Genomic DNA, 57,671 nt, shown 5'->3' on the forward strand with positions numbered 1-57,671 from the left:
TAATTCTCCGCAGCTCAAGGAAGTCTCGTCAATACAAAGGCTGGGACCCAGGTTCTGCTTGAACAGGACATAGTCTGAAGCATGATCCAACTGGTCCCACTGTCTGTATGCACTGATAAACTCCTTGTACTGTGAAGTTAACTGTTTACCGTTTACCCCATAAGCATCTGCTATGGAGCTTATACTGGCCGCCGTAGTTTCAATCTTCTTCTTTTAAAAAAGCAACGAACTCAGGAGTGAGTTTCGTCCCTTCGGCAGTAAGATCATCGTAGGTATAGGAAAACGTTTCCCCGCTAGCCTTGTCATACCAGCGGCGACGTCTTACGTGGAGATAAACCGGTTTGCCACGAAGAGGAAAGTCCTGGATAACTTTCTCATCTGTAAAACCATGTGAAATCACAGTTCCACTCTTGTAATCGGAACGTTCCAGGTAGTTCTTTTCATCAAGCCAAACTTCGATCTTGGCAGAGTCGTCATGCCAACCGGAAATCTCAAAATACTCCATTAAAACTTCGGGGAAGATGACTCGTAGTAACTTATGTAGGGTGCGACTAGAATTCATTGGATTGTTGTTGTTAAAATCTAACCGCAAAGATAGATTACTTTCGCGTATTAACATAACATACCCACAGGATTTTCGGACTGACCCCTAAAAAGACATATGGATCCAATCCAGTAGTTGTTATTACATAGTCATCACCCTTTTTTTCAACTTTTATATTGTTTGAATCAGTTGTTCGGATAGTGAGTTTGATAGGCTTATCAGCATTTTGCGCCAATGAAAGCGAAAAGACGCTACTTAGAAATAGCACAAAACAAGGCATTAGTAGTTTCAACTTCATCTATAATAGAATTAATCAGGTTAATATTTATGAAGCAAAAATATAGGGGATACAAAACAAAAGAGACCATCTCTTATTTGTATTGAGACAGCCTCTTTGTGATCGCGACAGGATTCAAACCTGTAACCGGCTGATCCGTAGTCAGCTACTCTATTCAGTTGAGCTACGCGACCATTAATTTATAATATAAAGAGTGACCGCGACAGGATTCAAACCTGTAACCGGCTGATCCGTAGTCAGCTACTCTATTCAGTTGAGCTACGCGGCCATTCTACTAATCCGAAAAGTGATCGCGACAGGATTCAAACCTGTAACCGGCTGATCCGTAGTCAGCTACTCTATTCAGTTGAGCTACGCGACCATTGTTTCGTTTTTACGGGTGCAAAGATACGTACTTTTCCCGAACTAGCAAGTGTTTCACAAACTTTTTCTGATAAAATTATTCGATGAATCGGTAATTAAACAGTTGCCAGCCGATACTTAACCCGACATTCCACTCCCTTTTCGGTGAACTATAATGATTTACATATGCAGAGATGTCCCCAAAGGGTAATTGACAAACTACTGAAATTTCTCCCAAATATTCAAACTTGGAAAAAGCTTTTCCATAATATGCTTTATTTAAAGAGTTTCTTTCAATTGGATAAATAGGCATAAAACCATAAAATTCACCTCTAAGATGAAACATCTGGTTTAATCTATAAATGGGACGAATACCAGCTCCAACAAATTGATTAGCACGGAATGCTTCATTATAGGTTAGTTTACTATGCAATGTAGGTGAAAATTCACCTGCTTGCATCATTGTGGCAGTATAATTCTCAGAGAAGTTCTTAGAAGCATACAATGCTTTTAGATACCAGCCTAATGTCCAGTGTTCACTCATTGTGTGATATTTCTCTTTCATGTATGATAATTGTAACCATGAATGATGCTCTTTGTCACCATTCTTATTTCCATTCGTAGCTCCTTCACCCGGATAGAAACGCTCTTTTCCTATGAAAATTTGCGCTATGAGAGCTTCACTATATCCACTTGTAGCATATTGTCTTGAATTTAAAGTACTTCCATTAAAACTAATAGAACCACCTAATAAGTCATAACGACTTTTATCAAATTTATCTTTCCCGAAATCTATAACATTTTTCTGAAAGTATTTATCTTCTATTTTCCCAATTCCCAATCCAAATTCAGCTCTCTTACTGGAAAGGAATGGAAGCCCTACCTGAAGCTTTAAGAAACGCTCATCCTTTTGGTTGAATGCGGGTTTGTCATCCTTAGAGAATAGTTTGTTCTTTTTAAAATAATCAAATGTACTAATAGACGCAATAAAACGATATGAAGTCGGAATGGCTGTAGAAAAGTTTATTTTTGCCATAAACTGTACATTGTTGTACACTTTTCCCAATTGCCCATCTAAAAGAAACTCTTTAGCATAATAATTCAAATCCTGATAACCAAGCCCAAGATAGATTTGATTAGAGTTAGAAGTTGAAATATTACCACCTAATCTAACAGCAAAACTATTTTCCGCCTTAACCTTTAAATACAAATCATAAGTATCATCACTAGAATTATAGACGGCATGAGGAATGATTTCAGAAATCATATTGTCTGATAAGAGTCGAAAATATCCTTGTTTCAAATCTTCATAGGTAAATTCCTTATCATCTGAACGGTGAAACTCTTTCTTTATATAAACTTGTTGTTGTGCATTAGCTCCATCAATAATGATGTTCTTGAATCGGAGTTCCGGAAAATTGCTACGATATACCATTCTGCGCAAACGTATATTGTCTTTATTAACTCTTCGATGGATACGGCTTTTGATGGAATCCATCATACTGATTGTCCGATTATAGCCTATATCATGTAATTCATCTATACGCTGAAAATCCATCAAGCTAACGTTGTCATAATTAAAATTCATTAGAATTCCCATAGAATCAGGTATAGAATAGTCCGTTTTCTGCATAACCATATTTTCAATCTGGCTCATAAGATCATTTTCCTTAGGTTTGGTAGGATTAGTGGATACAACACTTCCAATAATGATATCAGGATGAAAATCATCTCTCATGACATCGGTTGGGAAATTATTATAAATCCCTCCATCATAGGCCAGCACATTGTCTATCTCTATAGGCTTAAACATAAAAGGAAAACTCATTGAAGCCCGGACAGCATCTCCCAGATCACCTTCCCGCATTACTAATTGTTTCTTATTGTATACATCCGAGGCAACACAACGGAAAGGAACAAATAACCTGTCAAAGTCCCCTTCACAAGCAGCTGTAGCACGTGCAAATAAATCTACGAAAACAAGATTCATCTGTATTGGATTAACCACACTAGTAGGCAAAAACTGAGGTTTCAAGTTTTTCAGTGAATCTTTAAATGAAAAACGAATATTAAAAAATTCAGGGGTAGGAAGATTTTTCTTGAAGTGATAGACATATTTCTCTTCTATCTGTCCAGAATACCAACGTTTAAAATCTTCTGATTTGAGTAACTCGACCATATCATCCGGAGAATATCCCATTGCATAAAGAGAACCAATGATAGCTCCCATAGATGTACCTGTGATATAATCAATTGGAATATTGTTCTCTTCTAGGGCACGAATAATACCGATGTGCGTCAATCCTTTAGCACCACCACCACTTAATACAAGTCCCACTTTTTGGGCATAAATAGTCGGTATGAATCCCCATAAAGTAATGAACACTAAAAGAAATTTTCTCATAACCCGGATTAAACGATTGAAATCTGTTTTCATTAAGTCTTCAAATATATGCAATACTTTCCAATAAATCGATATCTTTTTATTCGTTTTTTAGAATGAAAAAAGAGCATTACAACGTATTTTACGCTGAATGCTCTTCTTTGAAGTTATGTTTATGAATAAAAGGGTAATATTAAATCAGCTCAATACTACGTTTTACGAAGTTATTCAGTGCTTCACCTTTCAACATATTATTCTGTAATAAAGCGAGATCAATAAGCTGACGGATCACTTTATTATTGCTAGCATACGTTGCAAATATTGCTTCTTTTTTACTCTTCAGATCATCCCATTGCTTATCTAAGTCATTCAACTCATCCTTTTCAGCAGTAGGAATATCTTCATCCTTCTTTCCTTTCTGCTTATCTTTCAACTCATTACGATGTTTATTGATATTATCCATTTCTGTCTGCAAAGGAGTTACCTCAGCCTGACAAGCTGCCTCTTCTTCACTAAGTACCTCTTTTACCAACTTATGATCTGAATTAAGAATCAGATTGAACATATCCGGCATTTCTCCATAAAAACTCATTCCAGCTTGGATATTTGCCATTTCTTTCATACGACGCATATATTCACTTTGAGTAATCATAACCGGAGCTGCATTCTCACCCAATGCTTGTGTCATAACATTGAATTCAACTTTATCCATTTTAGGCAATTGACTCTTGAAAGCAGTAGTAAGTGCATCTTGTTTAGATACTTCCAATACATCACCTTTTTTATCTTCTTTGACTATAAGGTTATCAATTACATCACCATCTACACGCGTAAAACGTGATTTCTCAAACTTCTGTTCAAGCATACTTATCATAGCTACATCCAGTTGCCCGTCCATAAGCAGAACATTATAGCCTTTATTGATAGCTGCTTCTATATAGCTATATTGCTCGTCCTTATTATTAGCATACAGATAAATTAGATTTCCGTCTTTATCTGTCTGATTATCTTTAATAAGAGTTTGATATTCTTCAAATGTATAATGTTTATTATCTGTATCGGTGAAAAGGGCGAATTTTTGTGCTTTCTCATAAAAATCTTCCTGAGTCAGCATACCATAGTTGATAAATATTTTCAAATCATTCCACTTTTCTTCAAACTGCTTACGATCATTTTTAAAGATAGACTGCAACCGGTCGGAAACCTTCTTCGTAATATAAGTCGAAATCTTCTTCACATTCGAATCGCTTTGCAAATAAGAACGGGAAACATTCAATGGAATATCCGGAGAATCTATAACTCCATGCAATAAAGTCAAGAAGTCTGGTACAATACCCTCTACTGAATCTGTTACATATACCTGATTGCAATATAACTGAATCTTATTTTTATTTAATTCAATATTGCTCTTTACTTTTGGGAAATAGAGAATACCTGTCAGATGGAACGGGTAATCTACATTTAAGTGTATCCAGAAGAGAGGTTCATCAGACATCGGATATAGCTTACGGTAGAATGATTTATAGTCCTCATCAGATAATTCACTAGGTTTAAGAGTCCACAAAGGAGTTGTATCATTAATGATATTATCTTCTGAAGTTTCTACCTGCTTTCCATCTTTCCACTCTTTCTTTTTGCCAAAAGCAATGGGGACAGGAAGGAAGCTGCAATATTTCTTTAAAAGACCATCAATTCGTGCCTCTTCAAGGAATTCCTTACAATCATCGTCAATATACAAAATGATGTCTGAACCACGACTTTCCTTGTCTACTTCTTCGATTGTAAACTCAGGACTTCCATCACAAGTCCATTTTATAGCCTGTGCACCATCCCGATATGATTTAGTAATGATTTCTACTTTCTTAGCAACCATAAACGCTGAATAAAAACCTAGTCCAAAGTGGCCAATAATAGCGTTTGCATCATTCTTATATTTCTCTAGGAAGTCATTAGCACCGGAGAAAGCAATCTGGTTGATATATTTTTCAATTTCTTCGGCTGTCAAACCAATACCATGGTCAGATATAGTAATGGTATCTTTTCCCAATTCAACATGAATGGTTAAATCACCTAATTCGCCTTGGTATTCACCAATAGAAGCAAGTGTATTCAACTTTTGAGTAGCATCTACTGCATTAGACACTAATTCACGAAGAAAGATTTCATGATCGCTGTACAAAAACTTTTTGATGATAGGGAAGATGTTCTCTGTTGTAACCCCAATATTACCTTTTTGCATAATGATGTATATTTTTAGTTTATCTATTAATTAAAACTTATGAATGTTTGTTCAGAGAAAAACAAAAAAAATGCCAGACCCTAAAGTCTGACATTCTGACATATTGAAAACTTATATTTCCTTAGAAATATTACATTAGCAAGTAATAGAACTCATTTCTAATTCACCCTTTTCACTATTAAGAGAAACTTGAATCGTATCTCCTTCTTTTAGTGCAGAAGAGATAATTAGTTCAGATAATCCATCCTCCAGATAAGTTTGAATTGCACGTTTCAACGGACGAGCTCCATATTGTACATCATATCCTTTACTAGCTATAAACTCTTTTGCTTTATCTTCGATAATTAATTTATAGCCAATCGATTCAATCCGATTATAGAGCCCTTTCAGTTCAATTTCAATAATCTTTGTAATCGCTTCCAAAGAAAGCTGGTCAAAAGTAATAATTTCATCGACGCGATTCAAAAATTCGGGTGAGAATGATTTATTTAAAGCTTTTTGAATTACACTTCGCGAGAACTCTCGATCGTCCAAACGGCTTTGTGTTGCAAAGCCGACTCCTCTTCCGAACTCTTTCAATTGACGTGTTCCAATATTGGAAGTCATAATAATGACTGTATTCTTAAAGTCTACCATTCTGCCATAACTGTCAGTCAAACGTCCTTCATCCATTACTTGCAGCAGGATATTAAACACATCTGAATGTGCTTTCTCTATCTCATCGAGCAATATGATAGAATAAGGTTTACGACGTACTTTTTCCGTCAATTGTCCACCTTCCTCATATCCGACATATCCCGGAGGAGCTCCAACCAAGCGTGATACAGTAAATTTTTCCATATATTCACTCATATCAATGCGAATCAGCGCATCAGATGAGCCGAACATATATTTAGCCAATTCTTTAGCAAGATGTGTTTTACCAACACCTGTCGGTCCCAAAAACATGAAGGTTCCAATAGGTTTATTGGGATCCTTAAGCCCTACGCGACTTCGTAAAATAGCTTTAACCAATTTTTCAATAGCCGTATCTTGTGCAATGACCTTCGACTGCAAATCTTCTTTCATTCCTGCTAGCTTAATCCCTTCAGCTTGAGCCATACGCTGCACAGGAATACCGGACATCATCGAAATGACGTTTGCAATATCCTCTGCATCAACCGTTTGCCTATTCTCTTTCAGATTAGCTTCCCATTCCTTTTTCATCTCATCCAGTTGAAGAGAAAGCTCTTTCTCCTTATCTCGGAAACTGGCAGCAAGTTCAAAGTTCTGTGATTTTACAGCATCATTTTTCTTGTTTTTAGCTTCTTCAATTAGTTTTTCTTGATCTTCAATCTCTTTGGGAACATTTACATTAGTTAGATGCACACGTGAACCCGCTTCATCCAGAGCGTCAATGGCCTTATCTGGGAAATTACGGTCTGTATTATAACGATCAGTCAGCTTGACACAAGCATCTAAAGCTTCTTCTGTATAATACACATTATGATGATCTTCATACTTATCCTTAATATTACGTAGAATCTGAAGAGTCTCTTCAGCTGTAGTTGGCTCTACCATAACTTTTTGGAAACGACGTTCTAAAGCACCGTCTTTTTCAATATTCTTACGATACTCATCAAGAGTAGTGGCACCAATACATTGTATTTCTCCTCGTGCTAATGCTGGTTTTAGCATATTTGCTGCATCCATGGAACCTGCCGCAGAACCTGCCCCTACAATAGTATGTATTTCGTCGATAAACAAAATTACATTCGGATTTCTCTGTAATTCATTGAGAATGGAACGAATCCGTTCCTCAAACTGACCACGGTACTTTGTTCCTGCTACTACCGCAGTCATATCAAGAGCCACAACTCGCTTATCAAACAGAATACGGGAAACTTTCTTCTGAATGATTCTTAAAGCTAGTCCCTCGACTATAGCAGACTTTCCTACACCCGGTTCTCCTATAAGAATCGGATTGTTTTTCTTACGCCGACTTAATATTTGTGCTAAACGTTCAATTTCTTTCTCTCTACCAACTACAGGATCCAATCGGCCTTCTTCTGCCGCTTTAGTCATATCCGTACTGAAATTATCAAGTACAGGGGTGTCATTAGACGGCTTTTTAGAAGCAGTTTGTGCCTGTTGCTGGCGGTTGTCGGCATTACTTCTGCCACCTGAACGGGAAGACATATCTTCTTCCTCATCATCGTCTTCTGGAAAACCCATTCCAGCATTGATGTCCGGCTGCAATGTTGCCTGTTCCAATACTTTTGCGTAATTTACATTATTCGCTTCAAGTACGGTTGCTGCCATATTATTTTTTTCTCTTAATATTGCTAGCAAAACATGTTCTGTATCAGCTATGTTACTTTTCATACTTCGGGCTTCTAAAATACACATTTTTAATATTTTTGCCGCATCATTCGACAACGGCACCTCTGCATCCGGCGATAATATATTATCAGCTTCTGCCTTCAGCTGAGCTTCAATCTGCTGCTTTATTGTAGCTAGATTGGTGTTGAGTTTTGACAATATCTCGATAGCTTTTCCTTCACCGTCGCGAAGCATTCCCAGAAGCAGGTGTTCAGGACCTATATACCTACTTCTCAATCGATTAGCTTCTTCTTTACTATAGACGATAATGTCGGAAACTCTTTGTGAGAATTGATTATTCATACATCTTCCTTTTTTCTTCTAAGGGGTTATTTACTCGCAAATATACGTATTTAATCAAGTTTGTGTCGCATATTTGCTTTATTTCTTATATCTACAAATGGTATGCCACAAAAATCGTATGTACATACTAATATATATAAGGTATAACAAATTCCCATCTATTTTTACTGTTGATATAAGGTTTTCAGCCTTTATTTATAATTTTTCTCTTTTTATTCTTACGTATTAAAGTTTATTATAGTGATTATCTCAAATGGGAAGTAAGAGATAGCAGGAAAATTTAAAGATTGTTAGTTGGAAATCAATAAAAGTAACATAAAAGTTTTCGTATATCAAGGAAAAGTAGTAATTTAGCATGGTTTTTCACAGACCAAAGAATGTATAATTAATAATCATTTTAAATGCTTGAACAAGACAGAATTATAAAGATTAACATCGAGGAGGAAATGAAGTCATCATACATTGACTACTCCATGTCGGTCATTGTTTCACGTGCCCTTCCTGATGTTAGAGATGGATTTAAACCAGTCCACCGTAGAATTTTGTATGGAATGATGGAACTGGGTAATACTTCAGACAAACCTTATAAAAAATCAGCTAGAATTGTGGGTGAGGTATTAGGTAAATACCACCCACATGGAGACTCTTCCGTTTATTTTGCGATGGTACGTATGGCACAGGAATGGGCTATGCGTTATCCTTTGGTAGATGGACAAGGAAACTTTGGTTCTGTAGATGGCGATAGCCCCGCAGCTATGCGTTATACAGAGGCTCGTCTCAATAAGTTAGGTGAAGCTATGATGGATGACTTGTATAAGGAAACCGTCGATTTTGAACCTAATTTTGATAATACGCTGGTTGAACCTAAAGTTATGCCTACTCGTATTCCTAACCTTCTGGTGAACGGTGCTTCTGGTATTGCCGTAGGTATGGCTACCAATATGCCTCCTCATAATCTTTCAGAAGTTATAGATGCATGTGATGCTTATATCGACAATCCGGAAATCGCAGTTGAAGAGTTGATGAACTACGTTAAAGCTCCGGATTTCCCAACAGGCGGATATATATATGGTGTAAGTGGAGTGCGTGAAGCATATCTGACAGGTCGTGGCCGTGTAGTTATGCGTGCAAAAGCAGAAATTGAGTCTGGGCAAACACATGATAAAATTGTAGTAACAGAAATCCCTTATAATGTCAATAAGGCAGAATTAATCAAATATATCGCTGATCTTGTAAACGAGAAGAGAATCGAAGGTATTTCAAATGCTAACGATGAATCTGACCGTGAAGGTATGCGTATTGTGATTGATGTCAAACGTGACGCTAATGCAAGTGTTGTGTTGAACAAGCTGTATAAAATGACAGCTTTGCAGACTTCTTTTGGTGTTAATAATGTCGCTTTGGTTAATGGACGTCCTAAGATATTGAATCTTAGAGACTTGATTAAATATTTCGTTGAACATAGACATGAAGTCGTTATTCGCCGTACACAGTTTGATCTTCGTAAAGCAAAAGAACGTGCTCATATTCTTGAAGGTTTAATAATTGCTTCTGACAACATTGACGAAGTAATCCGTATAATTCGTGCTGCAAAAACTCCTAATGATGCAATTGCAGGATTGATAGAACGATTCAATCTGACAGAAATACAGTCGCGTGCGATTGTAGAAATGCGTTTACGTCAGCTGACAGGTTTGATGCAAGATCAGCTTCATGCTGAATATGACGAAATAATGAAGCAAATCGCATATTTGGAAAGTATATTAGCTGATGATGAAGTATGTCGTAAAGTGATGAAAGATGAATTGCTGGAAGTTAAAGCAAAATATGGTGACGAACGTCGTTCTGAAATCGTTTATTCTTCAGAAGAGTTCAATCCCGAAGATTTCTATGCAGATGATCAAATGATTATCACAATATCTCACATGGGATATATAAAACGTACACCATTAACAGAATTTCGTGCACAAAATCGTGGTGGAGTAGGCTCCAAAGGAACTGAAACTCGTGATGAAGACTTTGTAGAACATATCTATCCAGCTACTATGCATAACACGATGATGTTCTTTACCCAAAAAGGTAAATGTTATTGGTTAAAAGTTTATGAGATTCCTGAAGGTACGAAGAATTCTAAAGGACGTGCCATTCAAAATCTATTAAATATTGATTCTGATGATAATGTAACAGCATACTTACGTGTCAAGAATCTGGAAGATACGGAATTCATCAATAGCCATTATGTATTATTCTGTACAAAGAAAGGTGTTATCAAGAAAACTTTGCTTGAACAATATTCCCGTCCTCGTCAGAATGGTGTGAATGCTATCACAATTCGTGAAGATGATAGTGTTATTGAAGTTCGTATGACAAATGGCAATAATGAAATTATCATAGCTAATCGCAACGGACGTGCTATTCGTTTCCACGAAGCCGCAGTTCGTGTAATGGGACGTACAGCAACAGGGGTACGTGGTATTACATTAGATAATGACAACCAAGATGAAGTCGTCGGAATGATTTGTATTAAGGATTTGGAAACTGAAACCGTAATGGTTGTTTCTGAACAAGGATATGGCAAACGTTCTGAAATCGAAGATTATCGTAAGACTAATCGTGGTGGTAAAGGTGTCAAAACCATGAATATTACCGAAAAAACAGGTAAATTAGTGACTATTAAGTCTGTAACAGATGAGAACGACTTGATGATCATTAATAAATCAGGTATCACTATTCGTTTGAAAGTTGCAGATTTCCGTATTATGGGACGTGCTACTCAAGGTGTTCGCTTGATTAATCTTGAGAAACGTAATGATCAAATAGGCTCAGTATGTAAGGTAATGACAGAAAGTCTCGAGGACGAAGTACCTGCAGAGGAAACTGAAGGAACTATTATCAATAATTCGAATATTGATTCTTCTGTTGAAGATGCAGATATCAATGATAACGAGAATATCAACGAAATAGAGGAATAGACATAATATTAATAATTAATCGAACAACAATTATGAAAAGAGTATTATTTTCAATGGTTTTATTAATGACTGTCAGCTTCTCATTTGCTCAGATGAAGATCGTAAAAGAAGCAAAAAGAGCAGCTACTGATGTAAACCCTGACTTAAGAAAAGCAGAACAGCTAATCAGTGAAGCAATCAAAAATCCTGAGACTAAGGATCTTGCTGAAACATGGAACATTGCTGGAGATATTCAAAAACGCATTAATACTGAAGAGACCAAGAATGCTTTTGTAACGAAAAAGCTTGATACATTGAGAGCATACAATAGTATTCTTAAAATGTTTGAATATTTTGCAAAATGTGATGAGTTAGCACAAATACCTGATGAAAAAGGTAAAATTAAGAACAAATATAGAAAGGCTAATGCTGCTAGTTTGATAAATGAGCGTTCTAACTTGATCAATGGAGGTGTATTTGTATTTAATAAGGAACAAAATAAAGAAGCTTTAAAGTTCTTTGCAACATATGTAGAATCAGCATCATACCCTATGTTAGCAGATCAAGAAATTGCAAAAAAAGATTCCTCATTGTCACTGATCGCATATTATGCAACGCTAGCTGCTGATAGAATAGGTGATAAGGATGCAATTATTAAATATGCACCTATTGCTATAGATGACGTAGATAATGGTAAATTTGCAATGCAATTACTTTCAGATGCTTACAAAGCAAAAGGGGATACAGCTGCATGGGTTAAATCATTAGAACAAGGTATTATGAAATTCCCAGGAAATGATTATTTCTTTGCTAACTTGATTGATTATTATAGTAATGCTAACCAACTTTCAAAAGCAATGGAATTCGCTGATAAAATGTTAGCTGCAGATGCAAATAATAAAATGTATTTGTATGTAAAAGCATATCTTTATCATAATATGAAAGACTATGATAATGCTATTGAATACTTCAAGAAAGCTATTGCTGTTGATCCTGAATATGTGGAAGCATATTCTAACATCGGATTGGCATACTTAATGAAAGCTCAAGAATTTGTTGAAAAAGCAACAACTGATATCAATGATCCTAAATATGCTGAAAATCAAGCTACTTTGAAGAAATTCTATGAAGAAGCTAAACCCTTCTATGAAAAAGCTAGAGCTTTAAAACCTGAACAAAAAGATTTGTGGGTTCAAGGTCTTTACCGTGTTTACTACAACTTGAATATGGGACCAGAGTTTGAAGAAATTGATAAGTTAATGAATAAATAAATGTTTTATTGAAAATTTGTTTATTAAGAATTATAAAGCCCCCCAATTTTCTTGGGAGGCTTTATTTTATTATAAAGTCTTAGAAATGCTATATTATTTATAGAACAAAAAAGGGATGAAGATATATTCATCCCAATGTTATATTAAACATAATAGTGATTATTCCTCAAAAATAAGTCCAATTTTCCATCTCGTATAATCATCTGATCACAAGTAACGGAGTATCAGAATGGAAAAGCATCTTTCGTGCAATACTAGGATTAAATAATCGAGCAAATATATTTCTTTTATAAGATGTTATTGTTATTATATCTATCTGATTATCTTTAATGTATTGATCAAGTCCCTTTAAAAGATTATCATTCATAACAACATCATAGTGTATCTCAAGCCCAGGATATTGTTTATGAAAATATTCTTTTATACCAGCAAGCTTAATTTCATCCCAAGTATCTTTTGATTCAGCTAAATGTATAAACGACACGGAAAAATGAAATGCTTTCCATGCATTAAAGAATGCCTCAAAAGCAATCAAATCTCTTTGATCAAAATTGGTTAGGAATGCTATTCGTTTGACGTCACTGAATTGTTCAAACGGTGTATTTTCAGGAATTGCCAATACTGCTGTACGACTTCGTTCAATAACTTCAGCGGTAACACTACCAATAAGATCAATATCTTTCTGGTTTTTACCCCTTGTGCCCATTATGATAACTTTGGGATGTTGTTCTTTTACATATCTTAAGATTTCTTCTTCTGGAATACCCTCACGCAATATACAAGCATACTTAATATTAGGAAATTCTCCAGATGCAACTTTTTCCTTTATTTTATCTGATAGTGCTTTAAGATCGGAATGTACCTTTTGGATGATTATTTTTACAGATTCTTCATCGCCAATCTGATAATTGAAAACGTCACCATATGGTAGTGAAGATGCATATATTGGAGTGAAATAAACATGCAAAAGAATTACTTCTGAATCCTCTGCATTTGCTAAATTAAATCCAAGTTCACACGCTTTTATCGAATAATCTGAGAAATCGACAGGAATCAATATCTTGTTTGATTTCTTTTCAATTTTGGGGTCCTTCTCTCCTACTATACTTTCAGCTAACCATGTAGAACTTTCAGTTATTTTTAATGCACGTGGTAAATCACTCTCTTTAATTCTTAAACGCACGCCTGAAGATACAACTGGCTGAATTTGATTCACGTTATGAATGTATGTTTCTATACCTTCATTTTCAAGAACATTCTTTAATATCTGTGCTTTAGTATATGTCAGAATGGCTAGGGTTACTAATTTATCTTCCATAAATGATACATTTTATAAGGTAAACAAAAAAGAAATCCCAATTGTTTTGACACAATTGGGACCCAAACTGATATATTTTAAACTTGCACAGGTTCGGTAGCTTGCTCTTTTTGCATTCTCAAATTCATTTCATCTAGAATTTTTAAGGCCCGATCGAGAACGGTCGTATCGTCTAACATTACAAGCCCGCCATCCGGACCAGGCTCAAGATGTATTCCGACACTTTTTCCTTCCTTGAAATTATGGCCTCCGAAAAAGTTACGCACTGTATCTACGTGCAAACCTAGTTCATCCGCTATTCTATGCATGCTACCGCTAGGCAATGAATCTTTAATCTTACGAAGTTCATTAAATGTTATTGTTCTCATGTCTCATAAATTTAATGGTTAATATTATGTGATTCATTTATCACGCTATAAACTTAAGCAAAAAAAAAGATAAAACAAATTATTTGCTTATCTTTTTTTCTTGAATTGATAAATTCTCTTAACGTTTTAGATTACTTCAATAGTGTTAGCCGGTACCCAGCCTACTTTACCATCTTCTAATCGTATTTCTTTCCATTCTTTCATGGAATTATCTTTGATATTCACTTTTCGTCCTTCATGAAGGATAAAAAGACTAGTTCCACTTTCACTTGGAGTACTACGAACAGTGACACTAGGATTCACGACAATTGCATTATCTCTATTTACTAAACGCTCTTTTTGTTCTGAAGCAAAGAGATTTGAACATACAGTAATAATTAAAAAAAATATTCCGAAAATAAAGCCAAGCTTCTTCCATAAAATCTGTTTGGAAAAAATAAAGAAGTAGAGAGCAACAATTAAGAGAATAAAAGAAACAATCCCCCAAGTAGCCCATGCATCAACACTCATACTATTAATAAGTGCTTTAGTCCATGAAACAAAGAATATTTCTGGGACAGCTTCAACTTTATCTACAGTTTTCGCACGTGCAATATCCAAATTAGCACGGATGTCACTATTTCCTGGCTGTAGAAGTAAAGCACGTTCGTAATTTAATACAGCTTTAGCTATCTCACCAATTTTATAATAACTATTTCCTAGATTATAATAAACTTCAGCTGATTCTCCATTTTCCAATAAATCCTCATAGATCTGTATAGCCAATGCATAGTCATTTTTAACGTATGCGGAATCTCCTTTTGCTTTGGTAACATTTTCCATTTGTTTATTGGAAAATGCAGTAGAATGAATTGAATCAATTCTAAGAGTATCAGTAGATAATGAGTCTTGCCCAAAGCAAGCTATCGATATTGATAATAATGCGAAAAACAATATTTTTTTCATGACACAAATTCTTCAGGATTAATGTTTTATTGAATTTTCCATTTTGCTTATTACTTCCACAGAAGATGAATATACTTTATCCATCGCTTGATTCTCATCTCCCGGAGCAAAGCGAGCAAATTCACACTCGTTCAAGGCATTCAAGAATTCCTTAATTAGTTCTTCATTTACTCCATGGTTTCTCAGTTTTTCTTCAATATTATCTTTTGATAAACGAGAAACCGGAATATTTAGTTTATCGCTAATATAGCCCCACAATGTTTTCAAAACTTCATCGTAGAAAGCATCCTTCTTATTTTCTGATAATAATTTACCAGCCAACTTCATACGTTTAGTTGCTACTTTATTTGCCTTCTTCGTACGCATCTTTGCAACATTTGCATTTTCACTAGCTTGTTTACGATAAACAATAATGAAAATAATAAAAGCAAACGCAGGGATGATATAGAATAACCAATATGTCATAGAACCATAAATGAAACTTCCTTTCGGATGGAAAGTTACTTTATTTTGCTTTATATAACGTATATCCTCTCCCAATACCTTCAGATCTTCTTTATTAGTGAAGTTAGCGATTACTTGGTCTGCATTACCCGTACCTTTCTCTACATTTACTACATACTCTTCTGTTTTCAAAGTCTTATACGACTTAGAACGAATATCAAAATAGCTAAAAGTTACACCTGGTATTTTATAGCTCCCAGCATGTCTTGGAATTGCAAGATATTCTATGATTCTACTTCCCGTAAGTCCTTCGCGAGTTAATCTGACTTGATTATCAACTTTAGGATCATACACTTCAAAGTCATCCGGGAATTTGATTTTTGGTTCTGATATCAGTTTAAGATTTCCAGTACCAGAAATCACTAATTTGATGGTAATTGCATCATTGGTTTTTACTTCCTTACTATTAATCGAGGAAGAAATAGTGAATTCTCCTACTCCACCTGAAAAACCAACAGGTTTACCTTCTGGAAGAGGACTCACATTTACTGCAATCTTAGGAGTAGCAATCGTTTTTCTTATATCTACAACATTGCTTCCACCATTAAAAAAAGCGTCAAATGGATCATCAGATTGCACAGGTTTCCTAATTATCATTTGGAACTGGGCAGGATCTATCAGAAGCTTGCCAGACTGTTGTGGAAAGAGTACAAATTGACGATAGACTGTAGTAAAATAATTGCGACCATTTTCATGTTCTTGAGTCCATCTAGATTCTCCTGTCATTTCAATCTCTTGAGAATGGAAGCCCTTAAAGTCAGGCAGTTTGGCATTCTCTAAACGTAGGTTAGTCTCCCTAGTATATATTTTATATGTCAAGACAAATGCTTCCTGCTCAAACACTGTTGTTTTACTAGCAATAGCTTTAATAAACAAATCTTGATTAGATACGCTTGTGCCGGAAGATCCTCCACCATTTTGACCACCACTGCCAGCTTGATCTTGAGGTAATACCTTTATTTTTACAGAGTTTGATACCATCTGATTTCCCTCAGCGACAATTGAAGCTCCCGGAATTGTATATTCACCAACATTTGTTGCCATCAAAATATATGTAAACACCACAATACTTGAGGAAGTAACATTACCATTGATGATTTGTGTACTACTCTGTTTTGAACTGCTTGGTCCCATCAAGACATCAAACCCCTTAATGGCCGGTATCTGGAATTCCTTAACATTTTGTGTAGTTACAGTAAAAGATAGTTTGAATTGCTCACCTACTACCACAGCATCAGGAGCAGAAGCAGTAAACGTCACTTTATCTGCTAATGCCTGAGAGCCATATGCCATCAATGCTATCAATATAACAATCAGTTTTCTCATTACTTATGAAATTTATATCATCCACTTTATTATTACCAATCTTTCTCCAAGCGACCTCCCTGAAGGATTTTCTGTTGTTTCTTTACTTTGTCCTGTACATCTTTTTCATCCTGCATTACAGAATTCAGTAACTGTTCAGCATTTTCCTTTGACATTTGATTATCTTTCTTATCAGACTTAGGTGGTTGTTGCTGGTCTTTTTTATCATCTTGCTTCTGGTCGTTTTGCTTATCTTTATTCTGATCCTGCTTTTGGTCTTGTTGCTGCTGTTGATCCTTGTCCTTATCTTGATTCTGGTTTTGATCTTGATTTTGTTGTTGATCTTTCAGCATTTTTTGTGCAAGTGCCAAATTATACCGTGTTTCATTATCCGTAGGATTATTACGTAAAGACATTTTATATGCCTCTACTGCCTTAGCATAATCCTTACCAGATTGAAGGAGTACGCCCATATTATGATAAATTTGAGCTAACTTAGTTTTATCCTTTTCAATGTTACTAGCAGCAGCATATTGCTCCATTGCATCTTTAAACTTTTGCTGCTGTGAAAGCGTATTACCTAAGTTATACATAGACACTGTAGATTTAGGATTTGCCTCCAGAGCCTTTCGGTAATTCACTTCCGCATCTACAAATACACTATCATTAAACAAACGATTTCCCTTGCGGATATAGTCACGTTCTGCCTTTTGAGCCGAAGCCCCAGCAGCTAACGACAGAAAGACAAGGAACAGAATATATTTACTTTTTGACATACGCATAACTACTTCTTATTATTAGAGAATAGATGAACGTTCTTAAACAACGGGTTTTTACGATCCAAAATTAATATTTCAGCCCATAACAATAGTAATATAATCCACGCTATTGCCTGGAACTGTTCATTAAATTCCGTATATACCTTTGATTCCACGTCAGATTTAGCCATTTTATTTATTTCCTGGTTAATGGCTTTCTGAGCTGAGTTAGTATTATCGACACGTACATAAATTCCTTTTCCATCTTTTGCTATTTCCTGACACATCGCTTCATTCAAGCGCGTAACAATTACATTACCTTCTCGGTCACGACGATAATCATTAGTCCCAACTTCTGGAATTGGTGCACCTTCCGGCATACCGACTCCCAAAACATTTACTTGGATGCCTTTCTCCGCAGCGGCTTTCGCTGCTTCTACAGCCCCCCCCTCATGGTTCTCACCATCTGTAATAACGATAATGGCGCGTCCTACCCCTTCCTGAGGAGTAAAACTACGTGCGGCCAAGTTGATAGCTTCACCAATTGCTGTACCCTGCTTAGAAATCAATGACGGATTAATAGATTCCAAAAACATTTTCGCAGAAATATAATCACTAGTAATTGGCAATTGGGTAAAAGCATCTCCCGCAAATACAATCATACCGACTTTATCATTATCCAGTTCATCTACAAGTCTGGAGATTAATCGCTTTGCTTTTTCCAAACGACTTGGTTGTACATCTTGCGCCAACATTGAATTAGAAATATCTAAAGCAATGATAACCTCTACTCCTTTTCGTTTCACAGTCTCCAATTTTGAACCAAATTGAGGACGAGCCAATAATACAGAGAATAAGCCAATAGCTGCAAACAAAATCCAAAATTTTATATCCGGACGATATTTAGATACATCAGGCATCAGCTGAGCCAGCAATACTGGATCTCCGAATCGGCGGATATTCCTCCGTCTTCTGTAATTGGAATACAAGTAGAAAGCTGCTAAAAAAGGTAATAACAGCAATAAATATAAATATGCAGGTTCTTCAAATCGAAACATCTTCTTATTATTTAACGATTTACAGATTACAATTGGTAAAAACTCAGTTTATGGAATTCTCTTGAGTATTGAATTCCGCAATAAAACTTCCAACAATACGCAAAGGAAAGCAGCTAGTGCGAACCATTGATATTCTTCGTCCCGCTTGCTATATTCTTTCACATTCAATTTTGTTTTCTCCAACTTATCAATTTCTTCATATACCTCTTGTAGTTTCGAGTTGCTCGTAGCTCGGAAATAATTTCCATCCGTAGTTCCGGCAATTTGCGTCAATGTCTTCTCATCAATTTCTACCGGCATATTAATATATTGTACTGTATTTCCGACAGGATATGGATAAGGAGCTAAACCATTTGTACCGACACCAATGGTATAGACACGAATACCGAAACTTTTAGCTATTTCAGCTGCTGTTAAAGGAGAAATATCACCTTTATTATTAGTACCATCTGTCAAAAGAATGATTACTTTTGATTTGGCTTTGCTGTCTTTCAGACGAGTGACAGCATTCGCAATTCCCATTCCCACAGCCGTTCCATCTTCGATAAGGCCACATTTTATATTATGGATCATATCAAGTAGCACTGCATGATCCACTGTTAGCGGACATTGAGTAAAAGTCTCACCGGCAAACAAAGTTATACCAACGTTGTCATTCGGACGACCATTAATAAATTCTGCAGCTACATCTTTGGCAGCCTCCAATCTATTAGGCTTTAAATCTTCAGCTAACATACTGGTAGATACGTCTATAGCTAACATTATATCAATGCCCTCTATTTCGCTATTTTGCCATTTATTGGTAGTTTGCGGGCGTGCAAGTACCAGAATAACTAGCACCAAAGCAATGATTCGCAGAAGAAACGGAACATGTAGCAAATAATTCTTATAACTTTTGGGAGTATGGGCATATACTCTGGCATCCGAAATCTGAAGAGTTGCTTCACTTTTCTTTCGCTTCAGGATATACCATACAATATAAGGTATAAGCAATAATAGCAAAAACAAATATTCAATATTGGCAAAAACCATTTTATTTACATTTTAACAGTTTACTATTTAGTATTCAAGCCACGTGCATTCTTTTATGCAAAAAGTTCATAAAGCTGTAGACCTATATATACAAAGGTACCCATCAATGCAGCCGACAACAATACAATTCCGCAAATAAGCAATACTTTCGTACGTAAAGAACGTTTCTCAATAATCGTGATTTCCGTAGGCTGTGGTTTCTGATTTTCCTCCTCCGGTTGCTTAGTCTCATTAATAAAATCAACGGCATTAATCAAATTCATGTCATTTTCGTTTATTTGCGGAGCATGTTTTGCAAATTTCACCAAATCGGCAGTTTGAAAAAGAAATTTTAAATCTGATATAGCTTCTTTATCTTTGATTTCTAATAATTTATCTATAATCTCAGACGATGTCATCTCAAGCGCATTGAATCCGAAACGGTCTCTGATATAAGTACGAATTATATCTGTTAGTTCTGTATAATACTCCTTCGGCTGTCCTTTTTGCCAAACTTTCTCGTTTTTGATGCGCTCTATTTCCTGTAAAGCAGCCTGGTGTGGCGGCAACTTAGGTTCAACCTTTATCTTTCGTATAATAGGTTTATTATCACGAATGCGGATAATCAAATAAATCAATAATCCGAGTAAAGGAAGTGCCAAGAAAGAACAAGCAATCAAACCGTACCAATCTTCCCATGCGAAAGGTGCTTTCATCACAGTTTTCTGACCAAAAAATTGGTCTGGGTGAAGAGTATCTACCGGCATTGAATAAACTTTCAATGCTAATGCCTTGGATTTATAAACTTTTCCATCTACAGTGACAGGTACCGGTGGTATATAGTACAAAGCCGAATCAAAAGACGTGATTGTGTATTCCTGAGTGATCAGCATACGTTGGCGATCATTCAGAAATTGTGTATCCGGTTTGGCTGTTTCCACAATTTCAATCCCTGGTACTATCGTATCTGTATAAGCCGGAAAGATTGCACGTTGTTTAGCGTCCATAGCTACTTGCAATTGCAACTTCGCCTGTTCGCCAATCCATATCTGCAACGAATCGATTTTTGCTTCCACCGTAACAGATTGTGCAGCTGCTCTACTTATACACAGTAGACATAATAATGCTATCAGAATATAATTTCTATTCATCTTTAGTTCCGTTAATTTCGTTTGGCAAATAAATTCAACAATGCCTTTACGTAATCCTCATCAGTTCTCACAGACACAGCATCCACATTACTTTTGGTAAATGTGTCATTCAATTCTGCTTGTTTCTGGACCCACCAGTCACGATGTGCACGGCGTACTGCCTTAGAAGAAGTATCAATCCATTGCTCATGTCCTGTTTCTGCATCTTTGATCCGCATTAACCCTACAGGAGGCAAATCACTGACTCTCCTATCATACACTTGTAATGCCACAACATCATGTTTCCGGTTAGCAATGGTCATTGCATTTTTAAAGCTTTCCTGATCGATAAAGTCCGATAATATAAATGCAGTGCAACGTCTTTTCATTACATTAGTCAGATATTCCAATGCAAGACGAATATTCGTACGTCGACTTTCCGGATGAAAGTCAAGCAGTTCACGAATGATATATAGAATATGCTTACGTCCTTTTTTAGGAGGAATAAACTTTTCTATCCGGTCCGAAAAGAAAATTACACCAATTTTATCATTATTCTGGATAGCTGAAAAGGCAAGAGTAGCAGCAATTTCTGTTACCATATCCTTTTTCAACTGTTTGACAGTACCAAATTCCAAACTTCCGGAAACATCAACCATTAACATAACTGTCAGTTCGCGTTCTTCTTCAAACACTTTCACATAAGGTTTGTTGAAACGCGCTGTCACATTCCAGTCAATGTCACGTATATCATCACCAAACTGATACTCACGAACTTCCGAGAAAGACATACCTCTACCTTTGAAAGCCGAATGATACTGGCCTGCAAAGATATTGTTAGACAATCCGCGTGTCTTGATCTCAATCTGACGAACCTTTTTTAATATTTCACTTGTTTCCATTCTAATAATTATACAGTTGTTAATAGTAAGTAGCCATACAAATTTAATGACTACTAATTGACTGTATTATAATCGAAAATTAGGGCACTTCAACCTTATTCAGAATCTTACTGATAATTTCGTCTGAAGTCATGTTATTAGCTTCTGCTTCGTATGTCAATCCGATACGATGACGAAGAACATCATGAGCAACAGCACGAACATCTTCTGGAATTACATAACCGCGACGTTTGATGAAAGCGTATGTACGTGCAGCTAATGCCAGATTGATAGAAGCACGAGGTGATCCACCGAATCCGATCATATCTTTCAGTTCCTTGAGATCGTATTTCTCTGGGAAACGAGTTGCAAATACAATATCTACAATATAACGCTCAATCTTTTCATCGAGATAAACCTGACGAACAACTTTACGTGCTTCAATGATTTCATCCGCTTTCAAGATTGGTCTTACATTGAATTTATCTCCATTAATGTTCTGGCGGATAATCAGTTTTTCTTCTTCCAATTTTGGATAATCGATCACTACTTTCAGCATGAAACGGTCTACTTGTGCTTCAGGAAGCGGATAAGTACCTTCTTGTTCAATCGGATTCTGAGTTGCAAGTACCAAGAATGGTTCCGGCAATAAAAAAGTCTCTTTACCGATAGTTACTTGACGCTCCTGCATAGCTTCCAGCAAAGCACTCTGTACTTTGGCCGGAGCACGGTTGATTTCATCTGCTAATACGAAATTAGCAAAGATAGGACCTCTCTGAACTTTAAAAGATTCGTCTTTCTGACTGTAAACCATAGTACCGATAACGTCGGCAGGTAATAAATCGGGTGTAAACTGGATACGGCTATATTTCGCATCTATTAAAGAAGCGAGTGTTTTGATAGCCAAAGTTTTTGCCAAACCAGGTACACCTTCGAGGAGAACGTGTCCGTCGGACAATAATCCGATAAGCAATGATTCAACCAAATGTTTCTGACCAACAATAATTTGGTCCATACCTGTCGTAAGATTGGTAACGAAAGCACTTTGTCTTTCAATCCGCTCATTCAACTCGCGGATATCAATTGATTCAGCCATAAATACTTAATATTTTATTATTTAAATTCCAATAATTAATAAGTACCTTGCAATACTTAATTAGTTTTTTATTTTGCTTCCAAAAGTACGCCATATAATTAACGATTGCAACTAATTTTTATTAAAAAACAATGCGAAATCTTTAGATTAAGGTACTTTCATACGGTTTTGCATATCCATAACATTTCACCCGATCATATATTACTCATATAGATCGGGTGAAAGTAATTATCTTTTTATTTTTTTGTTAGTTCCGGTATCTTGATTTTTGTGCCATAAGGAACCGCATTCGGATTCTTTATAACGTTCGGATTGTGTTTTACAATATAAGGCCACATTCCTTTTGTTCCATAATACCGCAACGAAACTTTGGTCAAAGTTTCTCCTTTCTTAATTGTATGGGTAGTTTTTGTTCCGGTAATTGTATAAGATGCGGAGTCAGAATATACAGGAACCGAAGCCTGTTCCTGAGTTGCTTTGTTTTCTGTCTTTGCAGAAGTTTCCGGTTCTGTCTTCACGATAGGGTGTGAAACCGTCACTTTCTCCGCTTCTTTTGAAACATTTGGAGTAACTACGACAGTTGTATCTTTCTTTCCAATACTATCAAGTAGCTGTGTCTCAGGCTGTACGGGTTGAGTAGTCACAGGCATGTCAATAGCCTCCTTATTAGGGGAAGAAGTGAAAATATCCGGATAATAAATGTATAAAACAGCACCTCCACATAATAATAAAACAATAATAATTATAGCTATTAAATATGGGACAGGAGATTTTTCCTTTTGAGCTATCACTTCTGTAACAGGCTCCTGCCGAACCAATTCCGGTTGTTCCTTAGGAGTTACCGGGTTCATATTCGCTTTCGCAAGTTCTTGGGCTATGATTGTTTCAGCTGAAAGAGCATCTTGTTTTACATCTTTAGATTCAGGCCGCTGTTTAGTTATAGTCTCTTCCGGCTGTATAGTTATCCTTTCTACTTTGGTCGTTTCAAGAGCTAGACTCTTCTCTTGAGATTCTTCTACAATTTCCTCTCGCACCACTTTATCTTCAATGACAATTTCTTCTGCTTCGGAATCATTACCTGCATTGTTCTTAATGATAACTTCTTCGGCAACTTGCGCTTCTTGAGTCAGTACAGGCTGTTCATTGATTTCAGAAGTTTCTTGCATTTCAGCAATCTCATCTTCTGTCTGACCAAATCCATCCTTGTTATTATCACTTACTTGTGCAGCTGTTGCCTCTTCATTTTCATCTTCTTCCGTTTCTTCTACCGCAGTATCTTCCAGCACTGTATTTTCATTCAGTACGACAGTTTCGAAATGTGAGAAAGGCTTATTAATCGTATCTCTCAAGTTTGGGTCCGGAGTAAAAGACACTTTCGTATGTCCCTTTATCTGAAACCTTTCACCTGTATTCACATCGACACTTTCCCGACTATCTACATCAATAAGTTTGAAAGTACCCAATCCTTTGATTTTTACACACCCATCAATCTCCAAGGCTTGCTCTATCAAAAGAAAAAACTCTTTGACAAACGCCTCGGCGTTTTTTTTGGTCATGCTATGTTTTGCAGCCAATAAGTTGGTAAGGTCTTGAATTGTTAGTCTTTCATTCATAATGGGAAGTATTTATTTAAACTTATCTTTTAGGATATAACTAGACTTAAAAGATAAAACCAATTTGGGAGGAATCAGCATACGCTGTTTGGTAACAGGGTTAATTGATATTCGTTCTGTTTTCTTTCTTACCTCGAAAGAACCGAACCCCAATATCATAATATTATTCCCTTCCTCCAATCCTTGTGTCATCTCAGACAATAAAGAATTTATTAATTCGAAAGTATCTTTAATAGTATATCCCAGCCTATCTGCCAGTTCTGATGTAAACTCCTTATTATTCATAGCTATTTATAACCTTTGCATATAAATCAAAGTCGTCTGCATCCATCACTTCTACCTGATAGAAACAACCGATCTTTAATTCCTGTTCAATAGAATTGATTAAAACTTCCGGATCGACTTCCGGTGAATCGAATTCCGTCCGTCCAATATAATAATCACCTTCTCTCCGATCGATAATGACTTTCATTTGTTTGCCAATCTTTTCTGCACTTAATTCTGCAGAAATTCCTTGTTGGATATCCATTAATTCATCCAATCGGGCTTGTTTGACCTCTTGGGGAATAGAATCTTTATATTGTTGTGCAGCATATGTACCTTCTTCTTCCGAATATGCAAAAGCTCCCATCCTGTCGAAGCGCACTTTACGTACAAATTCTTTTAATTCTTTAAAGTCCTCTTCTGTTTCTCCGGGGTGTCCCACCATTAAAGTTGTACGTAAATGTATGCCCGGAACTTCTTTGCGGAATTGCTCTATCAGCTTATAAGTATCCTCTTTCGTTACCTGCCGACGCATCATCTTCAACATATTGTCGCTGATATGTTGCAAAGCGATATCCATGTATTTACATACATTATCCCGTTCCCGCATTACACGAAACAAGTCTGTAGGGAAATGTGCCGGATAAGCATAATGCAGGCGAATCCATTCCACTCCCGGTATTTCGGAAATACGTTCAATGAGTTCAGGAAGCATTTGTTTTTTATACAAGTCTACACCATAATAAGTCAGTTCTTGTGCTATTACCTGAAATTCTTTCACCCCTTGGGATACCAAATATCTTACTTCGTCCAGAATTTCTTCCATGGGTTTAGAGACGTGGTTTCCTGTAATAATGGGAATAGCACAATAAGAACATTTGCGGTCACATCCCTCTGAAATCTTCAGATATGCATAATGTTTGGGGGTCGTCAGAGTACGTTCAAAATACAAATCTTCGTGATATTCCTTTCCTAAGTCTTGCAAAAGCTCCTTCCAGTTAAATTTACCATAGAACTTGTCTACCTGCGGTATTTCAACAGCCAATTCGTTCAAATAACGTTCGGAAAGACACCCCATCACAAATAATTTCTTTAAGTCGCCCTCCTCTTTTCTTTGTGCAAATTCAAGAATCATATTAATAGATTCCTCTTTTGCATCACCGATAAAACCGCATGTATTGATCACTGCAATTTCTCCATCAGGATTTTCTGTATCATGAGTTACGGTATATCCAGTCTCTTCCAATTGACGCATCAATTGTTCCGAATCAACTAAGTTTTTAGAACATCCTAAAGTTATAATGTCTATTTTTCTTCTTTTCATGCATTCTCTCCAAACAGGGAATCAACAAATTCATTCTTGCGGAAAACTTGCAAGTCCTCCATACCTTCACCCAGTCCGATGTATTTTACAGGAATCTTGAACTGATCGGAAATCCCGATAACAACTCCACCTTTGGCTGTTCCATCCAGTTTGGTTATTGCCATGGCAGTTACTTCAGTTGCCAAAGTAAACTGTTTGGCTTGTTCAAAAGCATTCTGTCCGGTAGAGCCGTCCAATACCAGCAACACTTCGTCAGGAGCAGTAGGTACAACCTTCTTCATCACATTTTTGATTTTAGTCAGCTCGTTCATCAAGCCCACTTTATTATGTAGACGTCCGGCAGTATCAATGATCACTACATCCGCATTGTTGGATACAGCAGAACTCAGTGTATCAAAAGCTACAGAAGCAGGATCCGCGCCCATTTTCTGTTTAATTACAGGTACTCCTACCCGTTCTCCCCAGATCATCAATTGTTCCACTGCTGCAGCACGGAAAGTATCGGCTGCACCTAGATAGACAGATTTTCCCGCTTTTTTAAATTGATAAGCCAGTTTGCCAATTGTAGTAGTTTTACCCACTCCATTGACTCCGACTACCATAATAACATACGGTTTCTTTTCGATCGGCAAATCAAAGTCTGCCACATCATCCGAATTATTTTCGGTCAAAAGCGCAGCAATTTCATCACGCAATATATGATTCAACTCCTGAGTATTTACATATTTATCAGCCGCTGCACGTTTTTCAATCCTTTTGATTATATTCAATGTAGTTTCTACACCTACATCGGAAGTTATCAATACTTCCTCCAGATTATCCAACACTTCGTCGTCCACCTTTGACTTACCAGCCACAGCACGAGCGATTTTACTAAAAACGCTCTCTTTGGTTTTAGATAATCCTTTATCTAAAGTTTCCTTCTTCTCTTTTGAAAAAAAACTAAAAAATCCCATAATTCCGGTTGTTTCTATAATACATTATGCTACAAAGATATAACAAAGGATTGAGAAAGTAAAAAAAGAAGCAAAAAAAATCCCCTTGTTGGCAAGCAATAAGGGGATTTTGTATGTATAGCGTATATGCTATTTCGATTATTTTTTAAAAAAGTCTTGTACTTTTTCATTTGGAACCATTTGTTCATCAAAAATGTAAGCTCCAGTTTTCGGAGATTTAACCATTTTGATAACCTTGGTATAAGCACGACCTTCTTTGTTACCATCGTGCAAACTTGCTACTGTTTTCTTTGCCATGGGTTATACTATCTTTATTATTTAATTTCTTTGTGTACTGTTACTCTCTTCAAAATTGGGTTGTATTTCTTCAACTCAAGTCTCTCAGTAGTATTTTTTCTGTTCTTAGTTGTGATATAACGAGATGTTCCCGGCATTCCACTGTCTTTGTGTTCTGTACATTCCAGAATCACTTGCACTCTGTTACCTTTTGCTTTCTTTGCCATTGTAAGTTTTCTCCTCTACTATTTAGCCGATTACTTTAATGCTTTTCCAATCACAATAACCTTTAGCTACTGCATCAGTCAGTGCAGCATCCAGGCCTTTTTTGTTGATAATACGCAGACCGTTAGCACAAAGGCTAAGGCTGATCCAACAATCCTGTTCTACATAATAGAACTTCTTGTTAAACAAGTTCAAATCAAAGGTTCTCTTAGTTCTTCTCTTTGAGTGTGAAACATTGTTGCCAATCATGGCTTTCTTTCCGGTAATTTGACAAATCTTCGACATTTCTATCTTATTTTTATAGTTTTATATCTAACTTATTTCAAACAGGACGCAAAGTAAGCACTTTTATCCGTATAAAACAAGCAAATCTTTAAATAATTCACTTATAAATACCAATTTTTCTTTATTTGATGAGATCACGAAGCATTAACAATGCATTATTACCCGCTCTTTCAATATTCATCGTTCTTCCACGATTTGTTTCCTGCTTATAAGTGCGGATTTCATTTTTATAACCAGCAGCTATCCAGACAGTGCCAACAGGCTTTTCTGGAGTTCCTCCACTTGGACCGGCTATTCCGGAAGTTGCAACCGCACAATCAGTTTTCAGTACTTTCATCGCACCTTTTACCATTTCAATGACAGTTTCCTCACTTACAGCACCGTGTTGTGCTAATGTTTCGGACGAAACATGCAACAATCCCATCTTTACGTCGTTGGAATAAGCCACTATTCCCCCATTAAAATATTCAGAACTTCCGGAGATAGAAGTTAGGCGTGCCGCAATACTTCCTCCTGTACAACTTTCTGCGGTGGAAACGGTTAATTTCTTCTTTTTCAAAAGGTCACCCACAATCATTTCTAGCGGTGTATCTTCTTCGCTAAAAATATCCTCACCTAGAATTTCTTCTAACTTTACTTTTTCACGATTAAGAATATTAACCAATCTCGCTTTATCCTTTCCTCTTCCAGTCAATCGAAGACGAATGATCCCAAGTTTTGGCAAATATGCTAATTTGATGCATTCAGGAAGAGCCGTTTCCCATGGTTCTAGTTTTTCCGCCAGTACCGATTCGGGATAGTGTTGTACAAGGAAAGTCTGATGGATAATAACATCCGTTTGAAATCTTTCCTGTAATTTAGACAAAACGGACTCTTTCATTACAGCGGTCATCTCCTGAGGAACACCGGGCATTGACACAAGTACTTTGTCTCCTCTTTCAAACCAACTGACAGATGCGCTTCCTACAGGATTATTAATCACCGTACAGTCTTTGGGAACCATCGCTTGACTCTTATTCAACGCATTCATCGGTATTTTTCCGGCAAGTACACGCTTGATATTCTCATATACATCTTCATTGAACACCAATTCAGTATGAAAATACTCACAAAGAGTCTGTTTAGTGATATCGTCTTTAGTCGGACCAAGTCCTCCAGTTACCAAGACAATATTTGCCCTTTTCATCGCACTATCAATCGCTTCTATAATCTCTTCTTTTCGATCGCGGATCGAGACAATCCGAAGAACTTCTATACCTATTTTATTTAGTTCCTGCCCCATCCAGGCGGAATTTGTATCGATGACCTGCCCTATCAGCAATTCATCACCAATGGTAATAATCTCAGCAAACATATTTTCCCTTATACTTTTAATAGTACTTATACCTTATATTATATAGGTATATATATTGCACTAACCCTTTAGAATTATTCTATTCTCCCGTTTCACGTACATGATCCGTTAGATTTACGTACGTGATCTCATCGGACTACGTACGTGAAGCGATCAGATCTCGTATGTGAAACGGAAACCCCAATATAGAAAACAACTTAATGAAGGCTTCAATTTCTCTTGTTCTCTATTGATAATAGAAGAGTAATAGTCTTTTGATTGGCTTTTATTATTGTTTCTCCTACTTTTATTATCACTTTTACTCTCTATTATCACTTATTGTCACTTTAATTGTCACCACTTAAATAACTATTTAACAGGTTATTATCATTAAAAGTGACAAGTGACAATAAAAAAGATACTTATAGTGTAACGCGAGAATATGCAGGAAGTTCAATAGAACAAAAATCTTTATCCAGATACTTGAAATACCCTGTAATAGCAATCATGGCAGCATTATCAGTAGTATAACTAAACTTAGGAATAAAGATATTCCAACCATATTTCTCAGCATGTTCGCGGAAAGAGTTACGTAATCCGTTATTTGCAGATACTCCACCAGCTACAGCAACCTCCTTTATATTATATTGTTTGGCTGCTTTCCGCAACTTATCCATGAGAATGTCAACAACAGTAGCCTCAAGAGATGCAGCTAGATCAACCTTATGATGTTCGATGAAGTCGGGATCTTCCTTCAACCAATCACGAAGTGAATAAAGGAATGAGGTTTTCAATCCGCTAAAACTATAATCAAGTCCCGGAATATGAGGTTTACTGAAGGTAAATGCTTTTGGGTTTCCCTGACGTGCCAATTTATCTATAATAGGACCACCGGGATAGCCGAGTCCCATTACTTTAGAGCATTTATCAATAGCTTCTCCGGCAGCATCGTCAATAGTCTGTCCGAGAATCTCCATATCATTGTATGCTTTTACCAATACAATCTGCGAATTTCCTCCGGAAACCAACAGACAAAGAAAAGGAAATTCCGGTTGTTTATTCTCTTCTCCTTCAGCTTTAATAAAATGAGCTAAAACATGCCCTGTCAAGTGATTAACATCAATCAATGGGATATTGAGTGAACGTGCAAATCCTTTTGCAAAAGAAACTCCTACCAATAATGACCCCATCAATCCCGGCCCACGTGTAAATGCTACCGCACTCAATTCTTCTTTAGTAACACCCGCCCGTCTTAGTGCTTCGTGTACTACCGGTACAATATTTTGTTGATGTGCCCGGGAAGCTAGTTCCGGTACGACGCCGCCATAAGCTTCATGTACAGCTTGACTTGATACCACATTTGACAGCAGATAACCATCCTTAATTACGGCTGCCGACGTATCATCACAGGAGGATTCGATTCCTAATATTATTGCACTCATAAGTTATTAAACTATTAAACGGTGCAAAAGTAATGATAAAACTACGATTCATAACGAACTATTTTATATTTTTGTTCGCAAAATAAAATTATCGCATATCAGAACGCTGAAAAAGACTGTACGTTGGGTAGTCGGAATTGTACTTGTAGTATATATCGGGACTATTACTTTGCTGAATATTCCAAATGTTCAGCGTGCTATGAGTGCGTTCATAGCTGAAGAATTATCTAAAGTATTAAATACACATCTGACAATCGGCAGAATTAATATAGGATTATTAAATCGTGTTATTATTGATGATGTAGTGCTAAACGACCAGCATGACGAGGAAATGTTGAAAGTCACCCGTCTGTCTGCCAAATTTGATATTATTCCTTTCTTTAAAGGCAAAATATCTATCAGTAGTGTTCAATTGTTTGGTTTCAATATCAATCTGAATAAACAAACTCCCGACTCTCCTCCTAACTTTAAGTTTGTTCTGGATGCTTTCGCTTCTAAAGATACTGTAAAGAAAGACAATTCTTTGGACTTGCGTATTAATTCGGTTTTAATTCGTCGAGGGAAACTGTCTTATCATATTTTATCAGAGGAAAATACACCTGGAAAGTTTAATGCGAAACATATTCAGCTTCAAAATATCATTGCGAACATATCTTTGAAGGCAATGAACAAGGATTCGTTGAATGTAGGTATTAAACGGTTAAGTTTGGATGAAAAGATATCCGGCTTTTCTTTGAAGAAACTGAGCATGAAGCTTGTGGCTAACAAAGAACGGATGAGCATCGATAACTTTGCTGTTGAGTTGCCTGAAACTTTCTTGAAAATGGATACAATTCGTATGGAATACGATAGTCTGAAAGCCTTCGACCATTTTTCAGAAAAGGTTCGTTTTTCGTTCCGTACATTGCCGTCACAAATTACTCTGAAAGACATTGCTCCATTCGTACCCGCTTTGTCACATTTCAAAGAACCGATAATTTTGGATATGGAAGTTGATGGCACAGTTGATCAGTTAAACTGCTCTCATCTTGAGATCACTGCTGACAATCGGCAATTCCGGCTATCAGGAGATGTATCACTTCAAGATTTATCTCATCCACAGGATGCATATGTATTTGGTACACTTTCAGAATTGGCTGCAAATTCTCGTGGAGTTGGTTTTCTGGTACGTAATTTAAGTACTAATTATAATGGAGTACCTCCCGTATTAGAACATTTAGGGAATATTAATTTCCGTGGAGAAGTATCCGGATACTTTACGGACTTGGTTACCTATGGTCAATTATCAACTAGTATCGGAAATGTAAATATGGACTTGAAACTAAGTTCTGATAAAGTGAAGGGATTGTTTGCTTATTCCGGAGCAGTTAAGACTGAAGATTTTGATTTAGGAACACTGTTGGGGAATGATAAATTGGGAGAAATTACATTTAATCTAGATATTCGTGGGCGGCACATTGATAAACAACTGCCTACAGTTGAACTGAAAGGACTGATAGCTTCATTAGAATATAGTAGATACAAATATGAGAATATCACATTGGACGGTGAATATAAACAAGGAGGCTTCAATGGAAAAGTGGCATTGGATGACCCCAACGGTTCTATTTATCTAAATGGAGATGTCAATGTTACTTCAAAAGTTCCGACGTTCGATTTCTTGGCAGTGATTACCAGGGTTCGTCCCAATGATTTGAACTTGACACCTCAATACCCTGAAACAGAATTCTCTTTAAAAGTAAAAGCTAATTTTTCAGGAGGTTCTGTAGATGAAATGATCGGAGAGATTAATATTGATAGCTTGGAAGTTAATGGTCCGGATAAAAATTATTTCATGAGAAACATGAATATTAGTGCTACTCGACAAAACGATGAAAACCAGCTTAAGCTAATATCTGAGTTTCTGACAGCAAGTATAAAAGGACATTTTCAATATCATACGTTGCCGGTCAGCATTCTTAATATTACACGACGATATATTCCTTCTTTGATATTACCTCCTAAAAAAACGATTGAGACACATAATAATTTTCAGTTTGATGTAAACATATATAATACCGACATTTTATCTACTGTCTTTGATATTCCACTGAGTGTATATACTCATTCTACTTTGAAGGGATATGTCAATGATACTTTGCAGCGTATACGGGTAGAAGGATATTTTCCTCGTTTTCAGTATAAAGACAATTACATAGAATCGGGAATGGTTTTATGTGAGAATTCTTCTGATTATATTCGTGCAAGAATTCGCCTGACTAATCTGAAGAAAAAAGGAGCTGTTAATTTATCAGTGGATGCTCAGGCAAAAGATGACAACATCAGTACAACTCTGAATTGGGGAAATAGTGCGGTAACAACCTATAGTGGCCAGCTATCAGCTGTAGCCAAGTTTTTACGTACGGAGGGTGAAAAGTCTTTATTAAAAACGGTAGTTGATGTAAAACCAACAGATGTTATATTAAATGATACAATATGGCAGATACACCCTTCACAAGTGGTAGTAGATTCGGGTAAAGTAGATGTGAAGAATTTCTATTTTAGCCATCGTGACCGTTATATACGTATCAACGGACGGCTCTCAGAAAATCCTGAAGATACGGTGAAAGTTGATTTGAAGGACATTAATATGGGTTATGTCTTTGACATTGCCAGTATATCCGACGATGTCAATTTTGAAGGAGATGCTTCCGGAACAGCTTATGCCAGCGGAGTCTTGAAAAAGCCAGTGATGAATACACATTTGTTCGTAAAGAACTTTTCGTTGAATCAGGGTCGCTTGGGAGATTTAAATGTATATGGTGCCTGGGATAATGAAAATAGAGGTATCCTTTTGGATGCATCTATCAAAGATATATCCCGTTCTCCATCACGAGTTACCGGAATTATATATCCTTTAAAACCTGAAAGCGGCCTTGACCTAAACATCGAAGCTAATCAACTGAATTTGAAGTTTCTTGAATTTTATATGAGGTCGATAGCCAATGACATCAAGGGACGAGCTACAGGAAAAGTACATTTCTATGGTAAGTTCAAAGGATTGAACTTGGACGGTGCAGTCATGACAGATGCATCAATGAAATTCGACATCTTAAATACGCGCTTTGCTGTTAAAGATACAATTCGACTTGCTCCTACGGGGCTGACGTTCGATCGGATTCAAATTGCTGATGCGGAAGGACATTCAGGAACAATGAATGGATATTTACACTTTGAGCATTTCAAGAACATTAACTATCGCTTTGAGATACAAGCTAATAATATGCTGATGATGAATACGAAGGAATCCACAGATATTCCTTTTTATGGAACAGTATATGGAACAGGAAATGCCGTACTTACCGGAAATGCCATACAAGGACTTGATGCTAATGTAGCAATGACAACGAACCGGAATACAAACTTTACTTATATCAATGGAAATGTGGCATCAGCCACGAGCAATCAGTTTATCAAATTTGTAGATAAAACACCTCGTCGCACTATTCAGGATTCTGTTCAGGTAATGTCATATTATGAACAAATGCAACAAAAACGCCAAGCTGTCGAAGATGAACAAAAGACCGATATTCGATTAAATATTCTGGTAGATGCCACTCCGGACGCTACAATGCGGATTATCATGGATCCGGTTGCAGGGGATTATATTAGTGCTAAAGGAACAGGAAATCTCCGAACCGAATTTTATAACAAGGGGGATGTGAAGATGTTTGGCAGTTACCGAATTAGTCAAGGAGTATATAAGTTTAGTTTACAAGAAGTAATTCGTAAGGACTTTGTGATAAAGGATGGTAGTACAATCAATTTTAATGGTACTCCATTGGATGCTAATATGGATATTCAAGCATCTTATACGGTAAATTCAGCATCTTTGAATGATTTAATTCCGGATGAAGCTACAGCAGCTGTTATCCAACAGCCCAATGTCCGTGTTAATTGTATTATGTATTTGAGTGGAATGTTAGTTCACCCTACTATAAAATTAGGAATTGAACTACCAAATGAGAGGGATGAGATCCAAACCTTGGTAAGAAATTATATTAGTACGGAAGAACAGATGAATATGCAAATTCTTTATTTATTGGGAATCGGTAAATTCTATACTGAAAATAATCGAAGTAATAACCAAAATTCTAATGTAATGTCATCTGTACTCTCTTCTACTCTTTCCGGACAGTTGAATAATGCTTTATCTCAAGTTTTTGAAACAAATAATTGGAATATCGGAACAAACCTGAGTACTGGTGATAAGGGCTGGACAGATATGGAAATAGAAGGTATTTTATCGGGGCAATTACTAAATAACCGCCTGTTGATTAATGGTAACTTTGGTTATCGTGACAATCCTATGGCAAATACAAATTTCATAGGTGACTTCGAAGCTGAATGGTTATTGAGCCGTTCGGGAGATATCCGGTTAAAAGCTTATAATGAAACAAATGACCGTTATTACACAAAGACAAATCTGACAACGCAAGGTGTAGGTGTCATGTACAAAAAGGATTTCGATAAGTGGAAGGAACTTTTCTTCTGGAATAAGTGGAAAATACGTAATTTGAAAAAGAAAGAAGTTGAAAAGATCGAAAAGCTGGAATCCGATAGTATTGGGCAACAAGCAAAATCGGAAATGAAAAGGAAACGTGAAAAATAGTGTTACACAAAAGAGTAACGCTATCTTGCCCATATAATGACACTATAAATATCAAATGGTGACACTATCCACACAGGATGGTGTCACCATTTTTTAGATTAGAGAATAGTACCGTCAGATGTAATTTTAATTTTCTTATCTGGCAGATTATCTGCCTCTAACTCAATAAGATAGTAATATCCTTCAGACGATGTTTCAAAGTATTCGGAATCATCAATATGATAGTCGGGGAATTGTTCGCTAATAATTGTTCCAACTGTTACAGGTATGATGCCTACATCCCACGAGGTAGATATCCAATCACCTCCTTGATTAAATAATACTTCCTTAGATGATCCATTATGTAAAATATCGACTTCTGTATAACCGGAATCTTCCTTATCTATTTCCATGATTTTTGCTTCCGGATATTTTCCTTCAATAAAAGATTTCATTTTAGCAGTAAGCTGAGGGATCGGTAAGTAATTGTCCTGATCATCTGTATCTACTACACTTTTTATCAAAACACCATCCTCCGAGTAGTACAATTCAACCTCTTGGTCCTGTCGCTCTACCTCGATGACATACATAGTTCCCATTCCCTGACGTTCTAACATGTCTACATCATCTTTTTTCCAGTCTTTATATTCACTCTTTTCAAATGAGTTTTTTATAGCTTCCGGTAATTTGGTATAAGGAATATCGGTCTCGGTCATACACCAATTACCATCCGGCAAAAACCAAGCCGAAGTCTCATATCCATCACGAAAGTCTGCCACATAATAACCAGACTTAGTTTCCCATTTTACATTACCTGCATTGGGATATTTGGACGAAAATGCATTCTGTAATTCTATGGGAACAGAGATTGATTCATCATCGCTATCACAACTTTGCAAGCTCCAAGCACTTAGAGCAATCACTAGAAGATACAATTTTAGTTTCATATTTGTTTTAGTTTAAAAAAATTACATATCAATATCAATCAAATTAAAATTTATGTCGAACTTCAGTTCTGTTCGATTAGTAAGCTTTACTTCATACTCTTTTTTATCCCGTTCCAGTTTCAGTATCTTGGTATCCGGATAGTTGTCTTTTACATACTTTTGAATAGCTTCGGGAATTACAGCAGCAGGAACGGAACTATATTTGCAATCTACTTCTTTCCAGTTTCCTTTTTTATCAAATTCCACTTTATTACCATTAGTGAAAATCACATCATAACTTTTATTAAAAAGGTCACTTTCCATTTTGGCCAAAGCTATCTTGTTGTCTGCAAAATATTTCTTTATAAATAACTGTGCTTGCTGTGGCATTTGACTAATCTGGATAGGTTTGTCATCATCAGCTCTTGCCACTGTTTGTAAAGTGAACAAACATACTAATAAAAATAATAACTTTTTCATAATCATCGTTTTTTTATTGGTTTATACTATTATCAATTATTTCGTAATGCAAAGATGAAAGTAGAATCTGAAAAGATTTAGGAATTTAGAGGAAAATCGAAAAAAATAATGCGATAACTACGTTGTTAACGTCTTCCGTCAGAAGTCTCGGACCACTTACAGTAGAACAAGTGCAAGGAACTATTCCAAGTCCACCTCCATTAAATCAAAGCCTCATGGTAGTGTGCCCTCAGGTAACAATATATTTTAGTTATATTACGAGATCTCGAAGCAATGTTCTTGTTGTTCGAAATAGTATTGTAATTTCAAATGTTGTAAACGACAGATAGAATCGGCAATGGCCAGCCCTAATCCGGTAGAACCTTCTTTTTTACTCCCCTGATAGAAACGTTCAAAAATGTGTTCCTTATCTAATGGGTAGTTTGTTCCTGTATTCCGGAAAGTTATACTATGCTTAGTAATTTCAACATGGATACAGCCACCATCTACATTATGAACAAAGGCATTTTTCAAAAGATTAGTCAATAAAGCAATAGCCAATGATTCATTCATTGTTGCGTGGAATTCACCTTGTTCTACCATAGTTACTTTTATATTACGATACTCGTAGACTTCTTCGTAATCTTTCAGATACTGTTTAAGGATGTTATTCAATACTAAATCTTTAGTATCAGAAAATTGCCCGTTATCTATTTTAGTCAATAATAATAAGGACTTATTTAATTTCGTGATATATTCCAACGTTTGATGAGTCTTCATCAGTTCTTCCAGTTGATTCTCAGTTAATGAATCATCTTCCATTAACATTTCCAAGCGGTTACGACAGATAGCAAGCGGAGTTTGTATCTCGTGCGAGGCATTTCCTATAAACTGTTTTTGTTGTTCGAACATTTGTTCTGTACGCTCAACGTAACGGGTAGCGGCTTCATTCAATTTACGAAACTCGGTTATTTGAGTATCATTTCTCAAAGGTTCATTCTTTTTCCCTGTTTGATAACTATCCAGCCAATGGAGCAACGCATACAAAGGCCGCATATTCCGGTAGAACACCCATACTGAAATGGAAATAATACAAAGCGATAAAGCGACGTACAAAAAAATAACCCAAAGTAATATCTCATCTTTCAAATCATCTTTTTCAATGCTAGGAGTAGATACGGTAAGTTTGTGATAACGTCCCTCGTCATCTTTAAATATAGTAGTCAAAATACGTGCCGGTTCCGTTTCTTCCTTTTCTACAATATAAACCATAGAGTCTTTATATTGGATATCGTCATGGCTTTCTGCATATTCTTTGCTTACTTCTGTCAGATAATATTGGTTATTAGAACCATTATTTTTAGAAGGTAACTCCTCTCCTGCCAAGGCACGGATAATGATTGTCTCTGAGTAGTCTTCCAACGAATCATCTACTTCATCATTTATTTCGTCAATCATCGTGACGTAAAAAAAGGCAGCCCAAACTGTTAGAATGAGAATTAAAGCTATAGAAATACGTAGAATGATATAATATATTAATTTCATGTATAGGCGTGACTAGTTACTTTTATTCTACAATCATCTTATAACCAAAACCATAAACGGCCTTTAATTTTATATTAGCTCCCGAGTCTTTCAACTTCTTACGAAGATTCTTGATTTGCGCATAAATAAAATCAAAATTATCTACCTGATCAATATGATCCCCCCAAACGGATTCAGCTAATGTATTTTTATTTATTAATCTTCCGGGGCGATTCATAAAGTATAATAAGATATCATACTCTTTACGATTCAATTCCAATTCTTGATTTTCAACGAAAACTCTGAATTTATCAGGTTCTATCCGCACATTTCCCTGGCAAATATTTATTTCTCCTTTATTCTGGTGACGGCGAATAACACTTTTAATTCGTGCATTCAATTCAACCAAATGAAATGGTTTTGATAAATAATCATCTGCTCCCAATTCCAAGCCCAAAACTTTATCTTCTAAGGAGTCTTTAGCCGAGATAATAATCACATTTTCTCGTTTATGCATCGCTTTCAACTTCTCCAAAAGATCTAATCCGCTTCCATCCGGCAACATGATATCCAGCAAAATGCAGTCATAGTCGTAATCTTCTATTTTATATAAAGCTGTATTAAAGCTGTCTGCCGTTTCCACAACATAACGTTCTTTCTCCAATGACAGTTGAATAAGTTCTCTCAAAGCCGGTTCATCTTCTACAATTAATACCTTCATAAAAAGTCCTCCTTTTCTTGTACGAATACAAAGAAAAAGGATATTTCTGAAATAAAACTGAAATGAATAAAAAAAGAGTCTGAAATCTCTATTGAATTTCAGACTCTTACTAAATTAATGTGATCTAGGTTGGATTTTTCTCACATCAAAATTATCTTAATAAGAACGTGCAAAGATTACACGACAAGCAGAAGGTTTACCCGTAACCATACACTTACCCGGTTCTTTATCACCCGGAACAAATGAATCGAATGGGATACAACGGATCGTAGCTTTCGTTTCTTCTTTTATCTTTTCTTCAGTTTCAGTTGTTCCATCCCAATGAGCCAGGATAAAACCACCTTTTTCGATTTTTTCCTTGAATTCATCGTAAGAATCAACTGTAGTGATGTGTGAGTTACGATAATCTAATGCCTTCTTATAAATATTTGCCTGCATTTCTTCAAGCAAATTCTGAACGTATGTCTCGATTCCATCACAAGATACAGTTTCTTTTTCAAGTGTATCGCGGCGCATCACTTCCATTGTATTATTCTCAAGATCACGTCCACCCATCACAAGACGTACAGGAACTCCCTTCAATTCATAATCTGCGAATTTGAAGCCCGGACGTTTGTTGTCTGCATTATCATATTTTACAGAAATGCCCATGGCTTTTAAGTTGGTAACAATACCCGCTACTTTGGCATCAATTTGTTTCAATTGTTCATCATTCTTATAAATAGGGACAATAACAACCTGAATCGGAGCCAGATGTGGAGGTAAAACCAAACCGTTATCATCGGAATGAGTCATAATAAGCGCACCCATCAGACGAGTAGAAACTCCCCATGAGGTTGCCCAAACATACTCCAATTTATTTTCTTTGTTTACGAACTGAACGTCGAAAGCCTTTGCAAAGTTCTGTCCCAAGAAATGAGAAGTACCGCTCTGCAATGCTTTACCATCCTGCATCATAGCTTCAATTGTATATGTATCAAGTGCACCGGCAAAACGTTCATTGGCCGATTTCACTCCTTTTACAACGGGAACAGCCATATATTTTTCTGCGAATTCAGCATATACATTCAGCATTCTTTGTGCTTCTTCCTCAGCTTCTTCACGTGTAGCATGTGCTGTATGTCCCTCTTGCCACAAGAATTCAGCAGTACGCAGGAACAAACGGGTACGCATTTCCCAACGGAATACGTTTGCCCACTGATTACAAAGGATAGGCAGATCACGATAAGATTGGATCCAATTCTTATAGGTATTCCAGATAATTGTTTCAGAAGTTGGGCGAATAATCAGTTCTTCTTCCAACTTTGCAGCCGGATCTACCACAACACCTGAACCATCTTCTGCATTCTTCAAACGATAGTGTGTTACCACAGCACATTCCTTAGCAAATCCTTCTACATGCTCTGCTTCACGACTAAGGAACGATTTCGGAATTAATAATGGGAAATAAGCATTCACATGTCCTGTTTCTTTAAACATATCGTCCAATTGACGCTGCATCTTTTCCCAGATAGCGTATCCGTAAGGCTTAATCACCATACATCCGCGTACGGCAGATTGTTCTGCCAAGTCTGCTTTTACCACCAAATCGTTGTACCACTGAGAGTAGTTCTCACTACGTTTGGTCAGGTCTTTCAGTTCTTTTGCCATTATATTTTTCTATTTAAGTTTCTTAAGTGTTAAAACAGGATGCAAAAATACGAAAAATGAACGAACTGTGCCTATTCTTCATACATTATTTTATTCATAATGACTTATGTCAGGGGATTCGTCTTTAACTGATATTTCTTAATAAGTAGTGATATTAGTGATTGCAATATGAAAAAAAATCAGATAGATATCTGACATTATCTATCTGATTTTTAACAGAGCGGTAAACGAGGCTCGAACTCGCGACCCCCAGCTTGGGAAGCTAGTGCTCTACCAACTGAGCTATTACCGCATTATTCACTCAAAAAGTATTTCTGAAATGATGATGCAAAGGTAAACATTATTTTTATATCTCAAATAAAATTTCATTCTTTAGTGAAAGAAAAATTTCAAGTAGCACAATCAGTTCTCATAATCAATCATACTACAGAATTATAATTTGTTCATTTTGTAATATTTAGCTCTTAGAGTACCTAAAAGTGAACAAAGTTGTTCTTTTATCTGTTAGAAAGTCTCTAAAATAAGATTTGATAAACATGAAAAAGAATCAACTGATATTTGTATTATTTGCTTTAACTTTCCTCAGCACTCAAATGAAGGCACAGACCTCGTTAAGTTTCGAAGAATCATTACGGCTGCTCCAACAAGGAAATCAGAGTTTGAAAATAGCAGATAAAAGTATAGAGATAGCAAAGACTGAACGTGATAAGTTAAATGCTTTTTGGTATCCTAGCCTGCAGTCTACTGGAGCGTTCGTGCATATGTCGGAAAAGATTGAGGTAAAACAACCTCTGTCTCAATTTACGGATCCAGCTAAGGATTTTGTGCATTCTATAATTCCAAATGATCAGATAATCTCATCTATCCTTGACCAAATCGGAACAAATACACTTATTTTTCCCTTGACTCCCCGCAATCTAACAACAGTTGATGTATCGGCTGAATGGGTACTTTTTTCCGGAGGTAAGCGATTTCGTGCCACAAATATTGGACGTACAATGGTAGATCTGGCTAGAGAAAGCCGTGCAGAGGTTTCTGCCAACCAACAAAATCTATTAGCCGAAAGTTATTATGGGCTTCGACTGGCACAACAGATTGTGACAGTTCGGGAAGAAACATACAAAGGACTGCAAAAGCACTATGAGAATGCTCTGAAACTAGAAGCAGCCGGAATGATAGATAAAGCAGGACGTTTGTTTGCCCAAGTAAATATGGACGAAGCAAGACGAGAACTAGAAGCTGCCCAAAAAGAAGAAACTGTCATGCAAAGTGCTCTTAAGACCTTATTAAACAAGAAAGATATGGATGAAAATATTGTTCCTACCTCTCCTTTGTTTATGAATGACTCCCTACCTCCTAAAATGCTTTTCAATTTATCAGTGGGAAGTGGCAACTATCTACTCAACCAATTATATTTGCAAGAACAGATTGCCAAACAACAAGTACGCATCGATCAAAGCGGTTATTTACCGAATATTGCATTATTTGGTAAACAAACCCTTTATTCTCATGGCATTCAAAGTAATCTAGTCCCTCGTACCATGATCGGAATCGGATTTACATGGAACCTGTTCGATGGCTTGGATCGTGAAAAACGTATCCGGCAATCGAAACTGACACAACAGACCTTAGTCTTGGGACAAATGAAAGCTCGGGATGATCTGGCTGTAGGAGTAGACAAACTATATACACAACTTCAAAAAGCCCAAGACAATGTAAAAGCTTTAAATGCAACCATTAAATTGAGTGAAGAATTAGTACGTATCCGCAAAAAGTCTTTCACTGAGGGAATGGCAACATCTACTGAAGTAATTGATGCGGAAACAATGCTTTCGAAAGTGAAAGTAGCCCGACTGGCTGCTTATTATGAATATGATGTGGCACTGATGAATTTACTTTCACTTTGTGGCACACCGGAACAATTTGTAAACTATCAACCTAAACCGTAAGAAATAATGAAACCAACTAGTAGAACCCTTTCCTGGGCCTTTGTCATCATCATGCTGGCAGTTGCCATCTTCACAGTCCTGGGAATGATATTGATGCATAAACAACCGCTAGTTCTGCAAGGACAGGCAGAAGCAACAGAAATTCGTATCAGCGGGAAACTTCCCGGACGTATTGACACTTTCTTCGTAAAAGAAGGCGATTGGGTACGTCAGGGCGATACACTTGTCGTTATCAATAGTCCTGAAATACATGCCAAATACCAACAGGTAAATGCTTTGGAACGAGTAGCTATGCAACAAAATAAAAAGATTGATGCAGGAACCCGCAAACAGATTGTGGCTACAGCATTGCAATTATGGAATAAAACCAAAAGTGATCTGACATTAGCAAAAACAACTTATAATCGAATTCTTACATTATATAATGATAGTGTAGTCACTTCTCAACGAAAAGATGAAGTAGAAGCAATGTATAAAGCAGCAGTAGCAGCCGAACGGGCAGCATACGAACAATATCAGATGGCTGTAGATGGTGCACAGAAAGAAGACAAAGCATCTGCTGCCAGTATGGTGGACGCTGCACGAAGTACAGTAGATGAAGTCTCAGCTTTATTAGTTGATGCCCGATTGACTGCACCGGAAGACGGACAGATTGCAACTATTTTCCCAAAACGTGGAGAGTTGGTTGCCCCGGGAACACCTATTATGAATCTGGTAGTTATGAATGATGTACATGTCGTACTCAATGTACGGGAAGATCTAATGCCACAATTCAAAATGGGAGAAACATTTACTGCAAATGTACCAGCTATCGGAAAAGAGAATATTGAATTTAAAATCTATTATATTAGTCCCCTGGGTAGTTTTGCTACATGGAAATCAACCAAACAGACGGGAAGTTATGATTTACGTACCTTCGAGATCCATGCTCGTCCCACACAAAAAGTAGAAGATTTGCGTCCTGGAATGTCCGTATTATTGACGCTAAACGATTAAAAGCATGAGTTCATCACAAACATATCATCCTTTTCACGCAGTGTTGCTAAGAGAGTGGCATCGTATGACTTCACGACGTCTTTACTTTGGCGTGTGTATTGTACTCCCACTGTTCACTCTCTTTTTTATGGCAACAATTTTCGGCAATGGACAAATGGAAAATATTCCTATCGGTATTATCGATCAGGATAATACAGCCAGTTCCAGAGCGATTGTCCGTAATATATCAGCTGTACCTACATTCAATGTGACACAGCATTTTGTAAATGAAGCTGCTGCCCGAGAAGCTGTGCAGAAAAAGGAAATATATGGTTATCTCTCTATTCCTCCTCAATTTGAACAAGACGCTATTACCGGAAAGAATGCAACTCTATCTTATTATTATCATTATGCACTTATGTCGGTTGGCGGTGAGTTGATGGCAGCGTTCGAAACATCTCTGGCTCCTGTATCTCTTTCTCCTATCGTGATGCAAGCTGTTGCATTAGGAGTAGATCAAGAACAAATTACGACTTTTTTATTACCTGTTCAGGCTAATAATCATCCTATTTACAATCCGAGTCTGGACTATTCGGTGTATTTAAGTCAGCCTTTCTTTTTTGTATTATTTCAAGTGTTGATTTTACTCACCACTGTATATGCAACGGGTATTGAAATAAAGTTCCGAACAGCCGATGAATGGCTGACTGTTGCAAAAGGTAATATGGTAACAGCTGTATTAGGGAAATTACTACCTTATACCATCATTTATATACTAATAGGATGGTTTGCCAATTATGTAATGTTTGGTATTCTACACATCCCTTTTCAGGGAAGTTGGTTGTTAATGAATAGTATGACTGTTCTTTTCATTATAGCAACGCAGGCTCTTGGTTTGTTCTTATTTTCACTGTTTCCTGCCATCTCCTTAATCATCAGTATCGTGTCGATGGTAGGTTCTTTAGGTGCCACGTTATCAGGAGTAACTTTTCCTGTCCCTAATATGTTCCCGTTAGTAAGGGATGCATCTTACCTTTTTCCGGTCCGTCATTTTACGGAAGCAATGCAAATGATGCTTTACGGTGGCAGTGGATTTATTCATCTTTGGACAACGGCTGTAATATTGTGTATATTCCCTTTGTTAGCCTTCCTGTTACTTCCGCATTTGAAACGAGCTATAGAAAGTCATAAGTATGAAAAAATTAAGTAAATTACAACAGATATCGTTCATCATCCGTCGTGAATTTGTGGCTATCAGTACCAGTTATGCTATCCTATTGGTATTGATAGGAGGAATTTTCGTATATGGATTACTCTATAATTATATGTATGCTCCTAATATCGTAACTAATGTTCCGGTAGCAGTAGTTGATAATTCTCACAGCCAATTAAGTCGTAATTTTATTCGATGGCTGGATGCTACCCCACAAACAGAAATTTATGATCAGGCTATAGACTATCATGAAGCGAAAGAATGGATGAAAACAGGAAAAGTACAAGGAATTATCTATCTACCCCATGATTTTGAAGAACGGGTATTCCGGGGAGATGAAGCAGTATTCTCTTTATATGCTACAACTGACGCTTTTCTATATTTTGAAGCTCTACAAGGCTCCTCTTCATTAGTAATGTTGGCAATCAACGATAAATATCGTCCGGATGGAGCAGTCTTTCTACCTCCTCAAGGTTTATTGGCTGTAGCGATGGCACAACCTATCAATGTTTCTGGAACGGCACTTTACAATTACACAGAGGGATATGGATCTTATTTAATTCCGGCAGTTATGATGATTATTATTTTTCAAACATTATTAATGGTTATCGGGATGGTAACCGGAGAAGAATATAGTACGAGAGGAATTCGGGTGTATATACCTTTTGGACAAGGATGGGGAAACGCTACGCGTATTGTGGCGGGAAAGACTTTTGTATATTGCAGTCTATATGCTGTCTTCGCTTTGTTCTTGTTAGGCCTGCTTCCATATTTTTTTAGTATTCCTAATATTGGCAATGGATTATACATTGTCTTATTGATGATTCCATATCTCATAGCTACTTCGTTTCTCGGATTAGCAGCTTCGCGTTATTTTACAGATTCGGAAGCACCCTTACTTATGATAGCCTTCTTCTCAGTTGGATTGATTTTCCTCTCGGGAGTTTCTTATCCAATGGAGTTAATGCCATGGTATTGGAAAGCAGCTCATTACATTCTTCCGGCAGCACCGGGTACACTTGCTTTTGTGAAGTTAAACTCAATGGGAGCCAGTATGGCTGACATCCGACCGGAATACATCACTTTGTGGGGTCAGGCAGGAATCTATTTTCTATTGAGTATATGGGTATATAAGAAAAAACTAAATTAAACATCTGCAGAATAAAAACAAGAGGTACCTCTTTTTACAATAAAGTGTTACCTCTTGTTTATGATATGAAGTATCTCGTTATTATCTACGAATCAAATATTTGATAAGAAAATAACCTCCAAATACTTGTAAACACATACCAAGGATACCTATACGAAAATCCTGAATAGCTTTAAAGAAATTACCAACATAGATCCACTCTCCTAAAGTACCGACTATCTGATAACTTAAAACTACTCCAACTAAAATAGGAATAGATATACGTCCGAAGCGTTGAGCAGCCCATCCGGCAGAAATAGCCAGTAATATTGATTTCAAAAGAATAGCAGGCAATGTGACTGGCATTGGCATACCAAATAATAAAGAGTTAATCACAGGAGAAAGGACAGCTGTCAGTAGACCTACTTTCCAACCATACTTTATAAGCACCGATTAATGTAAAGAAATAAATTGGCAGCCAAGTTATTCCACCTTGGGGAATGAGATGAAAAAGTTGAGGGAAAAGGATGTTGCCTACAATGAATAAAGAGGCTGACAAATATGTCTTTATATCACTATAATTGAGTGAATAGAATTTCACAGATGTTGTTTCCATATTATATATTATTTAAAAGTTTAAATTTATACCACCCATAAAGGTTGCTTTAGGCATTGGATACCCTAGATTAATTTCATACTGTTGTGCCAATAAGTTTTCACCTTTTACAAAGACGCTAGCATAATTACATAAACGGTAATTTCCCCTAAGATTCCACAGTACAAAACTATCTTGCTTTTCATTTCCTTTGATCACACTAGTATAAAGTCCTTTCACATATTGTACTCCTGTAGCCAAGCTCCAACGTCCTGAAGTAAAGTTTGCTCCAGCATACAATTTATGTTCGGGAGCAGCAAGAACCGGATTCTCCATATGTAACCAGCTATAATTAGCATTTACACTCCAATGAGAATTAATCCGATACCCCATATTCGTTTCAATACCCCAATTTTCAATCTCACCTGAATTTACATTGAGCGGAGGTATTAAGCCATTGGACATGATTATATTATCTCCATTAATATAATAAAGGCTCAAACCATATGAAAGCGCACCTCCCAACAGACGTTGCGAATATGACAATTCATAATTCATCAGCTTTTCTGCTTTTAAATCCGGATTTGCAGGAGGGAACATATACATATCACGAATAGTTGGATTACGATATCCTTTGCTTACCATTGCTTTTAATTCCGCACTTTTAGGCAAATGGAAAGCCAATCCTCCTTGAGGAATCCACTCTGTTCCCACATGTGAATGATGATCAACACGAACACCTGCATCCAAAGACAACCAGCTATATAAATCCTGTCGGAAATCTACATATCCGGCAAACTCATCTACTTGTTTATCAACTCCGGGGATTCGCTCACCTGTCGCTACTACCCTATTCCATGATTCACCTCCAAAATGTTGATAGTCAAAACCTACAGTCAGACGATTACCAGAAAAGAAGCTGGCACTCTGAAACCAGGAAACACCCATCATTTTATCTTTAGAATTGAAATGTGACTTCTGAGGTTCTTTTCCTGCTGAATATCCGTCATTGATTTTATGCCGTCCCCAATTGTAGAAAAAACTCAAAGCACCGGAAGTCTTTTCATAACGATTTTCCAAAGCAAATGAGGTCATTCCCCGGGTTATACGAGAATCATTATCAATAAGAGGAGTTTGAATGGTTCCCGGATTGGAAGCGTTGAAATGGGTAACATTTACATCTCCCCACACTTTCCAATAATTACTAAGATCATATCCTAATTTAGCATATCCACCATATTGCTCAAATTCCATATCTGAGCGATGGCCGTCTGTACGGTTATATGATCCTGTAACAACACTACTGAAACGTCCCTTTCTTACCCGGTTGGACATTTCTGTCTGCAAAGTATTATACGAACCGTAACCCACTTGCATATCAGTATTTACTCCATCCTCCAACTGCTTACGGGTAACTATATTAATAACTCCCCCCATCGCATTAGAACCGTATAGAACAGATGCAGGTCCACGTACCACTTCTACTTTTTCAGCCATCATTGATTGATAAGCATCCGCTATTGGATGTCCCATTAATCCCATGTATTGAGGATGTCCATCAATCAAGACCAGCAATCCTGCCGTTGGACTTCCTCCAACACCACGCAGGCTCATGCCACCCGCTGCCCCTGTAGATACGCCATATCCCATCATACCACGACTAGTGATAAACAATCCTGGCACTTGTTCTGTCAAAAGCGGCAACAACGAAGCATCATATCTACTTTCTATTTGCGGGCGTCCTACCACAGATATAGTCATCGGAAGATGACGAACATCTGTTTCACTGCGTGTTCCTGTAACCACCACTTCATCAATAGCATAACTCCTCCCCACATGTGTCGTATCTTTTTTTACCTGTGCCGCTCCTGAAAGGGAAAACAAACTACTTATTAAAAAAAGACTAGCTGTATTCTTTATCATTCTCATTTTTTATTTCTCATTTTTCCAATAAAATCATGGATTAACGGTAATATTGCCTCGGCAGTCTCCACTTCACTACACATCGTTTCTACAGGACACCACCCGGTACGATCACGATTCCAGATAAACGGCACCTCTTGCTTAAAATCAACTTTCACATCAGACTGGCGGAATAATTCCAAAGCTTTAGCACTGATTACATCCGTATACAATTCCTTTATACCTCCTAGAATCATTAAGGCAGCAGCACCTTTACCGACTACCTTATCAGCAATGGAAGCCCCCTGAAGAAAATCAGGTTCCAGAGTCAGCAAATCATATAAGTCAGCCACTCCACGCTGAGTGAAAGTTCGACGTACTTCTCCATTAGCAATCACACAGGAATATCCTCCCAAATGTAACAGTTTAATTAGTTCTTCCATTATAAAGTGCCTTGTTTCAGTTGTTCTACAAATTGATCGATACGGTGTAACTCTCCTGGTATATCAATATTCTGTGGGCAATGAGGCACACATTGGTTACATCCGATACAATGGCTGGCCTGTCGTAATTTAGGAACACTACGGTCATAACCGATAAGAAAAGCACGACGTGCCTTCGCATAATTTTTATCCTGTCCGCTACTTGGTACATTACCTTCATTGACACAGCGATTATAATGCAACAATACTCCGGGTATATCCAATCCGTATGGACATGGCATACAATATTTGCAATCGTTACAAGGTATTGTAGGATAATTCAGCATTAATAAAGCTGTTTCCTCCAAGAAGTCTTTCTCTTCGTCGGTAAGTGGCTGCAAAGGAGAATAAGTGCGGAGATTATCCTGTAAATGCTCCATATAGGTCATTCCACTTAAAACAGTAAGTACCTTCTCCGGAGATCCCGCATAACGGAATGCCCATGACGCTACGCTAGTTTCAGGGCTACGTTGTTTAAGACGTGCAACCAGATGATCATTCAGTTTAGACAATCGTCCTCCTAAAAGTGGTTCCATTATAACGGCTGGAATGTCACGTTTTTCCAGTTCCTGATATAAATATTCCGCATCTGTATTCCTAGCATTCACTTCTTTTGCATGCTTCCAATCCACATAATTGAGTTGTATTTGCACAAAATCCCATTTTATTTCATCATGCAACGAAAGCAAGTAATCATATACTTCAATATCACCATGATAAGAAAATCCAAGATTCCTGATACGTCCTGCTTCACGTTCTTTAATCAGGAAATCCAGCATTCCGTTATCTAAATATCTGCCTCTGAGAGCATCCATTCCACCCATCCCAATGCCATGAAGTAACATATAATCAATGTAATCTACCTGAAGATCTGTGAATGATTTATGATACATTTTTAAAGAAGCCTCACGAGACCATGTACTTGGATCGAAATTAGATAATTTGGTAGCAATATAATATTTATCACGTGGGTGACGACTTAATGCAATACCCGTCGCCTTTTCAGAAAAACCTTGAACATATGCCGGAGATGTATCGAAATAGTTTACTCCATGAGCAATAGCGTAGTCTACCAATTCATTAACAGCATCTTGGTCGATCAATTCACCTTTACCATCAGGAGCCGGCTTGAGTGGCCATCTCATACATCCATATCCTAATAGCGAGACTCGATCTCCTGTAGAAGGAGCAATACGATAGGTCATTTTGTCGGTAGGAATCCCTTTTTCCGCTGAAACTACATTTGAAGCAGAATTATTATTAGAAGAGCATCCATACAGTAAGCCTGTTGATGTAGCAGCACTGATACCTACTATCTTTATGAAATCTCTTCGATTCATTTCTTTTTTATTTTTTTCTTCCATAATCTTATGTTGAATTAGATTATATAACTCGGTGCATCAGATGTCCAGATACATAGATTGCACTAAACGGACGTGACGGACATAAATTCTCACATGCTCCACAACCGATACAACGTTCTACATTTACTATCGGAATTTTAGGGGAATCGGAAATATCCGGATTCGATGGAACCATTTGTATCGCATGGGTTGGACAATGACGAGCACAATTACCACACTCTTTTCCATCTGTTAACGGGACACAATTCTCTTTCACCCATACAGCATGACCGATTTGAGTCGCTGATTTATCAGCAGTTGTAATCGGATGAATGGCACCTGCCGGACAGACATCCGCGCACTTAGTACATTCAGGGCGACAATAGCCTCGTTCATATGACATCTCCGGTTGCATTAACGTCATTAAATTACCTGAGGGGCGAAGCACTTGAGTAGGACAAACGGAGACACATAATTGGCAAGCAGTACAATGCTGCGTAAAATTACGTGCACTTAATGCACCGGCAGGGAAAATCTTATTTTCCCGATTGGGAATCTTTTTATCTTCAATAGCAGCCAATCCCCCATCCACTTTCTTTTCCTGAGCTTTCAGGATAGCTGTTGTAGCAAAGATTGCAGATGATGAAAGGAAACTACGGCGAGAATTACTAGCTGACGTTGGATTCACTTGTGATGTTTCCAATGAAACTGATCCGTCTTTTACTGTTTTAGGAACTCGCCGAGTATATTGGATGGCTCCATGTTTACACTTTCCGATACAATCCATACAAGCTACGCAACGACTATAATCAATCTCATGTGCTTTCGGATTAATACAGGATGCCTTACAGTTACGGGCACACAAACCACAGTTATTGCATTTAGTAGTATCAATTATTGGTTTGAAAACAGAATAGCGGGATATAAATCCCAAGATCGTTCCAACAGGACAGATTGTGTTACAGTAAGTACGTCCGTTACGCCATGCTAATGTAAACAACACGATAAAAGTTACGGCTGCAACCATCAAAATAGAAAGACTTTTCATCCAAACATCCACTTCATAGAAAGCATAGCTATCTGCACGTTCTGCCAAATAGGCAAGAAGATTATTCCCCCATTGCCAAACAGGAGCTAAAAGACTGGATACCATACGCCCATAAGCACTATAAGGAGCTACAAGAATGGCTATAGCATTCCATCCCGCAATCATAGCTACAACAAACACAGCTAAGACTCCATAACGTAACCACTTTTTCACCGGTGAATAACGAAAACGGTTTTTCTTCCGTTTTCCGGAAAACCAGGAAATAATATCCTGAAACACTCCTAAAGGACATATAACTGAGCAATAAACACGTCCGAACATGAATGTCAGTATCACAAGAAATAGTACGACACCTACATTCAATGCTAATATTGCAGGTAAAAATTGAATTTTAGTCAGCCAACCAAACCAAGTATGCAATGTCCCTGTAAAATCAAGAAAAAGCAGGGTAATAATGACAAAGCATACAATAGCAGTTGTGATTCTAATAATACGTAGCATAATCAAATAAATTTCAAATTATAGTAGTTTAAATTCTTTTATTTAAAGAGTTTTACCGTATGTCTGATAATATATACACCACAAACGGATTTTATCACGGTGCAAATTTAATCACAGAGATTTACTTTTCACGTATCTTAATTACCGAAAGTTATACCAATATTACAGATTTACTTTCTTTTAATAGAAAAACTGCCCGTCAATACATCATTTGGATATATCAACGAGCAGTCTTTTTACAGTTTCATTTCTATATACTTCTTCATGTTATAAAATCTATCAGACATTACTTCCCATTTCATAGGCTTCCACCATCGAAAGTTTTCCTTCTATCTCTCCTACCTTCCAGGCACCAATTCCATAAACCACTCCTTTCTCTACTGGTTCTTCCAGACAATCAAGGAAGCCTCGAAAGCCCTCGATGGTTCGTTCCATCATCGGAACACTTTCTTCTGCAGCAGCTATGATAAAATAGAATTCTTTGTTGCGTATTTCGAGATAACGGGCACAACAACGGTCAATCAGTGTTTTCATCTGTGCGCACATAGTATAGAAATAAACAGGAGTTGCCATTACAATCACATCTGCTCCTATCATTTTTTCAATGATGTCTGCTGCATCATCTTTTTGCGGACAAGGTTTCCCGTACATACTACAAACACTACATCCCGTACAATAATTGATTTGTTTGTCTTTCAGGAAAATCTTTTCCACATCATTTCCTGCCGCTTCGGCACCTTTTAAAAACTCATCACACAGTCTGTCTGAGTTTCCTCCTCTACGGGGACTGGATGATAGTATCAGAACTTTTTTACTCATATCGTAGCCTTTAAATTGTTATTGATTATTCACTTTGCAAAAGTATGCAGAATTTACCAGAACTTTTGTATATAAATTACGGGTGATATTACCATTTTTACAGATAATTATCCCTATCTTTGCTTACCTGTTAATTATAAGTAGAAGTTATGAACCATCCTTATCAATTTAGAGAAGCAACAATTTCGGATATAGAAATTCTGAAAGAATTGTATAAAGAAACAGTTTTGACTATAAACATAAAAGACTACTCTCTTGAAGAAGTCCGGGATTGGGCTTCATGTGGTGAGAATATTCCACATTGGATAGAACTAATCAATAATCTATATTTTATTATAGCTTTCAACGAAACAAACCAAGCCATCGGATTCGCATCTTTACGTAAAGACGGCTATTTGCATTCCATGTTCGTACACGCAAAATTCCAACAGAAAGGAGTGGCTACCTTCCTGTTGTCCGAAATAGAAAAATATGCCATCAACCATCAAATTGAAATTATCACATCCGAAGTAAGCCTGACAGCCAAATCCTTTTTTGAGAGCAAAGGTTATTACATCCAATATGAACAAAAAAGACTGGCAAACCAATTATGTCTCACCAACTTCGTCATGAAAAAACATTTGAAATAGAGACATTGGCATACATGTCCTTATTCAACGACCATTTCAAACTGATCACACGCTCCTGTTCGATGAGCCAGATGTTTGGTTGAAGGAGAAAAACCAAATAAAGGTGAATAAGTTTTTACTTTGATAGTTTTACCGTCAGGCATAAATTCAAGTATACGGAGCCAACCGTCTCCTCCATTGCCTTCCCATCCGCCACCTGATATTTGTACATTGAACATCATCTGGTGAACCTTTTTTCCCACCTTATTCGGGTCTACACGATAAGCGACTGCATCCTCAAATTCACCAGGTTTACCCGTATGTCCACATATCACCAGGTCAATATTCGAAGAAGGATAAATCAGTTTATCCCACACTCCTTGTCCCCAATTTCGGGGAGTTATTTTATAATGCTCGTTGTCAGTACGTTTCGCATTGCGCTCCCGAAGAAAAGAATGAGTTATAAATATAACCTTATGATCAATATATTCTTTCTTTGCAACTAAATTTCTTGCCCATTCAAGCACTTCATCACGTGGAGCAAATTCTGATGTAATAACTAATATTTTATCCCAATTAGGAACTTTAAACTCAAAAGCTGCATTCTCCAAAGATACTACCCCATTACGATTCGGAAAGTCAGCGACAAGGCAATCTCTCCAAGTTGAATTTCGTTTGAAAGGAAAATATTCAGGAAAATGAGTGATACCACATTCAGAACTTTTGTATCCGTAATCATGATTACCACAAGATATTATATAAGGAACCTTATTATCAAGACGCGCAAATGAACGTGAAGCGGATTCCCACATTTCTTCACTTGTCTGATTAAGCATTTTCCGATTCATTGTAATGTTCTCGTTTTGCTCTACCAGATCTCCTGTACAGAGTACAGCCTTTATATTTAGATTGTCAATATTATCAGCAATCCATGCCGTACAGAGTTCGAATATAGGTTGGTTGATGTCGTATTTTGTATATCCTTGAGGATCTCCCAATACGATCATTGAAAATGATTTGTTATTTTCAAGGTGTTGTTGGTCTGCTCGCTGTTGTGCTAGCGTGGGAAGCATGAATGTAAGTACTGCCCAAAAGAATAAAATTGGCTTCTTCATATTATTAGATACAATAGTTGATAACTTAATTATTGGAACCAAAAATACAAAAAATATATTATATTCATACTCCTATAGATGTTTTTTCTTCAAATAACATACTGCTTGGATGAGTACTTGTTCCTTAAAACACTGTCTACTTATATTTTCATTTACTACAAGTATATAGAGCAAATATTACTAACCTTAACCTACAGATAAGGTTCGATTAGTATTTTTACAAGGTATATGTTCTCGTTTCACGTATGTAAACCATTCGGATATGGTACGTGATCCCGAAGGATCACATACGTGGAACCATGGGACTATGTACGTAAAACAATATCTACCATCTTAAAAAAAACATTAATTGAAGCTTCTAAACAACTAAACAAACGGTTTATTTACCTTATATATAAAGGAGAAACGCCCCAAAGCATATCGGATAGTGGAATAATAAAGTGACAATAGAGCCCGAATAACTTTCTATTGTCACTCTATTGTCACCGGCTGTTATCACCATTTTAGCATTGATTAGTAATCGTTTAGCTTAAAAAAGTGACAAATGACAATAAAACAAGCTTTTTTTACCTAAGTATGCTGAAGGAACGAGTCTTGTTTCTGTATAGTGGGGGAAGCCACCTTTTTATTATTAGGCTACAAAGATGATGTTTTATTGTTTTCTACTCTTTTTATATCGGAATTTATTTATACAAACAACTCCATAAATATTTAGTAAATATCCTGTCAGGCATATTACAGGAGCTACATGTATCCGTAAATCACTGAATATATCCGGATTATATGCGGTAAGGGTGCTCCCCTCACCGCTCATCAATATATATCCTATCATAATCAATAGTAAACCAACCAATAAGATTATATGGTTTACCTTTCCAAATACATTTTCTGTTTCTTTTTGTTCCATTTCTCTTGTTTTCATCTGTCTCTAATTATTAATTCCGATATTCATGATTTGAGAAAACTGTGCATATTTCTCTTCAAAACGGTGAGAATTCTCTCTATACTTGGTCGAATCTATTTCTTTCATTAAATCATTATAGAGATTCCACTGCCAGAATTTAACCATGCAATCTTTTTGAGCAATTCTTATATCATTATCATTCAGTGAAAAAATCCAAAGGATAGAAGACTCTGCTTCTGCCGTTAAATAGTCCAATATAGAAATGGCTCTCTTTTTCTCGCCCAAAGCGGCATAGGCAGTTGCCATATCAAAGGAACCGCTTTCATATACTTCAGGCACATTGTATTTAGGGATAGCCTTTTCGGCATACGCAAGCACTTCTTTAGCTCGTGAATGTTCTCCCTGTTCAATCAGCTTCAAAGCAAGTTGCGTAAATAATCTTCGATGGGAATAACAGAGACGCATGGTTGTTTCGTCTATATACAAGCCCGGAGTATCCAAACCACCATATTTATATCTTTGCATTACGTTTGTATAAAGTTTCTCCACATCTACCACATGACTGTTATGTTCATCTGAATCTCCCCATTGTTTATAATCGAACGGAGCAAAACGATAAGCCAATCCCTCCATTACAAAATAATTATCCAGTTTCAAGTTGCTGGCTTCACCTACGGAAATAGCCATATAGAGCGGTCGTTCCCAATTACAATTAGCGATCATTTCCAATATCAATAAATCCATTTTAGTCAGCATACGTACTTCTTTTAATGATATCTCGAGTTTTTCGGGTAGAGCATTTATCAATTCCTCTCCTTTTAAATGGCGGATAGAGTGAGGAAGCATGACACCGGAACGTAGAATGGCTTCTTTATCAAGCCGAATGGTAACAGTATCTGTAGGTATAACATGGAAGTCCGGATTTTCTGAAAACGCCCAATGCTTCAGGATATTCTTCACCTCAAAAGGGTCTTCTCCGAAACTGTCACGCGCTTCCTCCGGATACTTTTGATAAAATGCTTCTATCTGTTTCTTTAATTCCGGACGAATGGTGATATATTCGTTTTTGCCTTCTTTATATTGTTCCCTTTCCCAAGAGACTGGTAACCCCGGAGCATCATACAAAGGACATTGCTGCTGATAAATATACCAGTCGGTTTGTGCATAACTAAGGTTACAGATACGGACATCCCGACGCACTTCTTCCGTATCCTGATTGTACCACAAAGGAAAAGTATCATTATCTCCGTTGCAGAAAATAATCGGATTTCCTTTATCGGGAAGAGTCATTAAATAGTTAGCTCCGAAGTCACGACAGGTAAAACGGTTACTCCGATCATGATCATCCCAAGTTTGAGTGACCATCTGTATGGGAATCAATAAACAAATTGCCATCACCCCACTGACCGGAACGATACCTGCTTTCTTTTTACGCATCCAATCGCATAAACCGGCAGCTCCCATCCCTATCCAAATAGCAAAAGCATAGAAAGAACCGGCATAAGCATAATCCCGTTCACGAGGTTGATCGGGAGCCTGATTCAGGTAGAGTATAATGGCAAGTCCTGTCATGAAGAAAAGGAAAAGTAAGACACTAAACTGTTGTTGTCCCGCTCTGCCTCGTTTCAATTGCCAATAGATACCTATCAGTCCTAAAAGTAACGGCAGACCATAAAAGACATTGTGACCTTTGTTCTGACGCAAAGAATCCGGCAATAGCTCCTGATCGCCCAGCCTTAAATTATCGAGCCAAGAAATACCCGTAATCCAGTTTCCATGTTCCAGATCTCCATGACCTTGTATGTCATTCTGCCGCCCTACAAAATTCCATAGGAAATAACGCCAATACATATAATTTAGCTGATAGGTCACAAAATAAGTCAAGTTCTCTATCTGTGTAGGAAGTTCCTCCGTACCGCCCGACCAAGCTTTATAAAGAGGTGTCGCCCGTTCATTCCACATTCGGGGGAAAAACATATTTTGAGTGTAGCAAACATCCTCTTTCTGCCGAACGACTTTATATTTAGAATCGTTTTTATCGAAGGAATATACTTTTCCTCCTTGTTTCACTTTTAGTTTGTAATAATCTCCTTCAACCACATATTCAGGCTCAGAAGCATAACTCTTTCCATATAGTAATGGAATACTTCCGTATTGATCCCGGTTCAGATAGTTTTTCAGAGTAAAGATATTGTCTGGGGCATTCTCATTTAGCGGAGTATTGGCGTTCGCTCGAATTAGAATTACGGCATAAGTGGTATAACCTACTGTGAGCATAATCAGACACCAAAGAGAGGTATGTATTACTCGTTTTCTGAATCGACAAACAGCTCCTACTAACAGTAATAAAACCAAAACAACAAAACTGATCAAACCGGATTGGAAAGGAAGTCT

45 protein-coding genes, 4 tRNA genes and 1 pseudogene (2 of these 50 running past the window's edge) are annotated in these 57,671 nt (G+C 37.0%); 8 read left to right on the plus strand and 42 right to left on the minus strand.

From position 1 onward, the window contains the following. The 8 genes from CZ225_RS12195 to CZ225_RS12235 form a co-directional block, all read right to left on the minus strand. Positions 1 to 204, minus strand: partial view of an ISAon1 family transposase gene (locus tag CZ225_RS12195; RefSeq protein ID WP_449374846.1) — the beginning only. 780 nt of this gene lie to the left of the window's left edge; only the first 204 of its 984 coding nucleotides appear in the window; it begins with the start codon at positions 202 to 204; its stop codon lies beyond the left edge, outside the window. Continuing rightward, a complete protein-coding gene (locus CZ225_RS12200) occupies positions 200 to 562 on the minus strand; it encodes an ISAon1 family transposase N-terminal region protein (protein WP_077153107.1) in 363 nt (120 codons plus the stop codon). Before CZ225_RS12200 ends, CZ225_RS12195 begins: the two co-directional genes overlap by 5 nt. Positions 563 to 941: 379 nt before the next feature. Beyond that, positions 942 to 1,015, minus strand: a tRNA-Arg gene (locus CZ225_RS12210). Between the two features lie 21 nt (positions 1,016 to 1,036). Continuing rightward, a tRNA-Arg gene (locus tag CZ225_RS12215) sits at positions 1,037 to 1,110 on the minus strand. Between the two features lie 19 nt (positions 1,111 to 1,129). Continuing rightward, positions 1,130 to 1,203: transfer RNA gene (locus CZ225_RS12220), tRNA-Arg, on the minus strand. A gap of 78 nt (positions 1,204 to 1,281) precedes the next feature. After that, entirely contained in the window at positions 1,282 to 3,588 is a 2,307-nt protein-coding gene (locus CZ225_RS12225; RefSeq protein WP_077155809.1) for a patatin-like phospholipase family protein, read from the minus strand. A gap of 172 nt (positions 3,589 to 3,760) precedes the next feature. Then, positions 3,761 to 5,806, minus strand: coding sequence for a molecular chaperone HtpG (gene htpG, locus CZ225_RS12230; RefSeq protein WP_077154260.1), 2,046 nt, complete (start codon positions 5,804 to 5,806; stop codon positions 3,761 to 3,763). Positions 5,807 to 5,941: 135 nt separating this feature from the next. Continuing rightward, positions 5,942 to 8,470, minus strand: coding sequence for an ATP-dependent Clp protease ATP-binding subunit (locus tag CZ225_RS12235; protein WP_077154261.1), 2,529 nt, complete (start codon positions 8,468 to 8,470; stop codon positions 5,942 to 5,944). Positions 8,471 to 8,871: 401 nt separating this feature from the next. On the opposite strand from CZ225_RS12235, the gene gyrA reads away from it, so the two are divergent. Further along, positions 8,872 to 11,442 carry a DNA gyrase subunit A gene (gene gyrA / locus CZ225_RS12240; RefSeq protein WP_077154262.1) on the plus strand — a complete coding sequence of 857 codons (2,571 nt, stop codon included), beginning with the start codon at positions 8,872 to 8,874 and terminating at the stop codon, positions 11,440 to 11,442. A 32-nt stretch (positions 11,443 to 11,474) separates the two neighbouring features. Then, a complete protein-coding gene (locus CZ225_RS12245) occupies positions 11,475 to 12,692 on the plus strand; it encodes a tetratricopeptide repeat protein (RefSeq protein ID WP_077154263.1) in 1,218 nt (405 codons plus the stop codon). Positions 12,693 to 12,891: 199 nt separating this feature from the next. On the opposite strand, the gene CZ225_RS12250 is transcribed toward CZ225_RS12245, so the two are convergent. The 19 genes from CZ225_RS12250 to tsaD all read right to left on the minus strand — a co-directional run bounded on the left by CZ225_RS12250 (position 12,892) and on the right by tsaD (position 30,784). Then, positions 12,892 to 14,010: a universal stress protein gene (locus CZ225_RS12250; RefSeq protein ID WP_077154264.1), complete on the minus strand. Its 1,119-nt coding sequence runs from the start codon at positions 14,008 to 14,010 to the stop codon at positions 12,892 to 12,894. Positions 14,011 to 14,087: 77 nt separating this feature from the next. Further along, on the minus strand, positions 14,088 to 14,378 hold the full coding sequence (locus CZ225_RS12255; RefSeq protein ID WP_077154265.1) for a DNA-binding protein: 291 nt from the start codon (positions 14,376 to 14,378) through the stop codon (positions 14,088 to 14,090). A gap of 126 nt (positions 14,379 to 14,504) precedes the next feature. Next, entirely contained in the window at positions 14,505 to 15,323 is an 819-nt protein-coding gene (locus CZ225_RS12260; RefSeq protein ID WP_077154266.1) for a tetratricopeptide repeat protein, read from the minus strand. 18 nt (positions 15,324 to 15,341) lie between these two features. After that, on the minus strand, positions 15,342 to 17,153 hold the full coding sequence (locus CZ225_RS12265; RefSeq protein WP_077154267.1) for a BatD family protein: 1,812 nt from the start codon (positions 17,151 to 17,153) through the stop codon (positions 15,342 to 15,344). 32 nt (positions 17,154 to 17,185) lie between these two features. Beyond that, positions 17,186 to 17,908 carry a tetratricopeptide repeat protein gene (locus CZ225_RS12270; RefSeq protein ID WP_187367602.1) on the minus strand — a complete coding sequence of 241 codons (723 nt, stop codon included), beginning with the start codon at positions 17,906 to 17,908 and terminating at the stop codon, positions 17,186 to 17,188. An 8-nt stretch (positions 17,909 to 17,916) separates the two neighbouring features. After that, positions 17,917 to 18,948, minus strand: a complete 1,032-nt coding sequence (locus tag CZ225_RS12275) for a VWA domain-containing protein (protein WP_077154269.1) — start codon at positions 18,946 to 18,948, stop codon at positions 17,917 to 17,919. Positions 18,949 to 18,996: 48 nt separating this feature from the next. Continuing rightward, a complete protein-coding gene (locus CZ225_RS12280; protein WP_077154270.1) occupies positions 18,997 to 19,980 on the minus strand; it encodes a vWA domain-containing protein in 984 nt (327 codons plus the stop codon). Between the two features lie 53 nt (positions 19,981 to 20,033). Beyond that, a complete protein-coding gene (locus CZ225_RS12285) occupies positions 20,034 to 21,110 on the minus strand; it encodes a BatD family protein (RefSeq protein WP_077154271.1) in 1,077 nt (358 codons plus the stop codon). A gap of 11 nt (positions 21,111 to 21,121) precedes the next feature. Further along, entirely contained in the window at positions 21,122 to 21,991 is an 870-nt protein-coding gene (locus CZ225_RS12290) for a DUF58 domain-containing protein (protein ID WP_077154272.1), read from the minus strand. Between the two features lie 79 nt (positions 21,992 to 22,070). Continuing rightward, positions 22,071 to 23,066: an AAA family ATPase gene (locus CZ225_RS12295; RefSeq protein ID WP_077154273.1), complete on the minus strand. Its 996-nt coding sequence runs from the start codon at positions 23,064 to 23,066 to the stop codon at positions 22,071 to 22,073. A gap of 236 nt (positions 23,067 to 23,302) precedes the next feature. After that, entirely contained in the window at positions 23,303 to 24,679 is a 1,377-nt protein-coding gene (locus CZ225_RS12300) for an HU family DNA-binding protein (protein WP_077154274.1), read from the minus strand. Positions 24,680 to 24,691: 12 nt separating this feature from the next. Further along, positions 24,692 to 24,964, minus strand: a complete 273-nt coding sequence (locus CZ225_RS12305) for an HU family DNA-binding protein (RefSeq protein ID WP_077154275.1) — start codon at positions 24,962 to 24,964, stop codon at positions 24,692 to 24,694. Then, positions 24,957 to 26,267 carry a 30S ribosomal protein S12 methylthiotransferase RimO gene (gene rimO, locus CZ225_RS12310; RefSeq protein ID WP_077154276.1) on the minus strand — a complete coding sequence of 437 codons (1,311 nt, stop codon included), beginning with the start codon at positions 26,265 to 26,267 and terminating at the stop codon, positions 24,957 to 24,959. The genes CZ225_RS12305 and rimO overlap by 8 nt, the downstream gene beginning before the upstream one ends. Then, positions 26,264 to 27,223: a signal recognition particle-docking protein FtsY gene (gene ftsY, locus CZ225_RS12315; RefSeq protein WP_077154277.1), complete on the minus strand. Its 960-nt coding sequence runs from the start codon at positions 27,221 to 27,223 to the stop codon at positions 26,264 to 26,266. Before ftsY ends, rimO begins: the two co-directional genes overlap by 4 nt. 138 nt (positions 27,224 to 27,361) lie before the next feature. Continuing rightward, positions 27,362 to 27,520 carry a DUF4295 domain-containing protein gene (locus CZ225_RS12320; RefSeq protein ID WP_077154278.1) on the minus strand — a complete coding sequence of 53 codons (159 nt, stop codon included), beginning with the start codon at positions 27,518 to 27,520 and terminating at the stop codon, positions 27,362 to 27,364. A gap of 17 nt (positions 27,521 to 27,537) precedes the next feature. After that, the gene (gene rpmG / locus CZ225_RS12325; RefSeq protein WP_002560155.1) at positions 27,538 to 27,726 is read right to left on the minus strand and encodes a 50S ribosomal protein L33; all 189 of its coding nucleotides are present in this window, start codon (positions 27,724 to 27,726) and stop codon (positions 27,538 to 27,540) included. 22 nt (positions 27,727 to 27,748) lie between these two features. Beyond that, complete coding sequence (gene rpmB / locus CZ225_RS12330; RefSeq protein ID WP_077154279.1) at positions 27,749 to 28,009, minus strand: 50S ribosomal protein L28; 261 nt, start codon at positions 28,007 to 28,009, stop codon at positions 27,749 to 27,751. Between the two features lie 121 nt (positions 28,010 to 28,130). Then, entirely contained in the window at positions 28,131 to 29,363 is a 1,233-nt protein-coding gene (locus tag CZ225_RS12335; RefSeq protein ID WP_077154280.1) for a competence/damage-inducible protein A, read from the minus strand. Between the two features lie 401 nt (positions 29,364 to 29,764). Further along, positions 29,765 to 30,784 (minus strand): tRNA (adenosine(37)-N6)-threonylcarbamoyltransferase complex transferase subunit TsaD, encoded by a 1,020-nt coding sequence (gene tsaD, locus CZ225_RS12340; protein WP_077154281.1) that lies wholly within the window; start codon positions 30,782 to 30,784, stop codon positions 29,765 to 29,767. 199 nt (positions 30,785 to 30,983) lie between these two features. Here tsaD and CZ225_RS12345 point away from each other — a divergent pair, with 199 nt between their 5' ends. Continuing rightward, entirely contained in the window at positions 30,984 to 35,435 is a 4,452-nt protein-coding gene (locus tag CZ225_RS12345) for a translocation/assembly module TamB domain-containing protein (RefSeq protein WP_077154282.1), read from the plus strand. 98 nt (positions 35,436 to 35,533) lie between these two features. Here the strand turns inward: CZ225_RS12345 and CZ225_RS12350 are convergent, their stop codons facing one another. The 6 genes from CZ225_RS12350 to CZ225_RS12375 form a co-directional block, all read right to left on the minus strand. Further along, positions 35,534 to 36,361, minus strand: coding sequence for a PepSY-like domain-containing protein (locus CZ225_RS12350; RefSeq protein WP_077154283.1), 828 nt, complete (start codon positions 36,359 to 36,361; stop codon positions 35,534 to 35,536). A gap of 21 nt (positions 36,362 to 36,382) precedes the next feature. Continuing rightward, entirely contained in the window at positions 36,383 to 36,820 is a 438-nt protein-coding gene (locus tag CZ225_RS12355; protein WP_077155810.1) for a PepSY-like domain-containing protein, read from the minus strand. Between the two features lie 255 nt (positions 36,821 to 37,075). Next, complete coding sequence (locus CZ225_RS12360; protein WP_077154284.1) at positions 37,076 to 38,344, minus strand: sensor histidine kinase; 1,269 nt, start codon at positions 38,342 to 38,344, stop codon at positions 37,076 to 37,078. A 22-nt stretch (positions 38,345 to 38,366) separates the two neighbouring features. Then, positions 38,367 to 39,044 carry a response regulator transcription factor gene (locus CZ225_RS12365; protein WP_077154285.1) on the minus strand — a complete coding sequence of 226 codons (678 nt, stop codon included), beginning with the start codon at positions 39,042 to 39,044 and terminating at the stop codon, positions 38,367 to 38,369. Between the two features lie 156 nt (positions 39,045 to 39,200). Beyond that, complete coding sequence (gene proS / locus CZ225_RS12370; RefSeq protein WP_077154286.1) at positions 39,201 to 40,694, minus strand: proline--tRNA ligase; 1,494 nt, start codon at positions 40,692 to 40,694, stop codon at positions 39,201 to 39,203. Positions 40,695 to 40,913: 219 nt separating this feature from the next. After that, positions 40,914 to 40,986: transfer RNA gene (locus tag CZ225_RS12375), tRNA-Gly, on the minus strand. 301 nt (positions 40,987 to 41,287) lie between these two features. Between CZ225_RS12375 and CZ225_RS12380 the strand changes: the two genes are divergently transcribed. Genes CZ225_RS12380 through CZ225_RS12395 form a run of 4 tightly spaced genes read left to right on the plus strand, consistent with a single transcriptional unit; the run spans position 41,288 to position 45,981 of the window. Next, positions 41,288 to 42,643 carry a TolC family protein gene (locus tag CZ225_RS12380; RefSeq protein ID WP_394334032.1) on the plus strand — a complete coding sequence of 452 codons (1,356 nt, stop codon included), beginning with the start codon at positions 41,288 to 41,290 and terminating at the stop codon, positions 42,641 to 42,643. A 6-nt stretch (positions 42,644 to 42,649) separates the two neighbouring features. Continuing rightward, entirely contained in the window at positions 42,650 to 43,639 is a 990-nt protein-coding gene (locus CZ225_RS12385) for an HlyD family secretion protein (RefSeq protein ID WP_077154288.1), read from the plus strand. Positions 43,640 to 43,643: 4 nt separating this feature from the next. After that, positions 43,644 to 44,828 (plus strand): ABC transporter permease, encoded by a 1,185-nt coding sequence (locus CZ225_RS12390; RefSeq protein ID WP_077154289.1) that lies wholly within the window; start codon positions 43,644 to 43,646, stop codon positions 44,826 to 44,828. Continuing rightward, positions 44,812 to 45,981, plus strand: a complete 1,170-nt coding sequence (locus CZ225_RS12395) for an ABC transporter permease (protein ID WP_077154290.1) — start codon at positions 44,812 to 44,814, stop codon at positions 45,979 to 45,981. Before CZ225_RS12390 ends, CZ225_RS12395 begins: the two co-directional genes overlap by 17 nt. A gap of 81 nt (positions 45,982 to 46,062) precedes the next feature. Here CZ225_RS12395 and CZ225_RS12400 read toward each other — a convergent pair. The 6 genes and pseudogenes from CZ225_RS12400 to CZ225_RS12425 all read right to left on the minus strand — a co-directional run bounded on the left by CZ225_RS12400 (position 46,063) and on the right by CZ225_RS12425 (position 52,650). Beyond that, a pseudogene (locus CZ225_RS12400) lies at positions 46,063 to 46,576 on the minus strand (ECF transporter S component). A gap of 12 nt (positions 46,577 to 46,588) precedes the next feature. After that, the gene (locus tag CZ225_RS12405; RefSeq protein WP_077154291.1) at positions 46,589 to 48,478 is read right to left on the minus strand and encodes a TonB-dependent receptor; all 1,890 of its coding nucleotides are present in this window, start codon (positions 48,476 to 48,478) and stop codon (positions 46,589 to 46,591) included. Positions 48,479 to 48,480: 2 nt separating this feature from the next. Further along, positions 48,481 to 48,900 carry a DUF1893 domain-containing protein gene (locus tag CZ225_RS12410; RefSeq protein ID WP_077154292.1) on the minus strand — a complete coding sequence of 140 codons (420 nt, stop codon included), beginning with the start codon at positions 48,898 to 48,900 and terminating at the stop codon, positions 48,481 to 48,483. Beyond that, positions 48,900 to 50,303 (minus strand): aldo/keto reductase, encoded by a 1,404-nt coding sequence (locus tag CZ225_RS12415; protein WP_077154293.1) that lies wholly within the window; start codon positions 50,301 to 50,303, stop codon positions 48,900 to 48,902. The genes CZ225_RS12410 and CZ225_RS12415 overlap by 1 nt, the downstream gene beginning before the upstream one ends. A gap of 19 nt (positions 50,304 to 50,322) precedes the next feature. Beyond that, a complete protein-coding gene (locus CZ225_RS12420; protein ID WP_077154294.1) occupies positions 50,323 to 51,831 on the minus strand; it encodes a 4Fe-4S binding protein in 1,509 nt (502 codons plus the stop codon). A gap of 279 nt (positions 51,832 to 52,110) precedes the next feature. Then, on the minus strand, positions 52,111 to 52,650 hold the full coding sequence (locus tag CZ225_RS12425; protein ID WP_077154295.1) for a flavodoxin family protein: 540 nt from the start codon (positions 52,648 to 52,650) through the stop codon (positions 52,111 to 52,113). 149 nt (positions 52,651 to 52,799) lie between these two features. Between CZ225_RS12425 and CZ225_RS12430 the strand changes: the two genes are divergently transcribed. Further along, a complete protein-coding gene (locus tag CZ225_RS12430; RefSeq protein WP_077154296.1) occupies positions 52,800 to 53,279 on the plus strand; it encodes a GNAT family N-acetyltransferase in 480 nt (159 codons plus the stop codon). 20 nt (positions 53,280 to 53,299) lie between these two features. Here CZ225_RS12430 and CZ225_RS12435 read toward each other — a convergent pair whose 3' ends face one another. From CZ225_RS12435 to CZ225_RS12445, 3 genes are all read right to left on the minus strand, one after another. Next, on the minus strand, positions 53,300 to 54,373 hold the full coding sequence (locus CZ225_RS12435) for a metallophosphoesterase (protein WP_077154297.1): 1,074 nt from the start codon (positions 54,371 to 54,373) through the stop codon (positions 53,300 to 53,302). A gap of 652 nt (positions 54,374 to 55,025) precedes the next feature. Continuing rightward, positions 55,026 to 55,295 carry a DUF3098 domain-containing protein gene (locus CZ225_RS12440; protein ID WP_077154298.1) on the minus strand — a complete coding sequence of 90 codons (270 nt, stop codon included), beginning with the start codon at positions 55,293 to 55,295 and terminating at the stop codon, positions 55,026 to 55,028. A gap of 6 nt (positions 55,296 to 55,301) precedes the next feature. Beyond that, positions 55,302 to 57,671: the 3' portion of a protein O-mannosyl-transferase family gene (locus tag CZ225_RS12445; protein ID WP_077154299.1), read on the minus strand. Its footprint extends 771 nt past the window's final position; the window shows 2,370 of its 3,141 coding nt (coding positions 772–3,141); the start codon falls outside the window, past its right edge; it ends in the stop codon at positions 55,302 to 55,304.

The organism is Bacteroides bouchesdurhonensis, from assembly GCF_900155865.1.
Lineage (GTDB): Bacteria > Bacteroidota > Bacteroidia > Bacteroidales > Bacteroidaceae > Bacteroides > Bacteroides bouchesdurhonensis.

What these genes read in the sequence shown, in the direction of transcription:
- CZ225_RS12250 (WP_077154264.1), bottom strand. Translation starts at nt 14,010, where the DNA reads ATGGAAGATAAATTAGTAACCCTAGCCATTCTGACATATACTAAAGCA.
- CZ225_RS12305 (WP_077154275.1), bottom strand. Translation starts at nt 24,964, where the DNA reads ATGAATAATAAGGAGTTTACATCAGAACTGGCAGATAGGCTGGGATAT.
- CZ225_RS12425 (WP_077154295.1), bottom strand. Translation starts at nt 52,650, where the DNA reads ATGAGTAAAAAAGTTCTGATACTATCATCCAGTCCCCGTAGAGGAGGA.
- CZ225_RS12260 (WP_077154266.1), bottom strand. Translation starts at nt 15,323, where the DNA reads ATGAAAAAAATATTGTTTTTCGCATTATTATCAATATCGATAGCTTGC.
- CZ225_RS12440 (WP_077154298.1), bottom strand. Translation starts at nt 55,295, where the DNA reads ATGAAAACAAGAGAAATGGAACAAAAAGAAACAGAAAATGTATTTGGA.
- proS (WP_077154286.1), bottom strand. Translation starts at nt 40,694, where the DNA reads ATGGCAAAAGAACTGAAAGACCTGACCAAACGTAGTGAGAACTACTCT.
- gyrA (WP_077154262.1), top strand. Translation starts at nt 8,872, where the DNA reads ATGCTTGAACAAGACAGAATTATAAAGATTAACATCGAGGAGGAAATG.
- CZ225_RS12300 (WP_077154274.1), bottom strand. Translation starts at nt 24,679, where the DNA reads ATGAATGAAAGACTAACAATTCAAGACCTTACCAACTTATTGGCTGCA.
- CZ225_RS12320 (WP_077154278.1), bottom strand. Translation starts at nt 27,520, where the DNA reads ATGGCAAAGAAAACAGTAGCAAGTTTGCACGATGGTAACAAAGAAGGT.
- CZ225_RS12360 (WP_077154284.1), bottom strand. Translation starts at nt 38,344, where the DNA reads ATGAAATTAATATATTATATCATTCTACGTATTTCTATAGCTTTAATT.
- ftsY (WP_077154277.1), bottom strand. Translation starts at nt 27,223, where the DNA reads ATGGGATTTTTTAGTTTTTTTTCAAAAGAGAAGAAGGAAACTTTAGAT.
- CZ225_RS12245 (WP_077154263.1), top strand. Translation starts at nt 11,475, where the DNA reads ATGAAAAGAGTATTATTTTCAATGGTTTTATTAATGACTGTCAGCTTC.
- CZ225_RS12290 (WP_077154272.1), bottom strand. Translation starts at nt 21,991, where the DNA reads ATGGAAACAAGTGAAATATTAAAAAAGGTTCGTCAGATTGAGATCAAG.
- CZ225_RS12255 (WP_077154265.1), bottom strand. Translation starts at nt 14,378, where the DNA reads ATGAGAACAATAACATTTAATGAACTTCGTAAGATTAAAGATTCATTG.
- CZ225_RS12410 (WP_077154292.1), bottom strand. Translation starts at nt 48,900, where the DNA reads ATGGAAGAACTAATTAAACTGTTACATTTGGGAGGATATTCCTGTGTG.
- CZ225_RS12385 (WP_077154288.1), top strand. Translation starts at nt 42,650, where the DNA reads ATGAAACCAACTAGTAGAACCCTTTCCTGGGCCTTTGTCATCATCATG.
- CZ225_RS12365 (WP_077154285.1), bottom strand. Translation starts at nt 39,044, where the DNA reads ATGAAGGTATTAATTGTAGAAGATGAACCGGCTTTGAGAGAACTTATT.
- CZ225_RS12235 (WP_077154261.1), bottom strand. Translation starts at nt 8,470, where the DNA reads ATGAATAATCAATTCTCACAAAGAGTTTCCGACATTATCGTCTATAGT.
- CZ225_RS12270 (WP_187367602.1), bottom strand. Translation starts at nt 17,908, where the DNA reads ATGTCAAAAAGTAAATATATTCTGTTCCTTGTCTTTCTGTCGTTAGCT.
- CZ225_RS12285 (WP_077154271.1), bottom strand. Translation starts at nt 21,110, where the DNA reads ATGAATAGAAATTATATTCTGATAGCATTATTATGTCTACTGTGTATA.
- CZ225_RS12420 (WP_077154294.1), bottom strand. Translation starts at nt 51,831, where the DNA reads ATGCTACGTATTATTAGAATCACAACTGCTATTGTATGCTTTGTCATT.
- CZ225_RS12275 (WP_077154269.1), bottom strand. Translation starts at nt 18,948, where the DNA reads ATGTTTCGATTTGAAGAACCTGCATATTTATATTTATTGCTGTTATTA.
- tsaD (WP_077154281.1), bottom strand. Translation starts at nt 30,784, where the DNA reads ATGAGTGCAATAATATTAGGAATCGAATCCTCCTGTGATGATACGTCG.
- htpG (WP_077154260.1), bottom strand. Translation starts at nt 5,806, where the DNA reads ATGCAAAAAGGTAATATTGGGGTTACAACAGAGAACATCTTCCCTATC.
- rpmG (WP_002560155.1), bottom strand. Translation starts at nt 27,726, where the DNA reads ATGGCAAAGAAAGCAAAAGGTAACAGAGTGCAAGTGATTCTGGAATGT.
- CZ225_RS12200 (WP_077153107.1), bottom strand. Translation starts at nt 562, where the DNA reads ATGAATTCTAGTCGCACCCTACATAAGTTACTACGAGTCATCTTCCCC.
- CZ225_RS12280 (WP_077154270.1), bottom strand. Translation starts at nt 19,980, where the DNA reads ATGGTTTTTGCCAATATTGAATATTTGTTTTTGCTATTATTGCTTATA.
- CZ225_RS12435 (WP_077154297.1), bottom strand. Translation starts at nt 54,373, where the DNA reads ATGAAGAAGCCAATTTTATTCTTTTGGGCAGTACTTACATTCATGCTT.
- rimO (WP_077154276.1), bottom strand. Translation starts at nt 26,267, where the DNA reads ATGAAAAGAAGAAAAATAGACATTATAACTTTAGGATGTTCTAAAAAC.
- rpmB (WP_077154279.1), bottom strand. Translation starts at nt 28,009, where the DNA reads ATGTCGAAGATTTGTCAAATTACCGGAAAGAAAGCCATGATTGGCAAC.
- CZ225_RS12380 (WP_394334032.1), top strand. Translation starts at nt 41,288, where the DNA reads ATGAAGGCACAGACCTCGTTAAGTTTCGAAGAATCATTACGGCTGCTC.
- CZ225_RS12225 (WP_077155809.1), bottom strand. Translation starts at nt 3,588, where the DNA reads ATGAGAAAATTTCTTTTAGTGTTCATTACTTTATGGGGATTCATACCG.
- CZ225_RS12405 (WP_077154291.1), bottom strand. Translation starts at nt 48,478, where the DNA reads ATGATAAAGAATACAGCTAGTCTTTTTTTAATAAGTAGTTTGTTTTCC.
- CZ225_RS12430 (WP_077154296.1), top strand. Translation starts at nt 52,800, where the DNA reads ATGAACCATCCTTATCAATTTAGAGAAGCAACAATTTCGGATATAGAA.
- CZ225_RS12390 (WP_077154289.1), top strand. Translation starts at nt 43,644, where the DNA reads ATGAGTTCATCACAAACATATCATCCTTTTCACGCAGTGTTGCTAAGA.
- CZ225_RS12345 (WP_077154282.1), top strand. Translation starts at nt 30,984, where the DNA reads ATGAGTGCGTTCATAGCTGAAGAATTATCTAAAGTATTAAATACACAT.
- CZ225_RS12350 (WP_077154283.1), bottom strand. Translation starts at nt 36,361, where the DNA reads ATGAAACTAAAATTGTATCTTCTAGTGATTGCTCTAAGTGCTTGGAGC.
- CZ225_RS12335 (WP_077154280.1), bottom strand. Translation starts at nt 29,363, where the DNA reads ATGTTTGCTGAGATTATTACCATTGGTGATGAATTGCTGATAGGGCAG.
- CZ225_RS12395 (WP_077154290.1), top strand. Translation starts at nt 44,812, where the DNA reads ATGAAAAAATTAAGTAAATTACAACAGATATCGTTCATCATCCGTCGT.
- CZ225_RS12265 (WP_077154267.1), bottom strand. Translation starts at nt 17,153, where the DNA reads ATGAGAAAACTGATTGTTATATTGATAGCATTGATGGCATATGGCTCT.
- CZ225_RS12355 (WP_077155810.1), bottom strand. Translation starts at nt 36,820, where the DNA reads ATGAAAAAGTTATTATTTTTATTAGTATGTTTGTTCACTTTACAAACA.
- CZ225_RS12295 (WP_077154273.1), bottom strand. Translation starts at nt 23,066, where the DNA reads ATGGCTGAATCAATTGATATCCGCGAGTTGAATGAGCGGATTGAAAGA.
- CZ225_RS12415 (WP_077154293.1), bottom strand. Translation starts at nt 50,303, where the DNA reads ATGGAAGAAAAAAATAAAAAAGAAATGAATCGAAGAGATTTCATAAAG.